The sequence below is a fragment of the Thalassolituus pacificus genome (assembly GCF_025318105.1).
GTDB classification, from domain to species: Bacteria; Pseudomonadota; Gammaproteobacteria; order Pseudomonadales; family Oceanobacteraceae; genus Venatoribacter; species Venatoribacter pacificus.
In genome coordinates, this window is the sequence record NZ_JAOANI010000028.1 from 1 (window position 1) to 57671 (window position 57671).

At 52.6% G+C, this 57671-nt stretch carries 56 protein-coding genes and 1 rRNA gene (1 of these 57 running past the window's edge); 37 read left to right on the forward strand and 20 right to left on the reverse strand.

Translation table 11 applies throughout. The features are described from left to right. The 11 genes from rrf to NYR02_RS14675 form a co-directional block, all read left to right on the forward strand. Positions 1 to 73, forward strand: a 5S ribosomal RNA gene (gene rrf, locus NYR02_RS19655); the annotation flags it as partial. 872 nt (positions 74 to 945) lie between these two features. Further along, on the forward strand, positions 946 to 1848 hold the full coding sequence (locus NYR02_RS14630) for a hypothetical protein (protein WP_260977096.1): 903 nt from the start codon (positions 946 to 948) through the stop codon (positions 1846 to 1848). Continuing rightward, complete coding sequence (locus NYR02_RS14635) at positions 1841 to 2917, forward strand: hypothetical protein (RefSeq protein WP_260977097.1); 1077 nt, start codon at positions 1841 to 1843, stop codon at positions 2915 to 2917. Before NYR02_RS14630 ends, NYR02_RS14635 begins: the two co-directional genes overlap by 8 nt. Then, the gene (locus NYR02_RS14640) at positions 2914 to 3477 is read left to right on the forward strand and encodes a hypothetical protein (protein ID WP_260977098.1); all 564 of its coding nucleotides are present in this window, start codon (positions 2914 to 2916) and stop codon (positions 3475 to 3477) included. The genes NYR02_RS14635 and NYR02_RS14640 overlap by 4 nt, the downstream gene beginning before the upstream one ends. After that, positions 3474 to 5834, forward strand: a complete 2361-nt coding sequence (locus NYR02_RS14645) for a DUF6160 family protein (RefSeq protein ID WP_260977099.1) — start codon at positions 3474 to 3476, stop codon at positions 5832 to 5834. Before NYR02_RS14640 ends, NYR02_RS14645 begins: the two co-directional genes overlap by 4 nt. Before the next feature lie 74 nt (positions 5835 to 5908). Continuing rightward, on the forward strand, positions 5909 to 7459 hold the full coding sequence (locus tag NYR02_RS14650) for a 2-isopropylmalate synthase (RefSeq protein WP_260977100.1): 1551 nt from the start codon (positions 5909 to 5911) through the stop codon (positions 7457 to 7459). Positions 7460 to 7462: 3 nt separating this feature from the next. Beyond that, on the forward strand, positions 7463 to 8236 hold the full coding sequence (locus tag NYR02_RS14655) for a hypothetical protein (protein WP_260977101.1): 774 nt from the start codon (positions 7463 to 7465) through the stop codon (positions 8234 to 8236). Between the two features lie 4 nt (positions 8237 to 8240). After that, positions 8241 to 8684 (forward strand): ribosomal protein S18-alanine N-acetyltransferase, encoded by a 444-nt coding sequence (gene rimI, locus NYR02_RS14660; RefSeq protein ID WP_260977102.1) that lies wholly within the window; start codon positions 8241 to 8243, stop codon positions 8682 to 8684. Then, positions 8681 to 9340: an energy-coupling factor ABC transporter permease gene (locus tag NYR02_RS14665; protein ID WP_260977103.1), complete on the forward strand. Its 660-nt coding sequence runs from the start codon at positions 8681 to 8683 to the stop codon at positions 9338 to 9340. Before rimI ends, NYR02_RS14665 begins: the two co-directional genes overlap by 4 nt. A 143-nt stretch (positions 9341 to 9483) precedes the next feature. Further along, positions 9484 to 11574, forward strand: coding sequence for a dockerin type I domain-containing protein (locus NYR02_RS19540; protein ID WP_260977104.1), 2091 nt, complete (start codon positions 9484 to 9486; stop codon positions 11572 to 11574). 43 nt (positions 11575 to 11617) lie between these two features. Then, the gene (locus tag NYR02_RS14675; protein WP_260977105.1) at positions 11618 to 12274 is read left to right on the forward strand and encodes a cohesin domain-containing protein; all 657 of its coding nucleotides are present in this window, start codon (positions 11618 to 11620) and stop codon (positions 12272 to 12274) included. Here NYR02_RS14675 and NYR02_RS14680 read toward each other — a convergent pair whose 3' ends face one another. Beyond that, the gene (locus NYR02_RS14680) at positions 12275 to 12817 is read right to left on the reverse strand and encodes a response regulator transcription factor (protein ID WP_260977106.1); all 543 of its coding nucleotides are present in this window, start codon (positions 12815 to 12817) and stop codon (positions 12275 to 12277) included. It abuts the gene before it with no gap. Next, entirely contained in the window at positions 12810 to 14036 is a 1227-nt protein-coding gene (locus NYR02_RS14685) for an ATP-binding protein (RefSeq protein WP_260977107.1), read from the reverse strand. Before NYR02_RS14685 ends, NYR02_RS14680 begins: the two co-directional genes overlap by 8 nt. Before the next feature lie 256 nt (positions 14037 to 14292). Here NYR02_RS14685 and NYR02_RS14690 point away from each other — a divergent pair, with 256 nt between their 5' ends. Further along, positions 14293 to 15882, forward strand: coding sequence for a peptide chain release factor 3 (locus NYR02_RS14690; RefSeq protein ID WP_260977108.1), 1590 nt, complete (start codon positions 14293 to 14295; stop codon positions 15880 to 15882). A 146-nt stretch (positions 15883 to 16028) separates the two neighbouring features. On the opposite strand, the gene NYR02_RS14695 is transcribed toward NYR02_RS14690, so the two are convergent. Both NYR02_RS14695 and NYR02_RS14700 read right to left on the reverse strand, forming a co-directional pair. Next, positions 16029 to 19223 carry a GLUG motif-containing protein gene (locus tag NYR02_RS14695; protein WP_260977109.1) on the reverse strand — a complete coding sequence of 1065 codons (3195 nt, stop codon included), beginning with the start codon at positions 19221 to 19223 and terminating at the stop codon, positions 16029 to 16031. Between the two features lie 293 nt (positions 19224 to 19516). After that, positions 19517 to 20926, reverse strand: coding sequence for a hypothetical protein (locus NYR02_RS14700; protein ID WP_260977110.1), 1410 nt, complete (start codon positions 20924 to 20926; stop codon positions 19517 to 19519). A 545-nt stretch (positions 20927 to 21471) separates the two neighbouring features. On the opposite strand from NYR02_RS14700, the gene NYR02_RS14705 reads away from it, so the two are divergent. From NYR02_RS14705 to NYR02_RS14755, 11 genes are all read left to right on the forward strand, one after another. Further along, on the forward strand, positions 21472 to 22098 hold the full coding sequence (locus NYR02_RS14705) for a response regulator transcription factor (protein ID WP_260977111.1): 627 nt from the start codon (positions 21472 to 21474) through the stop codon (positions 22096 to 22098). A 118-nt stretch (positions 22099 to 22216) separates the two neighbouring features. Beyond that, the gene (locus tag NYR02_RS14710; protein ID WP_260977112.1) at positions 22217 to 23923 is read left to right on the forward strand and encodes an ATP-binding response regulator; all 1707 of its coding nucleotides are present in this window, start codon (positions 22217 to 22219) and stop codon (positions 23921 to 23923) included. A 79-nt stretch (positions 23924 to 24002) separates the two neighbouring features. Next, positions 24003 to 24314 (forward strand): hypothetical protein, encoded by a 312-nt coding sequence (locus NYR02_RS14715; protein WP_260977113.1) that lies wholly within the window; start codon positions 24003 to 24005, stop codon positions 24312 to 24314. A 223-nt stretch (positions 24315 to 24537) separates the two neighbouring features. Beyond that, the gene (rplM, locus tag NYR02_RS14720; protein ID WP_145471059.1) at positions 24538 to 24969 is read left to right on the forward strand and encodes a 50S ribosomal protein L13; all 432 of its coding nucleotides are present in this window, start codon (positions 24538 to 24540) and stop codon (positions 24967 to 24969) included. A gap of 4 nt (positions 24970 to 24973) precedes the next feature. After that, a complete protein-coding gene (gene rpsI / locus NYR02_RS14725; protein ID WP_260977691.1) occupies positions 24974 to 25366 on the forward strand; it encodes a 30S ribosomal protein S9 in 393 nt (130 codons plus the stop codon). Between the two features lie 223 nt (positions 25367 to 25589). Further along, positions 25590 to 26186: a ubiquinol-cytochrome c reductase iron-sulfur subunit gene (gene petA, locus NYR02_RS14730; protein WP_260977114.1), complete on the forward strand. Its 597-nt coding sequence runs from the start codon at positions 25590 to 25592 to the stop codon at positions 26184 to 26186. Next, the gene (locus NYR02_RS14735) at positions 26186 to 27418 is read left to right on the forward strand and encodes a cytochrome b (RefSeq protein ID WP_260977115.1); all 1233 of its coding nucleotides are present in this window, start codon (positions 26186 to 26188) and stop codon (positions 27416 to 27418) included. The genes petA and NYR02_RS14735 overlap by 1 nt, the downstream gene beginning before the upstream one ends. A gap of 2 nt (positions 27419 to 27420) precedes the next feature. Continuing rightward, positions 27421 to 28176, forward strand: a complete 756-nt coding sequence (locus tag NYR02_RS14740; RefSeq protein ID WP_260977116.1) for a cytochrome c1 — start codon at positions 27421 to 27423, stop codon at positions 28174 to 28176. Positions 28177 to 28265: 89 nt separating this feature from the next. Beyond that, complete coding sequence (sspA, locus tag NYR02_RS14745; RefSeq protein ID WP_145471056.1) at positions 28266 to 28892, forward strand: stringent starvation protein SspA; 627 nt, start codon at positions 28266 to 28268, stop codon at positions 28890 to 28892. Continuing rightward, a complete protein-coding gene (locus NYR02_RS14750) occupies positions 28892 to 29311 on the forward strand; it encodes a ClpXP protease specificity-enhancing factor (protein ID WP_420864306.1) in 420 nt (139 codons plus the stop codon). Before sspA ends, NYR02_RS14750 begins: the two co-directional genes overlap by 1 nt. A 260-nt stretch (positions 29312 to 29571) precedes the next feature. Beyond that, complete coding sequence (locus tag NYR02_RS14755; protein ID WP_260977117.1) at positions 29572 to 30636, forward strand: BMP family ABC transporter substrate-binding protein; 1065 nt, start codon at positions 29572 to 29574, stop codon at positions 30634 to 30636. Between the two features lie 71 nt (positions 30637 to 30707). Here NYR02_RS14755 and NYR02_RS14760 read toward each other — a convergent pair whose 3' ends face one another. From NYR02_RS14760 to gatC, 4 genes are all read right to left on the reverse strand, one after another. After that, positions 30708 to 31319: an SRPBCC family protein gene (locus tag NYR02_RS14760; protein WP_260977118.1), complete on the reverse strand. Its 612-nt coding sequence runs from the start codon at positions 31317 to 31319 to the stop codon at positions 30708 to 30710. Between the two features lie 140 nt (positions 31320 to 31459). After that, complete coding sequence (gatB, locus tag NYR02_RS14765; protein WP_260977119.1) at positions 31460 to 32920, reverse strand: Asp-tRNA(Asn)/Glu-tRNA(Gln) amidotransferase subunit GatB; 1461 nt, start codon at positions 32918 to 32920, stop codon at positions 31460 to 31462. Positions 32921 to 32930: 10 nt separating this feature from the next. After that, positions 32931 to 34397 (reverse strand): Asp-tRNA(Asn)/Glu-tRNA(Gln) amidotransferase subunit GatA, encoded by a 1467-nt coding sequence (gene gatA, locus NYR02_RS14770; protein ID WP_260977120.1) that lies wholly within the window; start codon positions 34395 to 34397, stop codon positions 32931 to 32933. A gap of 41 nt (positions 34398 to 34438) precedes the next feature. Continuing rightward, on the reverse strand, positions 34439 to 34726 hold the full coding sequence (gene gatC, locus NYR02_RS14775) for an Asp-tRNA(Asn)/Glu-tRNA(Gln) amidotransferase subunit GatC (RefSeq protein ID WP_260977121.1): 288 nt from the start codon (positions 34724 to 34726) through the stop codon (positions 34439 to 34441). 126 nt (positions 34727 to 34852) lie between these two features. On the opposite strand from gatC, the gene NYR02_RS14780 reads away from it, so the two are divergent. The 7 genes from NYR02_RS14780 to NYR02_RS14810 all read left to right on the forward strand — a co-directional run bounded on the left by NYR02_RS14780 (position 34853) and on the right by NYR02_RS14810 (position 44304). Further along, positions 34853 to 35890 carry a rod shape-determining protein gene (locus tag NYR02_RS14780; protein ID WP_260977122.1) on the forward strand — a complete coding sequence of 346 codons (1038 nt, stop codon included), beginning with the start codon at positions 34853 to 34855 and terminating at the stop codon, positions 35888 to 35890. Between the two features lie 200 nt (positions 35891 to 36090). After that, a complete protein-coding gene (gene mreC / locus NYR02_RS14785) occupies positions 36091 to 36936 on the forward strand; it encodes a rod shape-determining protein MreC (protein ID WP_260977123.1) in 846 nt (281 codons plus the stop codon). Then, positions 36933 to 37412: a rod shape-determining protein MreD gene (gene mreD, locus NYR02_RS14790; protein ID WP_260977124.1), complete on the forward strand. Its 480-nt coding sequence runs from the start codon at positions 36933 to 36935 to the stop codon at positions 37410 to 37412. Before mreC ends, mreD begins: the two co-directional genes overlap by 4 nt. Next, entirely contained in the window at positions 37409 to 38002 is a 594-nt protein-coding gene (locus tag NYR02_RS14795) for a Maf family protein (RefSeq protein ID WP_260977125.1), read from the forward strand. Before mreD ends, NYR02_RS14795 begins: the two co-directional genes overlap by 4 nt. Before the next feature lie 4 nt (positions 38003 to 38006). Then, positions 38007 to 39458 carry a ribonuclease G gene (gene rng / locus NYR02_RS14800; protein ID WP_260977126.1) on the forward strand — a complete coding sequence of 484 codons (1452 nt, stop codon included), beginning with the start codon at positions 38007 to 38009 and terminating at the stop codon, positions 39456 to 39458. Between the two features lie 8 nt (positions 39459 to 39466). After that, on the forward strand, positions 39467 to 43507 hold the full coding sequence (locus tag NYR02_RS14805; protein WP_260977127.1) for a YhdP family protein: 4041 nt from the start codon (positions 39467 to 39469) through the stop codon (positions 43505 to 43507). Further along, positions 43507 to 44304: a carbon-nitrogen hydrolase family protein gene (locus NYR02_RS14810; protein ID WP_260977128.1), complete on the forward strand. Its 798-nt coding sequence runs from the start codon at positions 43507 to 43509 to the stop codon at positions 44302 to 44304. The genes NYR02_RS14805 and NYR02_RS14810 overlap by 1 nt, the downstream gene beginning before the upstream one ends. Positions 44305 to 44315: 11 nt before the next feature. Here NYR02_RS14810 and yjgA read toward each other — a convergent pair whose 3' ends face one another. From yjgA to NYR02_RS14870, 12 genes are all read right to left on the reverse strand, one after another. After that, positions 44316 to 44828 (reverse strand): ribosome biogenesis factor YjgA, encoded by a 513-nt coding sequence (gene yjgA / locus NYR02_RS14815; RefSeq protein WP_260977129.1) that lies wholly within the window; start codon positions 44826 to 44828, stop codon positions 44316 to 44318. A gap of 20 nt (positions 44829 to 44848) precedes the next feature. Continuing rightward, entirely contained in the window at positions 44849 to 46204 is a 1356-nt protein-coding gene (gene mgtE, locus NYR02_RS14820) for a magnesium transporter (RefSeq protein ID WP_260977130.1), read from the reverse strand. 108 nt (positions 46205 to 46312) lie between these two features. Then, entirely contained in the window at positions 46313 to 46582 is a 270-nt protein-coding gene (locus tag NYR02_RS14825; protein WP_260977131.1) for an HPr family phosphocarrier protein, read from the reverse strand. A 5-nt stretch (positions 46583 to 46587) separates the two neighbouring features. Further along, positions 46588 to 47460, reverse strand: a complete 873-nt coding sequence (gene rapZ, locus NYR02_RS14830; RefSeq protein ID WP_260977132.1) for an RNase adapter RapZ — start codon at positions 47458 to 47460, stop codon at positions 46588 to 46590. A 54-nt stretch (positions 47461 to 47514) separates the two neighbouring features. Beyond that, a complete protein-coding gene (ptsN, locus tag NYR02_RS14835; protein ID WP_260977133.1) occupies positions 47515 to 47973 on the reverse strand; it encodes a PTS IIA-like nitrogen regulatory protein PtsN in 459 nt (152 codons plus the stop codon). A gap of 3 nt (positions 47974 to 47976) precedes the next feature. Then, positions 47977 to 48279, reverse strand: a complete 303-nt coding sequence (hpf, locus tag NYR02_RS14840; protein WP_260977134.1) for a ribosome hibernation-promoting factor, HPF/YfiA family — start codon at positions 48277 to 48279, stop codon at positions 47977 to 47979. Between the two features lie 31 nt (positions 48280 to 48310). Further along, positions 48311 to 49810, reverse strand: coding sequence for an RNA polymerase factor sigma-54 (locus tag NYR02_RS14845; RefSeq protein ID WP_260977135.1), 1500 nt, complete (start codon positions 49808 to 49810; stop codon positions 48311 to 48313). 128 nt (positions 49811 to 49938) lie between these two features. Next, complete coding sequence (gene lptB / locus NYR02_RS14850) at positions 49939 to 50664, reverse strand: LPS export ABC transporter ATP-binding protein (RefSeq protein ID WP_260977136.1); 726 nt, start codon at positions 50662 to 50664, stop codon at positions 49939 to 49941. Beyond that, positions 50661 to 51290, reverse strand: a complete 630-nt coding sequence (gene lptA, locus NYR02_RS14855; protein ID WP_260977137.1) for a lipopolysaccharide transport periplasmic protein LptA — start codon at positions 51288 to 51290, stop codon at positions 50661 to 50663. Before lptA ends, lptB begins: the two co-directional genes overlap by 4 nt. After that, a complete protein-coding gene (lptC, locus tag NYR02_RS14860) occupies positions 51277 to 51840 on the reverse strand; it encodes an LPS export ABC transporter periplasmic protein LptC (protein ID WP_260977138.1) in 564 nt (187 codons plus the stop codon). Before lptC ends, lptA begins: the two co-directional genes overlap by 14 nt. Further along, positions 51840 to 52814: a KpsF/GutQ family sugar-phosphate isomerase gene (locus NYR02_RS14865; protein WP_260977139.1), complete on the reverse strand. Its 975-nt coding sequence runs from the start codon at positions 52812 to 52814 to the stop codon at positions 51840 to 51842. Before NYR02_RS14865 ends, lptC begins: the two co-directional genes overlap by 1 nt. Next, entirely contained in the window at positions 52811 to 53773 is a 963-nt protein-coding gene (locus NYR02_RS14870; RefSeq protein WP_260977140.1) for a calcium/sodium antiporter, read from the reverse strand. Before NYR02_RS14870 ends, NYR02_RS14865 begins: the two co-directional genes overlap by 4 nt. 184 nt (positions 53774 to 53957) lie before the next feature. Here NYR02_RS14870 and NYR02_RS14875 point away from each other — a divergent pair, with 184 nt between their 5' ends. The 7 genes from NYR02_RS14875 to murA all read left to right on the forward strand — a co-directional run. Beyond that, entirely contained in the window at positions 53958 to 54770 is an 813-nt protein-coding gene (locus NYR02_RS14875; RefSeq protein WP_260977141.1) for an ABC transporter ATP-binding protein, read from the forward strand. Then, positions 54770 to 55564 carry a lipid asymmetry maintenance ABC transporter permease subunit MlaE gene (gene mlaE / locus NYR02_RS14880; protein WP_260977142.1) on the forward strand — a complete coding sequence of 265 codons (795 nt, stop codon included), beginning with the start codon at positions 54770 to 54772 and terminating at the stop codon, positions 55562 to 55564. The genes NYR02_RS14875 and mlaE overlap by 1 nt, the downstream gene beginning before the upstream one ends. A 2-nt stretch (positions 55565 to 55566) precedes the next feature. Continuing rightward, complete coding sequence (gene mlaD, locus NYR02_RS14885) at positions 55567 to 56028, forward strand: outer membrane lipid asymmetry maintenance protein MlaD (RefSeq protein ID WP_260977143.1); 462 nt, start codon at positions 55567 to 55569, stop codon at positions 56026 to 56028. 19 nt (positions 56029 to 56047) lie between these two features. Then, positions 56048 to 56707 (forward strand): MlaC/ttg2D family ABC transporter substrate-binding protein, encoded by a 660-nt coding sequence (locus NYR02_RS14890; protein WP_260977144.1) that lies wholly within the window; start codon positions 56048 to 56050, stop codon positions 56705 to 56707. 62 nt (positions 56708 to 56769) lie between these two features. Then, a complete protein-coding gene (locus NYR02_RS14895; RefSeq protein WP_260977145.1) occupies positions 56770 to 57075 on the forward strand; it encodes an STAS domain-containing protein in 306 nt (101 codons plus the stop codon). A 156-nt stretch (positions 57076 to 57231) separates the two neighbouring features. Beyond that, positions 57232 to 57465 (forward strand): BolA family protein, encoded by a 234-nt coding sequence (locus NYR02_RS14900; RefSeq protein WP_145471025.1) that lies wholly within the window; start codon positions 57232 to 57234, stop codon positions 57463 to 57465. An 11-nt stretch (positions 57466 to 57476) separates the two neighbouring features. Beyond that, positions 57477 to 57671, forward strand: partial view of a UDP-N-acetylglucosamine 1-carboxyvinyltransferase gene (gene murA, locus NYR02_RS14905; RefSeq protein WP_260977146.1) — the 5' end (the start) only. Its footprint extends 1071 nt past the window's final position; the window shows 195 of its 1266 coding nt (coding positions 1–195); it begins with the start codon at positions 57477 to 57479; the stop codon falls past the right edge of the window.

The following is a 57671-nucleotide window of genomic DNA, read 5'->3' on the forward strand; positions in this document are numbered from 1 at the left end:
ACTCAGAAGTGAAACGCAGTATCGCCGATGGTAGTGTGGGGCATCCCCATGTGAGAGTAGGTCATCGTCAAGCTCTTATTCTAAGGCCCCGTCAGCTTATACTGGCGGGGCTTTTTCATGTGCGCACTTCCCTGTGCCAACCCTTCAGGCAGCTTCGCTGTGCGGAACAGCATCCTGCCGTTCAGTATTTGTCTGAATAAAATACCTGCAATAACTTAATGGCTCTCCGATGACCACCCTGCTGTACAGGCCACAGCCATAAAGGTGTTAACTTCGCCAACCAGGTACTTACTCCAAGCCTCTGTAGCTCAGCTGCAGGGGTTTTTAATGGTAGATGTAAGCCAAGGCCCTGCGGGATTGAATCAAGGCGTCTGGGATAAATACAACACTGTGTTTATTGAGTTCTGCAGGGCAACAGTCGCCATCACGTTTGCTCTGATCTGCCATCTATCTGTTTGAAGTGTACTGCCTCGGCCAACGAGTGCTGAATCTGCAGCGCTGTCTATTTTCCAGCTCTTTTAACGGCTCTTCAACATCGAAGCTGGTGATAGATTTTTGTTTTAGGTCCGCAATTATTGGATATGTCTGTCCAGTGGGATAACTTTTTTTGGTTAAGACAAAAGCTGGACGTGGGTGCGCAAATGGAGAGTGTCAGCGGGATTCTTTCAATAAAACAAAACTAAGGTCTTATTTATTTGTGTAAAGGGTACGGACGTACTTCTAATATTGATTGATGCTTTTCTGGCAGCCTGTAACCTAAGTTAACAAATTATAAAAAACATAAACAAGCGATCACCACGGTTACTCTCCACCTGTATTACAGTCATTAATAGTAATCTTCTCCGTGCTCGCTTTATTGTACCAAGGTGCCAAGTGATAAAAATAATCTTCACGCTTGTCCTTATCGTATCTATGCCAGCTGTCGCACTGGCAGCAATGCAACCCATGACTGACGAAGAATTAGGCGTCCAGACAGGACAGGCTTTTTTTCAGATTGATCGTGATACGTCAGGTTCTGTTGACTTTACGAAGTTCACTTTTGGTATGGACATTGACATATCCATGAACTCTGACCTTGTGGAACTTGGTCGATATGACCGTGCGGGTGAGGCTGCAGGAAGCAGTGATATCAGAATTAATGATTTTGCTCTTGGTAGCGTAAACTCTGACGGTACGCTTAATCCATTCCACATCACAGATCCTTTTTTCGAATTAGCTTTTGAAGATGTTAATGGCAAGGAAGAGTTAGTTGGTATTCGTTTAGGCTTTGGCTCTGCATTAGGGAAACTCAGTGGAAATATTGAGTATCTTACCGGGAATATTGAGGTAAAAGTTGCCGGTACTGCTGCTCCGATTATCGATCAGGCGAACGCTGGTCAGCAATTTCTTTTATGGGTTGCAGGTGTTAATGATAGTACCGAATTAGAAGCTGCAGCAGAGCTTGTTACCGCTTCGGGTGATCCTGATGCTGTTCGCGCTCAGTGGATTGGTGTGAAGAATGGTGACACTTTAGGGTGTCCATCTGGAGGTGGGAACTGTAGTGGCTGGACGGGAGGTTTGCTTAGTTTATTTTCTTCTGGGAACTGTGCCGTACTAGGTATCGCAACCTGTTTCCCTTTGAGTAACTTTCGTACACTGGACATAGGATCAGGTAACAATGCCGCGTCAGGAATGTTTATTTCATTTCAGACAAAGTCAATTAACTGGATTGATAATGGTGCCGGAACCCCCACTGTTTCTGGCGCTTTTATGAATATCCCAAATGGTGGTATTACGGTCGACTTTGAACAGTCCTTTAATGGCATTGAACGTATTCGTACCAAATTTCTGGATCCTTACTATGACTAAGAATCTTCGCTATGGAATGTTAAGCGCAGCTCTTTTATCTGTAGTCGTTCAGGTTAAAGCAGAACTTATCGGCTTGGATGATCAGGAGTTGGGAGATGTTGACGGCGAGGGTATCGGCTTTATTCTTGAGGATTTCGCTTTTGAAGCGGGTACTGATGTCGCCAATGGTAACCGGCTGGATATCAGCGGTATTAAAAATAAAAATGGTCAGGATGTCGTCCTGAGTGTTTCTCAGTTTTATGTCGCTGGCGCGAACAGTAACCGTGGGTCCAATGTTATTGGCAATCCGGTTAATCTTGGTCGTCTGCTCTATCCCTACAATCTGGAACTGGTGGATGGAGATACGATAGGTATTGCCGACAAGGCGGTATTTGAATACAGCGCACCGCAACGAAATACAGGTTTGTTGTCAGGCACGGATAGCATGCTTGTTTTGGCGACAGAGAACAGGACAGAAAGACGCTTCCCTAATCAGCAGCAGTCAACGGGCCAGCGTGTTGATCGTGTTACCGGCATCGACACGTCCGTATTAAACAGCAGAGCGGCAGAGCGTGCTGACTTCGGTATTCGTTATGACTTAAATGTTGCAGGTTCTCAGGCTCAGTCACTCGAAGGACATGCCCAGGGGGTTGCTATCGATGGCAGTTATATCCGTCTGTGGGGTGAAAATAACGAGATGGTTGGCAACTTGGCATTAAAAGTCTTTGCCAGCGACCTGACGTTTTATGCCTGTGATTCGGCAGGCAATAATTGTGGCCAAGATGTTCGCTTTCAGAACTTCGTGCTTGAGAACGAGTTGGGCTGGGGGGAGAAGCAGCCGGTGACTTTTGAGGTAGATTCGAGTGGTAACTTCACCATTGAAGTTGGCCGTCTGAATAGTGCCTGTGCTGACTTGAATTCTTCTGGTGGCTGTTCTCTGGGGAGTGCGGGTTACTCTGATTTTTATAACAACGGCCCTCGTGCTGATATTCATATTGGGAAGTTATCTGTGGGTGGCTCAGACTTCGGTAGTGCCACCATTTCCAATATGCAGATTCAGTATCTGCGGGCAACGAGCAGAGACTTATGATGAAACGCTTACTGATCATCTTTGCTTCCTTCATGCCAACTTATGGCTTCGCATTGGAGCCTTTAAGTGCTGAAGACTTAAGTGCTGTATCCGGCCAGGGAGGGGTATACCTGTCTGGTGATATCACCATTAACGAAAACGGTGGTCCACTGAACGTTGATGGTCCGTCGGCCAATGGCTATAGCTGGCAAACCAGTTGTACAACAGCCTCAACCGATAAACGCTGTGGTGGACGTATTGCCGTCAACTCAGGTGCTGGCGGTGGTTGGTTGGTTCTGGATAATATTCGTGGACGCTTTTCTTTTGAAGGATTAACCCTGCGAACCCGAAAGATTAATTCAGATTTTGATGGCGATGGTGCGGCCTTTAATAGTGATGTTTTTGAAATCGGTTTACCCAATAACCTGAATTATGAAGATGCCTCATTCACCATTGCCAACAGTAACAGTGCCCGGCCGACGGATACTGGTTTTATGCAAACCGATATCATGACAGTCAATATCAACGGCAAAGCCAATTTGCAGGGGAACCTGCTGATTTTCCCAACCGGGGCGCCATGATGAAAAAAATAATAATAAGCAGTTTGGTTGCAGCGCCTTCATTGCTGAATGCTGGCCTGGTGCCGATGGCGGACCAGGAACTGCAGACAGTTAATGCACAGGCGGGCATTACGTTAGAAACTTCCAGCCATCTGACGGTCGGCGACATTACCTATACAGAGGATGCCAACAGACTGCAGCTACAGAATATTGAGCGGGGTAGTCAGGCTGATATATCACTGCCTTCGTCCAGCAAACAGGTTGTTGATGTTCTGGCAGATGGATCGTTGCAGATAAACAGTGAGGTTTATCCAACCTCATTGTCCATCGGTGCGATCCGTATCAATGACACGGCAGCAAGCTTTGGTCAGTTTCGTCTGAATTACAGCGGTACGAATACCATCAAGGTTGGTGCAAGCAGCTCGCTTGATAATTTTCTTGAGGGGAGCTTCCAGACATCAATCAGTGATGCAGAGCTGATCTGGACAACCAATGGCAGTTCGGTGAGTTTTGATGATATCGGCTACAACGCCAATATTACCCGTCTGGCTATTGGTGAAGCGGTTGATGGCTCCCGGACAGGATTGAATTTTGATCTGGATGAATTCAGTTACTCCTTCTCTACTGGCGGCGTGAAGTTAGGTGGCGTGTCGCTGGGCACCTTGGCCGGACAGCTGGCATTGTCGGGTGATGCTCAGATTTTTGCCGGTGGACGTGATGGTGCGGAAGGTATCAGTCTTAATGCATCGTTAAGTATTCTGGATGATCCAACCAACTATGTACGTTTTACCGATGATGGCAATTCACTGTTTATGGGTAATTTCAGCGGCGCGCTGAATGTTATTAACCTTACTTTTGATGTGATGTCTGATCATCTGTTGCTGGGCTATGACCAGTTAGATGGTTCCTTTAATGCGAATCAAATTCTGATTGGTGACAGTTCTAATCCTGTTGGTGCAATTCAGCTGGATTTTCTGTTTAAAGATGGCAATGGCTATAGCAATCGTATGGCTTTTTATCCGGGTATTCGTCAGCCGGTTTACGCCAACCTGCCTGTTGCGATTCAGCCTTATGCAACCAGCTTTTATTCCGGTTTGAATAGCAGCAGCGACGGTATTTCGGCTGCGGTTGAATGGAATCTGGCGAATGCAGAAGCTGCCTATATTGATAATGGCCGTATGGTTGTTGTCAGTGGTATCGAAAGCTATGGTCGTGGAGACCTGACGCTGGATGTGCGCTCATTCGATCACGATAATAATGCCGGAACCGCAGATAAAACCGCGATTGCCATGGGCATGAACCGCGTTCAGGGCAGTTACAGCATTGATGGTTTGCGTGTTGGTAACAAAACGGCACCGATTCAGGGCGGCGCTGAGTTATTGCTGTCGCTGGAAGTGTTCCAGGCCATGGATTTCAATCTTGATGGCTATACGCTGATCACTGCTGGCGGTGTCAGTGGTGGCGGCATTCAGATTGACGGCGATTATTTGTTCAGTGATACCAATATTGGTTTGTCCATTGATGAAAACGGTAATGGTGTCTGGGCCACCGGGGTGAATTACGACATGCACCTGCGCGGTATTCAGGTGGATGTCAGCAATACCGGCCTCAGCGTTAACCGCACTGAGCAGTGGAGTACCATGAATATTGATAATATGCGCTGGGGCGATAAAAACAGCGGTCGCAGCCTTGGCCGTATTCAGCTTGAGCGGTTTGAAAAAGGCTCATCTCTGACCATTAATCCTGGCGGTTCTGGTGCCGTCTGTGTTGGTGCCAGTGGTGATGCAGCGAGTTGTGCCTCAAATGGTGGTCGTTGGGAAGACCGTGGTAATGAAGGGATGACGGTTGCGTTAAAAGCCGCTTTTGCACCAGAAGGTCCGACCAGCGATGGCTCCATTGCCCGTAACCGTCTGACCTGGGAAAACAACCGTAACCTGGATGGCAGTGGCAATCCGATCAATGGCACAGGAACGCAGATTATTTTTGATTCTTACAGTACCAGTGATGGTCTGGGTGTAGCCGATACCAACGATTATGGTTTTCAGGCCAACCTGAAAATCGACGTCTATGAAACCAAGGTTGCCAAAAAATTTACGGGTGCTGATGATAACGGCATCATTGGTAATCAGGGCGATGAGCTGATTTACGACGATGCCAGCCGTACCACGTATACCTACGTTGCAAACCCAACGGCGGCTCAGCTGGCCTTGCGTCCACAGGGCTTTGCGGTACAGGGTAATGTTTCCTTCAAGGACCTGCAGATTGATCAGGTGCAGCTGAAGCATCCGGACGTCGCTCTGCCACAAACCGTATTCTCCGGTATCGTGATGCAGAACCTGAATATGACCACTAACCTGACGGCGACACCTATCCGCTAATCTCATACGGCTGCTGCCAATCACTCTGATCGTGCGTATACTATGCGCTCGATTCATTGGCAGCGGAGTAGCACATGAGCCAGCAAGACCGTTTGGTCATTTTTGACACCACCATGCGTGACGGCGAGCAGAGCCCGGGCGCGTCCATGACCAAGGAAGAAAAGGTCCGCATCGGTAAAGCGCTGGAAAAAATGCGCGTTGATGTGATTGAAGCTGGCTTTGCCGCCGCATCTCCGGGCGACTTTGCTGCGATTCAGGCCGTTGCCGAAGCGGTTCGGGAAAGCACCATTTGCAGCCTGGCCCGTGCGGTTGACCGCGATCTGGAACACGCCGCCGAAGCACTGAAAAAAGCCGAGCGCGCGCGTATTCACACCTTTATTGCTACCTCGCCAATTCATATGCAGTACAAACTGCGTATGCAGCCCGATCAGGTGGTTGAGCAGGCGGTTTACGCCGTGAAAAAAGCCCGCAGCTTTGTTGACGATGTGGAGTTCTCCTGCGAAGACGCCGGCCGCTCTGAAAACGATTTTCTGTGCCGCATTATCGAAGCGGCCATTAACGCCGGTGCGCGTACTATCAATATTCCGGATACCGTGGGTTATGCCATTCCGGAAGAATTTGGTTACAAAATCAAAACCCTGCTGGAACGTATTCCTAACGCCGATAAAGCTATTTTCTCGGTGCACTGTCATAACGACCTTGGTTTGGCTGTTGCCAACTCGCTGGCTGCTGTAGCCAATGGCGCGCGTCAGGTGGAGTGCACCATTAACGGCTTGGGTGAGCGTGCCGGTAATGCGGCACTGGAAGAAATTGTGATGGCCACCCGTACCCGTCACGATCTGTTCAATATCAGCACCAATATCGACACTACCCAAATTGTACCGACGTCGCGTCTGGTATCGTCCATTACTGGTTTCCCGGTACAGCCGAACAAAGCCATCGTTGGCGCCAATGCCTTTGCGCATGAATCCGGTATTCATCAGGATGGCGTGCTTAAGCATCGTGAAACCTATGAAATCATGAAGGCCGAAGATGTGGGCTGGGGTGCCAATAAAATGGTGATGGGTAAGCACTCTGGCCGTGCTGCATTCCGCAGCCGTCTGGAAGAGCTGGGCGTAACTTTTGATACCGATGCGGCCCTGAACGAAGCCTTTACCCGCTTTAAAGAACTGGCGGATAAAAAGCACGAAATCTTCGACGAAGATCTGCAGGCACTGGTGACAGAAACCATCAGTAACTCCGCACCGGAAGCTTATAAGCTGGTGGCGTTGGAGTGTCATTCCGCCATCGGCGAAACCCCGGTCGCAGAAGTGGTGGTCAGCCATAACGGCACAGAACGGCGCTCTAAAGCCAACGGCAGTGGCCCGGTGGATGCCGCGCTGAAAGCCATTGAAGGTGTGGCCAACTCCGGTGCCAATTTGCTGTTGTACTCTGTCAATGCCATCACTCAGGGAACCGATTCTCAGGGGGAGGTAACCGTGCGTCTTGAGAAGGGCGGTCGTATCGTGAATGGCAGTGGTGCCGATACCGATATCGTTGTGGCGTCTGCCAAAGCCTACATTCATGCGCTGAACTTGTTGCTGACCGGCTCTGCACGTCAGCATCCGCAAGCCGACGGCGTATAACGGATGCGGGAGCAGCAGCGACTCGATTATTTACAGGCGATGGGCATCGTGCAGTGGATGCCCCGCCAGCCGCTGCCCGGCGTCCCTGCACCACGCTGGTTGCCGGAAGATGCCCATGCTGCAGCGCCACGCCCGGCGCTGACGTCTGAGGGTGGTGGGCATATAGCACATCCCATGGCTGCGCAATTATTGCATCAGAACGCTGTGGAGCCTGCGCTTAAAACGCACGCAGCGGCTACCGCTGATTCGGTCGCTGCGGTTCGTACCGGTACGATGGCAGCTCCAACCAGAGCGCCGGCTACTGACGCACCTGCGTCTGCGCAGTCTGTTACTGCCGGTCATCCGGTTACTCCTGTGGATGGCACGCCACCGCGTTTCGAGCTGCATTTCCTGCGCGTTTCCGCCCGTGGTGTCTGGGTATGTGACGACGCCTCTCAGGCTGAGCGTTTGGCGGCCTTTGCTTATCGGGTGATGTCAGCCTTGCAGGCCCCGGCAGGATTGCTGCAGGCGCCGTTGTGCTTCCGCTGGCCGTTTATTGAATCGGCCCACGATGATCAAAGCCTGCCTGTCGCGCAGCAAGCGCTGTCGGCGCAATGGCAATTTTTACGCGACAACGGTGTGCAATACGCCGTGACCTTTGGCGATGGCAGTCAGCACTGGTTACAACAAGTGCAGGCACCGTTGTTGTTCCGCGGGGCAGCGTTGCCGGATGTTATGTCTGATCCACGACAGAAGCGCCAGCTCTGGAAAGCCCTGCTGACTCAGGCCGAGTTATAACATCATGCATGTCCGTCCTGCGGTTGAAGCCGACTTTTCTGCGGTGTATCAGATTGAACAGCTGGCGCATTTTCATGCCTGGCCAGAAAGCGTATTACGCCGTTATTTTTCCCGTGAACATTGCGTCTGGGTGTTGGAAAACAACAACCGGATTATTGCCTATGCCGTGATTACGCTGGTGGCTGGTGAATCTGAATTGCTGATGATCGCCGTTGACCCAAAACAGCAGGGGCAGGGTGCGGGTCGTGTGCTGATGAATGCATTGCATGATTTTCTGCTGGAACAGCAGGCGGAGCAGTGGTTTCTGGAAGTACGGGAAAGCAATCACAAAGCGATTGCCCTGTACGAGTCTATAGGTTTTTGTCAGGCCGGATGTCGACGTAATTATTATCCGACAGCCAACGGTCATGAGGATGCCCTGCTTTATTGTCTGGAGCTGCAGGCATGATTGACTCCGGCCTCCTGCCTGAAATGGCGCTCTGGTGGTCGGCCATTCTCTCTGTTCTTTTATTAATTCCTGCGCTGCTCAGTTATAACTGGCAGGCGTTACTGAATATGCGCGCGGCGCAGAATTTCTTTTTTGGCAGTGTGGTTGTACTGGCTGTATTGTGGAATATGCAGGCCGGAATATTACCAGGGCTGAGTTTTCACTTAATGGGCGTGACTGCGATTACGCTGATGATGGGCTGGCGGCTGGCGCTGCTGTCCATATTACTGGTGCAGGTTATTCTGGTGCTGGTGGGAAAGCTCTGGTGGGCGGCTCTGCCCTATCAGTTTTTATTGGCCGGTGCTTTACCGGTGTTATTCAGCTACGGTTTTTATCTGCTGGTTTACCGTCGTCTTGCGCACAATCCCTTCGTTTATATTCTGGTGGCCGGATTTTTAAATGCCGGTTTAACCCATGGATTTTCCGACTTTTTACAAGGCCTCAGTTTGTGGATACTGGATGTCCATCCGCTGGAATTAATCTGGCGTGATTATCTACGCTACCTGCCGATGATGATGTTCCCCGAAGGGGTGGTAAACGGCATGTTCATCACCGGTATGGTGGTTTACCACAGCCGCTGGCTGAGTACCTTCGACGAAGATTCTTACTTTAACTGATCCACACTTATAGCTGAACGCCTTTTCCGTAACACAATAGTGTTAATTGGCGCTTTATCACATATACAGATTTTCCTTTCTTATCGTAGTCTCACTTTGCAGAGAAACTGCATAATTAAAACGATAGTACAAAAGGAATTATTGTGAAGAACTATAAGAAATTTCTCACTACAGCTCTTCTTGGGCTGGCTTTACTCCTTACGGGCCAGGCGAAAGCCGAACTGGTTGACAGCTTGCTTCCTGTGCCTGTCGAAGAAGGGTGGAATCAGAGTCTATGGAAGCTGAAACTGATGCATTCCAGCCCAAATGGCCGTTATTTCTCGTATATTGAATATGCCGGTGAAAGCATTGATGCTGGTGCCCTTGAATATTCGCAAGAGCGTGCTCTTATCTATCGGTATGTCGTATTTGACAGGGATACAGGCTCTTCTTTGCATACCGCTGAAATATCTGCGACCAAACGTCTGAGTGATCTTGCAGTGGAACAACTTTTTCTCTTTCCGACCGATGAAGGAGGGCTTTATTTCTCCAGCCTTAATGGCGATGAAAATGATGGTATCTATTATTTGAATAGTAATGGGGTATCTGAACGTGTTTTTGAAAATCAGAAAATGCTGTTCTCTCTGTCATCGAATGGCCGCTACTTTTTATTGTCAACGGCTAATATATTTGAAGAAAATCCGGAAAACTTGAATGATTATTCTTTCCTGGATAAGCAGGAAGGAATCAGTTATTCACTGGATTTTTTGGAAGGATATAGCTTTGGTGTATCGGGTTCGTATTATATAACAGATAATGGAAAATTTATTGTTGAATCCAGAAACCCTAGCTCTTTTCAGTTGGTTGATTCAGTAACCCGTTCTTTGGTTGATGCTGAGCTATTAATTGGAAATCATATTGGAGGTGATTTTTCCTTTGGCAATGGTGTGCTATTTACTCCCGATGGTCAGGGCCTGGTAGCTAGGGTTAGTCAGAATAATGAAGTAAAAATTGTCTATTATGAGTTTTTAAATGATACTTTGAGGACTTATAGTATGGCAGATCTTGGATTAACGGCCTCTACGGGGTCTACAGAATATACTCGGCTGGATATCACTAATATTAGCTTTGGTCTTTCTGGATCAACAGGCGTTGATCGGGATGGAATCATTCATTATTACGCATATTCTACAGAACAGCAGAGGCCATACCTTGGAATATTTTCGCTGAAAACCGGGCAACTTTTAGAGTTAAGCTCTCTGATTTCTGAATCGGATCAGCGAGGATTTAATCCCATTGTGGCTGGTGGGCCGGGCGGCAGTTATTATTTTCTGCGCATGAGTTTTACCGAAGAGGGGGGGCTGCTACCGGGTGGGGAATATTTCTATCGTCCGATAGAAGGTGCATCACAAGCACTGAAAATTGTAACGCCTGCTCAGGTTATTGATACCTTCTATTCCCCACAATTTTCCCTCGATATTAAAACATTGGGCGAACATTACGCTGTAGACGCAAGTTGTACTCTGAATGGCCCGGCGGCTCTTGCATCGGCTTCCTACGGAAACTGGGGTTCTGCAAACCGTTTGCAGTTACCTTTGCAGTGGCAGGGGCAAAGTCTCAGCGGAGCATTATCTCAGACGGCACCCGACGCTGCCGTTGATGGTGAGCAGACGTTATTTAACACCGTTGTTCTTGCGGAAATGACGACCGATACCCTGACAGTTAACTGCAGCGGTGATATGTCAGATGCCAGTGGTCATTTATTATCCGTAATGCCTGACACAATCACCATTACTCTGGATGACGGTATTCATGGTGGAAACTCGGCTGTTAATGGGCAGATTGTATTGCCGGGTGGCGTGAGTGCAGAAGATGTGGTGGTTAATATCACAATTGATGGCCGTACCATTTCAGTGACGCCGGACGAAAACGGAAACTTCAGTTTCTCTGGTTTGCGTGCCGGAGATTTTACTGTTGATTTCCAGAGCGAGGGTTATGTTCAGTCCTGCATGAATGCAACGCTGGATGGTACTGGTAATCATGATTTTGGCCAGATTGAATTGCTGGCAGGTGATATTAATCAGGATGGTGCTATTGATATTGCAGATTTCACTTTTCTGTCAGGCCGCTATGGCACCCAGCAGGGTGAAGAAAGCTATGTTCAGGCTGCCGATCTGAATAAAGACACGGTTATTAACGTTCAGGATCTGGCTATTCTTGCCAGTCACTTTGGTTCGCAGCAGTGTAATCCGTGAGGAATATATGAGGGGGCGGCAACGCCCCTCATTATGGGGATTTATGAAATTATTTTTAAATGTAATGTTTTTACTGATGGCCGCAGCCAGTCAGGCAGAAATACTGAAAATTGCTGAGTTGGACCGGGATGGTGTTCGCTGGCTGGTGGTATCAGCAGATCAGCTTAAGCCACTCTATGGTATTGATGTTGAAATGACGTTCAGCAGTGACAGTCTGGAGCTTGTTGCCACGAGTGCTGAGCAAGGTGCTGCGCCTGTAGTGCCTGGTGAGTTATTTGGTGGTGGAACTTTTACCATTGTTAACCGCGCAGATATCCGCGCGGGAAAAATCCGCTACGCAGCGAGCGTGTTGAATCCGGCACCTGAAATAAGTGGCAGTGGCGTTTTATTTTCTGTCCCTTTCCGGGCGAAGGGCAAAGATGCCGGAGAATTTGCCATTGTGAGTGCTGAAGCGGGAACCCGTGATGGCGTTAAGAGGAGCTTACCTCTGGTTGCGCCGGTTCAGGTTCTGCCGCCCCGGAGTGTGCCGACTTCTGCCGCAGAAAAAGCCGGATACGCTTTACCTTTCGAGGTCGCGGCGGATAGTGGCAGCTTGCCTGTTTGGCTGGTGGCTGTTGTTGGTGCCGTGTTGTGTATTCTTATTTTGCTGGCGGTGCTGTTGTTTCGCCGTATTCGCCAGCTGGAACAACAGCAGGGCTGATCAGCGCGGCGCGTATTTCTGCAGCTTCCGCTGCAGGGTACGGCGGTGCATATTCAGTACTCTGGCAGTCGCCGAAATATTCCCCTGTTGTTCATTTAACACGCGCTGGATGTGTTCCCACTCCAGCCGTTCTACCGACATCACGCTGCTGTTGTCCGGCAGTGGTTCCTGAGTCTGGCCTGAATCGTCAAAGGCGGCGATTAACTCCTGCAGGGTAGCGGGTTTGTGCAGGTAATTATGTGCGCCCAGTTTTACCGCTTCGACAGCGGTCGGAATGCTGGCGTAGCCGGTCAGCATCACGATGCGGCAGTCGGGGTGTTGTTGCTTCAGACGGCCGATCAGGCCCAGGCCGGATTCCTGTTCCAGCCGCAGGTCGAGGGTAACCCATTGTGGCTTGAGATCCTGCGCGGCTTGCAGAGCTTCGTCACCGCTGGCGGCGACCGCGGTCTGATGGCCCTGACGCTCAAGGCTGCGTGCCAGTACCTGGCTGAAATGCAGATCATCATCAATGATCAGAATGCGTTTGTGCGCGGGGTTATCCATGATGTCGGCTCAGAGGCAGGGTGATACGGCACAGGCTGGCGCCGCTGTTTTGTGCAATCAGATGGACGGAGCCGCCAAACTGTTCAACGCTGGCATTGCTCAGGTAAAGGCCAATGCCCATACCGTGTTCTTTCTGGCTGTGAAATAAACTTTGCTGATGAATGCGTGTGGCTGCTTGTGGATCGGGCTGCAGAATATTCAGATGCCACTCTCCACTTTGGACCACGCTGTGCAGATGCACCGGTTGCTGACCAGCCTCGGCGGCGTTATCCAGCAGGTTGAGCAGTGCCTGATCAAGCAGAGGAGAAGATGGAATCTCGGCTTCACAGGCGATGCCATTATCCACCCAAAGGGCATTTGGATGACTCAGCCGCCAGCGATGCAGCAGATTGATTAACCAGGTGTGAGCCTGATGATGGCCAACCTGATGGGCGGTGCGTCCGGCGTTGGCCAGTTGTTGCAGAGACTGACGGCAGACGGTGACCTGTTCGCGCAGAATATGCAGATCATGGTTACTCAGCGGATGGTCGGGTTGCTGAGCGATGTCGTCGAGAATCATGTGCATCGTCATCAGTGGTGTGCCCATTTCGTGGGCGGTGCCAGCGGCCAGAGTGGCGATGCCAATCAGCTGCTCGTTTTTCAGCTGCTGTTCGCGCAGTTGCTGGATTTCCTGCTGTTGTTGCTGGGACGATTTCAATAACAGCGGAATAAAGGTGACCACAATCAGCGCGCTGATAACAAAGGTGAGCCACATGCCCGCCAGATGCAGATCAAACAGATTATGACTGGGCAGGCCATGCACATGATTGCTGAGCAACGGCTGGAACCATTGGGTCAGCAGGCTGTAGTCGGCAATGCAGAGCACGGTAATCAGCAGTGAATAGCTCACCGGCAGGCTGTAGGCACTGACAACCAGCAATACCAGAAAATAAGAAATAAAAGGGTTAGTCGCGCCGCCGGTAAAAAACAGCAGACCGGCCAGCAGTTGGCACTCGAACGCAAGATGTAACAGCAAATGCCAGTCCTGGAGGTTACGGCGGTAACCCTGCCAGCCACTGACGGCCAGCAAGGGTACATAAAGCGCTAACAGTGCCCAGGCGATATCCAGGCCAGCAAAGCCCTGCCATTGCAGATACAGCAGAAACATCAGCCAGATACTGGCGATGGACAGGCGCAGCAGGGCGAGGCGTTGCAACAACAGGTTCAGTTTATGAGTCATGGCGGCATTATAGCGCCAGTGCCGTCGCGCGGCAGTAACAAGCAGCGTGTCAGAGTGTCACGTAAACACGATTCTTGATGCAGAGCAGGAATCACAGTCAGGTTCTCTGCACCGGGCCGGATACAGGAATCGTCTGGTCAATTGGCGAGGCTTTGCATATCATTGCGCCCCTCAGACCGGGTTGCGGCAAGCGTCCGGATATCTCCTGAATCCAGCGCTATGCTGGCAGGCCAGGCTCAGAAGAAGATCGCAAGCGATGTCGAAATCCCCATTTGAACTGGAAGTCGGTAAACGCCGTACTTTCGGTATTATTTCGCACCCCGATGCGGGTAAGACCACCATCACCGAAAAGCTGTTGCTGTTCGGTAATGCCATTCAGTTAGCCGGTACAGTGAAAGGCAAGAAAACCGGGCGTATGGCCACCTCTGACTGGATGCAGATGGAGCAGGACCGCGGTATTTCCATTACCACCTCGGTGATGCAGTTTCCGTACAACGGCCGCATGGTTAACCTGCTGGATACACCGGGTCACGAAGACTTCTCGGAAGATACCTACCGCACCCTGACTGCAGTCGACTCCGTACTGATGGTTATTGACGGCGCCAAAGGTGTAGAAGACCGGACCATCAAGCTGATGGAAGTCTGCCGTCTGCGTGACACGCCGATTTTTACCTTTATCAACAAAATGGACCGCGAAGTCCGTGACCATATTGAAGTTCTGGACGAAATTGAAACTATCCTGAAAATTAAGTGCGCCCCGGTTACCTGGCCAATTGGCATGGGTAAGGCATTTAAAGGGGTGTACAACCTGATCACCGACACGATTCATGTGTTTACGCCGGGTCAGGGCAGTGTGGTGCCGGATGATATTCAGATTCAGGGGCTGGAGTCCGCTGAAGCAGAAGCCTTGCTGGGCGCTGATTTAGTCGCCGAGCTGGTGGATGAAATTGAACTGGTGCGTGGCGCCAGCTATGAGTTTGATCTGGATGAATATCTGCGCGGTGAAATGACCCCGGTATTCTTCGGTACGGCACTGGCTAACTTTGGTGTGCGTGAGCTGCTCAACTATTTCGTTGAGTGGGCACCGGCACCACTGGCACGTGAAACCGATAAAGGCCTGATCGCGCCGGAAGACGATAAGTTCACCGGCTTTATCTTTAAAATTCAGGCCAATATGGATCCGAAGCACCGTGACCGTATTGCCTTTATGCGCATCTGCTCCGGCACCTATAGCAAGGGCATGAAGATGAAGCACGTACGCATTGGCAAAGATGTAAAAATCGCCGATGCCGTAACCTTCCTTGCCGGTGACCGCTCGGCGGTGGAAGAGGCTATTTCCGGCGATATCATCGGTCTGCATAACCATGGCACTATCCAGATTGGTGATACCTTCACCTTTGGTGACGATATGCAGTTTACCGGTATTCCGCATTTTGCACCGGAACTGTTTAAGCGTGTGCGTCTGAAAGATCCGCTGAAAATGAAACAGCTGCAGAAAGGCCTGCAACAGCTGTCCGAAGAAGGTGCTACTCAGCTGTTTATGCCGCTGAATAACAATGACCTGATTCTGGGCGCAGTGGGTGTGCTGCAGTTCGATGTGGTACAGCAGCGTTTGCGGGATGAATACAAAGTGGAATGTATTTACGAGCCGATCAGTGTCAGTACCGCTCGCTGGGTGTACTGCTCTGATGAAAAAATGCTGGAAGAATTCAGACGTAAAGGCGGCGACAACCTGGCCATCGACGGTGGCGGTTACCTGACCTACATCGCCCCGACACGGGTGAACCTGAGCCTGACTCAGGAACGCTGGCCGGATATTCAGTTCAGTGCCACACGCGAGCATTAATGCTGAAAGGCTGAAGCAGCAAAACTGAAACAGTAAAAAATAAACCCCGGATATCCGGGGTTTATTTTTTGAGTTCTGCTCAATCAGAATATGACCTGAATATCGGCCGGAGCCAGTATTCAGGTCTTTTTTATCATCTTAGCATCTTATGAGATGCGGGTATGGCTGGAGGTGCGGTTCATTTTCCGGCGCAGCAGCAGCAGCGGGGTCATACCCAGCAGCCACAGCAATGAGCCGCCACCAGAGGATGATCCACCGGATGAAGCGTTGCCGCTGTCCGTGCCGTCAGATCCGTCACCGCCGTCACCGCCGTCACCGCCGTCACCGCCGTCACCGCCATCACCGTCGTCCGGGTCAGTCCGGTTATCGACCGGGTCGCTGTTATCACCGATACCATCACCATCAACATCAGACCACTCGGCCGGGTCATCCGGGAAAGCATCTTCATCGTCGATGTAACCATCAGCATCCGTGTCACGCAGTACCCGGCCCAGTGCGGTCAGTACAGGTAACTGCTCTGAGGTGCCGAAGTTCCAGAAGCTCATCGGCTGTCCGTCAGGTGCGGTATAGGTGCTGTCAGACCAGCCACTAAACAGTGTGATGTCCGCGCAGCTGGTATTGTCTGCATTCACTGCGCAACGCAGAGCGGCATCGCTTACCGCGCCGTATTCAGCGCTGTTGTCATCAAGCAGGTTGTTGCTGGCCCAGGGCTGTTGCGGACCACTTTCTGTTGTCCAGTAACTGTTGTTGATACGCATAATGTCAGAGCGGCCAACCATGGCTCCGGCAATATCGGTTGCGCTGCTGATCGCCCCGGATACATACGCATTTTCAATCGCGATGGTGCTGCGGAAACCGAAGCCAACCAGGCCGCCGGCGCTGTTTTCCCCATGAACATTACCGCGTACATAGTTGTTCATCAACGTGGCATCGTTGGCAATCAGCCCCACCAGTCCGCCGGCTTCATAGCCGCTGACGTTACCGTAAAGCGCGCTGTTGGCGATATCGATTCCGTCAGCGTGGCCAATCAGACCGCCCGCTCTGGCACTGTTGTCTGCTGCGGTTGCCGTTACATTCCCCATGTTGTAACTGAATAAAACCTGCCGTGGGCTGCCGCTGTTATTGGCCATTAAGCCGACCAGACCACCCACATAAGCCGACCCGCTGACATCGCCTCTGATCCAGATACCACTGATATTACTGTTCCAGGAAGTGCCGGCAATGGCGCCCACATAGGTGCCGCCGGTGACCGACATTAGCGCACCGTTGAGGCTGAGTAAGCGTACATCGGCATTGTTGATGTGGCCAAACAGACCTTGTTCATTCGCGGATGGACGGTTGATATAGAGGTTACTGATGCGGTGGCCATTGCCATTAAACTGGCTAGTAAAGGGGGCGGAAGAGGTGCCGATCGGAGTCCAGCCTTCGCCGTCATTCCAGTATTCATCATTGGCATCCAGCTGGCCGTCGCCATTGGTATCAAAGTCGAGGTCAGCGGTTAATTCAAAACCATTACATAGGGTGTTGGGACAGCCGGCGGTAATACCATCCATGCTGGTGCCGTCCAGATTGTTGCGGATATTGTTCAGGTCAGCCAGCGTATTAATGTCAATCAGGCCATTGCCGTTAGCATCAACTACTTGATCAGCGCGCGAAGCACTTGGATCGAAAGGGAACGCATCGTCTTCGTCGGCCACACCGTCGTTGTCATCGTCAGGATCGGCATTATTACCCATGCCGTCGCTGTCGTAGTCGGCCCACTCGGTCGGGTCGTAAGGGAAGACGTCATCGTCGTCGGCCACCCCGTCGTTGTCGTTATCAGTATCGGCATTGTTGCCTGTGCCATCGCCGTCACTGTCGAGCCATTCGTTACTGTCATCCGGGAAAGCATCGCGGTTGTCACCAACACCGTCACCATCGCGATCGCTTGATTCAGTGTTGTCGTAAGGGAAGATATCTTCGCTGTTACCGACACCATCACCGTCAATGTCCGGATCGCTGTTGTCACCGATACCATCACCATCCGTATCGGTACTTTCACTGCCATTCGCAGGAAAGTCGTCTTCAGAATCAGGCACGCTATCACGGTCACTGTCGCGGTAAGCGACGCCATTAATCAGCAGGCCCGGCAGTTGATTGCTGTCACCGAAATCCCAATATGAAACCGGTGTCGAGCCGCCGTTGTCGTAGGCTTGCGTTTCCCAGTTGGAATACAGCACTGAGGGGCTACAGGCGGTGTCTGTACCAGCTGTTGGGCATTGAAGTTCGGCCAGTGTGACGCCGACATTTCCAACCGATGTAATCTTATTGCCGTTTGCCATATTGCTGCGACCGGTGGTATCGGTTGCCCAGTGGCTGTAGCTGATAAATTCATTGCCGTCACTGTAAGTCGTGCCAATCAGACCTGCGGGTGTTTGTGTTGATGTGTATGTGACGCGTCCGATGGCAAAAGCGTTTATAACCTCACTGTGAACCATTGATCCGACCAGACTGCTGGCTGATGAGTCGCCTGTAACGTTACCCGTGGCAAAGCCATTGCTGATGGTTGAGCTTTCCCGCAGAGTGCCGACCAGGCCGCCAGACATTACACCGGCTGACACTCTGCTGGTACCATTGATATTGCCAGTGGCAAAACAGCCTTCAATGACTGAGTTGTTTTCAACAAGGCCTACCAATCCGCCCGCACGCCAGGAATCTGTGGTGACATCCCCTGTGGCGTAACTGTGTCTGACGATCGAGTTATTCTCTGCCGATCCGATTAATCCGCCACTGGTCGTGCCATAAGCGAAAACATCTGCGTCAGCGCTGGCGTTAATAATCTGTGAGTTTTTAACCATGCCTGCCAGTGGCGCGACAGACTTATAGCCGGTAACGAAACTGAGCCGCCCGCGCAAATGTATATTACTGATGGTTGTGTTTTCGACGCGACCCAGCAGCGAAGCATAGCTTTCTCCGGGGCGATTAATAAATAAATTATGAATCGTGTGATTGTTGCCGTTAAACACCGCACTAAAAGGCGCATTGCGTGTCCCGATATGTTGCCACCCGGCACCATCATTCCAATACGGGTCGGTTTTATCAATTACACCATTTCCGTTCTGGTCAAAATCTAAGTCGGTGGTCAGCTCGAATCCAACGCAACCCGTTTCCGGGCAACCGCTGTTGAAGCCATACAGAGTGCTTCCGTTCAGTGAGTGACGGATGGCATTAAGGTCATCTAGGTCGTTAATTTCGATCAGACCATTATCATTAATGTCATAGTCGGTGCGGCTATTATCAGCCAATATCTGAGCACTGCCGGTCAATAGCAGCACCGGCAGGAAATATTTTAGGGACGTCATGGTTTCTCCTGGTGGCGGTAAACGCCTATTGGGAAAAAGAGTAGGGTATCGATTGATATTTTATCGATAAGTGCACTTAGCTTAATCCTGCAAAAGGATGGAAAGGCATTTTTAAAATGGGGTTTTTGAAAATTAAAAAAATAATAAAAATCGACGATGCTGATTTTCTGTATTTATTTTCGGATGGTATGGATTGTTGTGAAAGTGGGGCGGGTTATTATCGATTTTATTCGGTTATTTGAAAAATCATAAAAAACCCCGCGATGCGGGGTTTTTATTTCAGCAACTATTTATCAGGCTTTTGACTTGCGACGTAAGGACACCATCGCTGCCAGGCCCAGCAACCAGATCAGTGCACCACCGCCGGAGCTGCTGCCACCACTGGTTGGAGATTTTGGCTCTGTGTTTGTCGGATCATCCGGATAGGCATCATTAAAGTCCCAAATGCCATCGCCATCACGGTCACGTAATACATAGCCCTGTGCGGTTAACACCGGCATTTGATTCGCGGTACCGAAATCCCAGTAATTCACCACAGTTTCGTCAGCCATTATGTAGCTGTTTGTCCAGTCCTGGTACAGAGTGGCATCTGTTGTGCAGTCGGTATCATCGGCGGCAGTCGGGCAGCTAAGTACGCTTTGGGAGTAACTGCTGTTACCGACGTCATTGCTCAGGGTGCCGCCGCCATGGAGATATTGCTGGCCTGTTTCTGTGGTCCAGTGACTGTGGTTAACCGAGCTGTTATTGGCTTGGCCAATCAGTCCGCCGGCAATACCTGCCTCGTCGGAGACGCTGACATTGCCCATGGCATAAGCATAATAAATATTCAAAGAATAAGAATTGTGATATCCGACCAGGCCGCCAGCGATATCGGTGGCACTGACATTGCCGCTGGCATAAGCGTTAGCGATGCTTATGCTTATGACTTCACCAATTAAACCACCGGCTTTGGTGTTGGCCGTAACGTCGCCCAGGGCAAAACACTCTGTGACATTATTAGCGTTTACATAGCCTGCAATGCCTCCGGCTCCTGCTTCGCTGGCATTAACGTTTGCTGTGGAGTAACAAGACGAGAGAGTGCGTCTGCTATTTGCTTCAGTCTGATAGCTACCAATTAAGCCACCAACGGCGTTCACGCCCTGTACCTGACCAGAGCTGCTGACACTGCTCACATCACCTTTGGTGATGATGCCACTCAGGATACCGACATTGTTCTGGCCGGTGACCGAAGTCAGTGATCCCGCGATAGCCAGATTATAAATACTACCCCAGTACACACGGGCGAATAAACCGACGTTATCGCTTTCAGGACGGTTGATATACAGGTTACGGATAACATGATTTTTACCGTCAAAGATGGCGCCAAAGGTCGGACTAGGGCTGCTGCCAACAGGCTCCCAGCCTAAACCGTCATTCCAGAATTCGTCACTGGCGTTGATAACGCCATCGCCGTTGGTATCAAAATTAAGGTCAGTGGTCAGTTCAAAACCGGTGCAGCCGCTTTCCGGGCAGCCTGTTGCAGTGCTGAGGTTAAATTCAGATTCTGCGTCGCGATAATTACGCATCGCGTCCAGATCCTGCAGGCTGTTGATTTCAATCAGCCCGTTGTCATCCAGATCGTAATCTTCGCGTGGTTCCGCAGCTAATACCTGAGCGCTAAGGCCAATAATGGCGGCGGCCAGAAGTGTTTTTTTAAATTTCATAGAGTCACCGATTATCCGTCATCGTCGTTATGTGATTGTTATTGGCTGCCTGATTATTCTGAAATTCAGGCAGGGTGTGTATGGTGAGACGGATGTTATTACCTGTTGCTGCGGGATTTTATCCTTCATAAGGATGAAATATGTTGTCGGGAATTTAATTGGAATTTTTCGGTGAGATACAGCAAATTATGACGGGTTACATTCTTTCGGAGGGTGTATATTTAAACTCAAAAGATGTACGTGCGACCACCGCTTTGTCAGCGTATTTGCACCGGTATTTATATTCGTTCTCAGTGTATCGCTGATTTGATGGTATGCGTATTCTTCGTGTTGAAATTGTCAGTGTCTGGACAGCGCTGTCGCAGGTGGATTTTCAGATATCACTGGCCGACAGGTATAGCAGACTGATTTATAAGGGATTTGTCTCGAATACTTACTTCTTTGGCATATCCGGCACCATCCTTTTGGCTGGTTACAGGTGGATTAATATGGAATATCATAATAGGCTTATGTGCGGCCTGTAGGATTGGGCATGGAGAGCTGATATGAAGATACTTCTGGTTGATGATCATCAGATGTTTGTGGATGGGCTAAAGGGCATATTGTCCGCGTCTGATCTGAATGCCGAGATCGAAACGGTCAATAATGGCCGGGCTGCTCTGGAGCGTATGAGGTCGGTTAAGTTCGATATTGCGCTGGTGGATTTGCGCCTGCCTATTATGGACGGATTTATGTTGCTCGCTGAAATGAATAAGTGTGTCAACCTGACGCCGATTATTATTGTTTCTGCATCCCGCGATCCGGAGGACATGCGTAAAGCCATTGAGCTTGGGGCAATGAGCTTTATCCCGAAGTCATCGTCGGGCGATCGCATTGTTCAGACCATTGCTGATGTGATGAATGGCAAGGTGGTCTACTCCAATAAAACCGATATTAATGAAGAAGACTTTCTGTCTGATGGTGCTCTTTGGGCTGCCCAGCACAATATGACGCCACGCCAGCTCGAGGTTCTCAGGTTGGTTAAGAAAGGGTTGTCCAATCAGGCGATTGCCGAACAGTTGTGTCTGAGTGTGGCTACAGTAAAGTCCCATCTTAGCGCTATCTTTCATGCTCTGGGAGCACAGAGCCGCTCTGAGTCCAGTAAAAAAGCACACCAGCTGGGCCTTGATTAGGCAAGTATTTATGCAGCGATTATGGTTTGACCAAAATACTGCCACGTCATCCGAATATGAAAACGAGATCCTTGCTGAAAAAATCAGGGTAGTTCGCCGTAATACACCAATGATCCTCATGGGTAATTTGTTGGGCAGTGTGCCTTTATTAATTGTCTTCTGGGGAGGTGATTATGCGACGCGGGTAATTCTCTGGAGTATTGCACTTTACATTATGCTCGCAATCCGGATGGTGCATTATCATTACCCGGGTAATACGATCAGTACGCACAAAGAAATATTCCGCTACGGCAGAGATCAGACTTTTCTGATTTTTCTTACCGGCTGCGTATGGGGAGCTGGTGGTGCAGTACTGTTTGATGCAGAGAATATTAATAACCTTGCCTATCTGATACTGACCTTTATCAGCATGATCGCTGGTAGCATGGTATCGCTTTCATCCCGGCCAGTATCTTATATCCTGTTTTCAGCACCGCTTATGCTGCCGATGATCCTGAGTATGGTTACTCAGGATCAGTATATGTATCGCTGGATGGGATTTGGTGCCGCGGTGTATTTGTTTGCCACCTTTGGTTTCAGCCGGACGGTGCACAGAGTTATCGACAACTCTATTCGTCTTAAATACGCCAACCTTGATCTGATTGCCGATTTACAGCAGCAGACGGATCGGGCAAACCGGGCCAGTGAGGAGAAGTCGCGCTTTCTTGCATCTGCCAGCCATGATCTGCGCCAGCCGTTACAGGCGGTCAACCTGTATACCGAGATTCTTGCTGCAAAAGTGCGGGAGCCTGAGATGCAAACCGATTTGCGTAATATTCGTCAGGGAGTGGGGGCGCTTAATGAGCTTCTTGATGCATTATTTGACGTATCGCATCTCGACTCCGGCAATGTGCAGGTAAGTCGTATCAGCTTTATGCTGGAGGATATATTTCACAAACTGGAGTGTCAGTTTCAGCTGAAGGCCGGACAGCAGGGATTGGACTTTAATGTTGACTATGGGCGGCATATCGTTAAATCGGATCCCATTTTGTTGGAAAGGGTTATCACCAATCTGCTGGTCAATGCATTCCGTTATACCGAACATGGTAAAGTGGATGTCCGTTTTGAGAGTGTCGATGGTGGTGCCGTACGCATGCATATCCGGGATACCGGCATCGGCATATCCGCTGAAAACCTGGAGGCTATTTTTCAGGAATTTTTTCAGGTTGAGAATCAGGAGCGGGACCGCCGTCTGGGGCTGGGGCTGGGGTTGGCGATAGTACGCCGGATTCTGGGCCTCCTGGGTCATGATATTGAGGTGCGCTCTGAACTGGGCAAAGGAACGGAGTTCATTATTACATTGCCTCCCGGCAAAGAGGAGGAACGCGCGCCTCCCATGTTGAATACTGCTGAGAGCGGCAGTATTTCAGGAAGCCTTGATGGCCTGCGGGTTATGATTGTTGATAATGAGGCATTGATCCTTGAAGCAACGGATTCTCTTTTATCGTCATGGGGCGCGGAATGTACAGGTTTTCTGACCACAGAATCTGCCCTTCAGGCTGTCCATGATGGATTCTGCCCACAATTACTGATTGCCGATTATCGCATGCCAGGAAAATACAATGGCTGTGACTTTGTGTCTGTGATCCGCTCGGTTATTGCGGATGTGCCGGCTTTGATTGTTACTGGAGATACCAGTGATGACGTCGTCAATGAATTCCGCCGCCTGCAGCTGGATTATCTGCACAAGCCCATCAAGCCTGCGCAGCTGAGAATGTTGGTGTCGCGCATACTGCGGCGCGATGAAGAGCAGAAAAGCGCACTGAGTGGCAATAAGGCTCGCTGACAGTACGGTCAGCGTTGTCTTGCGGCCTGCCGTATCTGAACTAGTCTTTAACCAGTTATTGTTCTGCAGGTTAATGATTATGGTTGCTTATTTTCTGGTCGGTATGGCGCTGGCATGTCTGCTTTGTTACGGCGCTTACTTCCTGTTGCAGGTAAAGGTTCTGGATGAAACGCTCACGATGGATGACGGCAAGGGCTATTTTCTGGTAGCCTGCATCCTGATTGGTTTTGTCGTCAGCGTTACCTGCTTCTATGTTGGGCAAACGCTGGGTTACGACCAGCAGGAAGACACCTCGACTATGATGGCCCTGGCCATCCTGCTCGATATCATGGTCACCATGCTGACCCTGATTTACGGTCTGGTGAAGTTCCGCGAGCCGGAACATTACTGATCAAAGCACAGCCAGCACAGATACCTGAACCGCCGCTTGCAGCCCTGCAAGCGGCGGTTTCTTTTACTGTGCCGGCGGGCGCCATCTCTGTACCGGTCCGGGCTTTGCCTGAGTTACCGGCCGGATCATAATTCATACAGGATTATGACTTGCGGAAGGATCTTCCTTCCTATAGAATGCCGCCCTCTTTTCGAATCAACATGCCCTTAAAGGCGAGAAATTGATGAAAACATACAGCGCGAAACCCGAAACCGTAAAACGTGAGTGGTTTGTAGTTGATGCAGCTGAACAGACGCTGGGTCGCCTGGCCACTGAGGTTGCTCGCCGTCTGAGAGGCAAGCACAAGCCAGAATACACTCCACACGTTGATACCGGCGATTACATCGTTGTTATCAATGCAGACAAAGTAAAAGTTACCGGTAATAAAACCAGTGACAAGATGTACCATCATCACACTGGTTACCCAGGTGGTCTGAAGTCTATTTCTTTCGAGAAACTGATCGACCATAAGCCTGAAATGGTAATCGAACTGGCCGTTAAAGGTATGCTTCCAAAGAATCCTTTAGGTCGTGCCATGTACAAAAAAATGAAAGTTTATGCTGGTAGCGAGCATCCGCATACCGCTCAGCAGCCGCAAGAACTGAAACTGGGATAATATGATGGCAGTCACTCAATACTATGGTACCGGTCGTCGTAAGACTTCCACAGCTCGTGTGTTCCTGCGTCCTGGTACAGGCAGCATTGTCGTTAACAAACGTCCTCTGGATGTTTACTTCGGTCGTGAAACCGCTCGCATGGTTGTTCGTCAGCCACTCGAACTGACTGAAAGCCTGACCAAGTTTGACGTTATTGTTAACGTCAACGGCGGTGGTGGTAACGGCCAGGCCGGTGCTATCCGTCACGGTATTACCCGTGCGCTGATGCAATACGACGAAACTCTGCGTCCTTCTCTGCGTGCAGCGGGTTATGTTACCCGTGATGCTCGTGAAGTTGAGCGTAAGAAAGTGGGTCTGCGTAAAGCACGTAAGAAACCACAATTCTCCAAGCGTTAATTCGCTCGAAGGATACAAAAAGAAGCGTTCATTGGCTTATGTCAATGGACGCTTTTTTTATGTCCAAAACCCCATGTTCTGTGGGTTTTTCAGGTTGTTTCCACCTCCCAATTTCTTTACTATGTGCGCCGCTCTGTATGCTACGCTGGGTCTGTGCAAAAAAAGTACAACAGGCTCCTGACCTTGTAGCACAAAAGAATTTTTTTGATGGGAGAAGATGGTAATGAGTCAAGACGGCGTGAATAAAAGTCGGCGTACTCTGCTCGTAGGCGCTACAGCCGGCGTCGGTGCTGTCGGCGCTGGCTTTCTCGCAGTACCCTTCGTGAAATCTTGGTTGCCAAGTGAGAAGGCGAAAGCAGCAGGTGCTCCGGCAAAAGTCGATATCAGCAAAATTGAGCCGGGTGCGATGCTCACCGCCGCATGGCGTGGTAAGCCGGTGTATATTGCCCGCCGCACTCAGGAAACTCTGGATAATTTACCGGCACTTAACAGTCGCCTTAAAGATCCGGATAACAGCGTAAAAGAACAGCAGCCAGCTTACGCCGACAATATCCATCGCTCACGTAAACCAGAATTTATTGTTCTGCTGGGTGTGTGTACTCACCTGGGTTGTGCGCCGAAATACTTCGCTGAAGTTCAGCCGGAAACGTTCGATGCAAACTGGCAGGGTGGTTGGTTCTGCCCATGTCACGGTTCCCGCTTCGACCTGTCTGGTCGTGTATTCAACGGCTCACCGGCAGCCACCAATCTGATTGTTCCTCCTTATTCCTTTGAGGGTGAAAACATTCTGGTGATCGGTGTCGACGAGGAGAACGCTTAATGAGTAAGCAGCAAAACACTCTGATGGGCTGGATTGACGACCGTCTGCCGGTCACCCAGACCTATGAAAAGCATATGTCTAAGTACTATGCGCCGAAAAACTTCAACTTCTGGTACTTCTTTGGCGTTCTGTCAATGATGATGCTGGCCAACCAGATCCTGACCGGCGTCTGGCTGACCATGAACTTCATTCCGAGTGCAGAAGGCGCTTTCGCCTCTGTTGAATACATCATGCGTGATGTTGAGTGGGGCTGGCTGATCCGTTACCTGCATTCCACCGGTGCTACCTTCTTCTTTATTGCCGTTTATCTGCACATGATGCGTGCGATTCTGTACGGTTCATACCAGAAGCCACGTGAGCTGATCTGGATCTTCGGTATGTTGATTTATCTGGCTCTGATGGCGGAAGCTTTCATGGGTTACGTGCTGCCATGGGGACAAATGTCTTACTGGGGTGCGCAGGTAATTATTTCTCTGTTCTCGGTTATTCCTTTTGGTATCGGTGATGCACTGACTGAATGGATTCGTGGTGACTTCCTGATTTCCGGTGCCACCCTGAACCGTTTCTTCGCCCTGCACGTGGTTGCGGTACCTCTGGTGATCGTCATGCTGGTAGTTCTGCACTTGCTGGCACTGCACGAAGTGGGCTCCAATAACCCGGATGGCGTTGATATCAAAAAACTGAAAGACGAAAACGGTAAGCCGCTGGATGGTATTCCATTCCACCCTTACTACACCGTGCATGACCTGGTGGGTATTGTCGTCTTCCTGATGATTTTCTGTACTGTGCTGTTCTTCTTCCCTGAAGGTAATGGCTTCATGCTGGAATACGCGAACTTCGAGCCTGCTAACGGCCTGAAAACTCCGGCACACATTGCTCCTGTTTGGTACTTCGGTGCGTTCTACGCCATCCTGCGTGCAGTACCGGATAAGCTGCTGGGCGTTATTGCCATGGCCGCTGCGATTGCCGTTCTGTTTGTTCTGCCATGGCTGGATCGCAGCCCGGTTAAGAGCTGGCGCTACAAAGGCTGGATCAGCAAAGTATTTATTGTTGTCTTCGCCGTAGCCTTCGTTGAACTGACCTGGCTTGGTACTCAGCCAGCGAACGACCTGAATACTTTCCTGGCTCGTTTCTGCTCAGTTATTTACTTTGGTTTCTTCCTGCTGATGCCGTTCTACACCCGCATGGAAAAAACCAAACCAGTACCAGAGCGCGTAACCGGGGGCCACTGATAATGAAAAAAGTATTCGCGTTAATTGCCGCATTTATTCCAGCTTTTGCTATTGCGGCCGGTGCCGATGTGCATCTGGATAAGCACCTGACAGACCTGAAAGACACTGCCTCTTTGCAGCGTGGTGCTCAGACCTTTGCTAACTACTGCATGGGCTGTCACTCTCTGGAGCACGCCCGCTTTAACCGTGTTGCCCGCGACCTGGGTATTCCGGAAGAGCAGATGAAAGAGAATCTGATTTTTGCCGATAAGCAATTCGGTGAACTGATGACCATCGGTATGCACAAAGAAGACTCCAAGCGTTGGTTCGGTGCTACACCTCCGGATCTGACTCTGGTTGCCCGTGTACGTCGCCCGGATTGGGTATACACCTACATGCGCAGCTTCTACGAGGATCCAAACCGTCCTTGGGGCGTCAACAACGCCGTATTTAAAGACGTTGGTATGCCACACGTATTGGCTGGCCTTCAGGGTCGTCAGGTAAAAGGTACCGCCCAGGTTGCTGTTGGTTTTGATACCCTGACGGGTCAGGAAATCACCGAAGAGCACGAAGGTGTCCTGTATCTGGCCGAAGAAGGCACCCTGTCTGCTGAAGAGTACGACAAAGTTGTGTACGACCTGGTTAACTTCCTGGTGTACATGGCGGAGCCAATTGCCGTTGAGCGTGAGCGCATCGGCTGGTGGGTACTGTTATTCCTGGCAATCTTCTTTGTTCCTGTATATATGCTGAACAAAGAATACTGGCGCGACGTTAAGTAAGTCGTCCGGCAGTTGATTGCCTGCACAGCCCGTCCGCGTTTGCGGCCGGGCTATCTTTGTTTTTGGGTTTGCTAAGAGGTAAGGAAATTATGGGGGTTGTGGCTAAACGCTCTTCCATGACGTTCTATTCGGATGCGTCAGATCATTACAGTCACCGTGTACGTATCGTACTGGCTGAAAAAGGGGTGGCGGTAGAAATTCATGACGTCGATCCTGACAACAAGCCAGAAGATCTGGCATCACTGAACCCATACAACTCGCTGCCGACACTGGTAGATCGCGATCTGGTTCTGTACGAGCCCAACGTGATGATGGAGTACCTCGACGAGCGCTTCCCGCACCCGCCGCTGTTACCGGTTTACCCGGTTGCCCGTGCGCAAAGCCGTTTGTGGATTAACCGTATCGAAAAAGACTGGGGTGGGCTGATTGACACCATCCTGAATGGTAAAGGCAAAGACGTTGAAGCTGCCCGTAAGCAGCTGACCGACAGTCTGATTGCAACCAGCCCGATTTTTGCAGAACTGCCCTATTTTATGAGCGAAGAGTTCTCCATCGTTGATTGCTGCGTTGGCCCGATCCTGTGGCGTCTGCCGGTACTGGGTATCGAATTGCCGGAGAAATCCTGCAAGCCGATGCTGCAATATATGGAGCGTCTGTTCGAGCGTGAATCGTTCATCGCCAGCTTGTCTGAAGCTGAGCGGGAAATGCGCGACTGATGAGTAATACCATGACCCCCAGCCGTCCGTATTTAATGCGGGCGCTGAATGAGTGGATTCTCGATAATCAGTGCACACCCTACGTGTTGGTTGATGCCTTATTACCCGACGTTCAGGTTCCGCAGGAATATGTGAACAACGGGCAAATTGTGCTGAACATCAGCCCTGGTGCGGTGCAGAACCTGCTGATCGACGAAAGCGGCTTATCGTTTAATGCCCGCTTTGGTGGTGTTCCGATGGCGGTATTCGTTCCAGTGATCGCCATTCTGGCGATTTACGCACGCGAGAATGGCCAGGGTATGGTGTTTGGTTCTGAAGCCGGAGCACCAGACCCGGATGATCCGGTTCCGCCGAAGAAAAAGCCCACTGCGGAGACTCCGCCCAGTGGTGCAAGACCTTCGCTGAAGGTTGTGAAATAAATCGACCAATATCGACCCTGATATTGGTTGTAAAAACCGCCGCAAGGCGGTTTTTTTATGCCTGACGACATTCAGATACTGCGTGATCATGATTTTACGGTGCTCCTGATCGCGTTATTTCAGCGAAATTAATGCACTTTTGGCAACTTTTGAAAATTTATTGTGATAGCTATCGACAAATTAACATCGCGTACTTGAAGGGCGCTCATTGCTGAGCATAATGCCTGACCAAATGGTCAAGTATTAATGGTCGGATCGCTATGCGTGTCAGTACGATGAATCTGTTTTGTGCATTCTTATTATTTTTAACCCCCGCCGCCCAGGCACAAATCCGGGCGGCGTTTGTATATGTCGGGCCTGCGAAAGAAGTCGGCTGGTCGCACTCCCATGACGAGGGACGTCAGTATCTGGAAAAAGTCTTCGGCACCGATGTGAAAACGCAATACGTCGAGTTTGTGCAGGAAGGGCGTGCATCGGCAGAAACCATCCGTAAGCTGGCAGCAGAAAACGATATTGTTTTTACCACCTCTCAGGGATATATGGTGACTACAGCCCGATTGGCGCGTGAATTCCCGGCGGTAAAATTTGATAACGCCACTGGTCTGCGCCTGAGCGAAAACCTGGGCAGCTACGCTGCACGTGCTTATGAACCGCGCTATTTATCCGGCATGATTGCCGGAGCCATGACCCGCAGCAATCGAATTGGTTTTGTCGCCGCTCATGCGATTCCGGAAGTTATCCGTGGCATTAATGCATTTACGCTGGGTGTGCGCCGCGTAAATCCGCAGGCCGTGGTCGAGGTTAAATGGACAAAGCAGTGGTACGCCCCGGAAAAAGCCGCAGAACAGGCCCGTGAACTACTGAAGGGCGGTGCCGACGTGCTGACCCATCACACTGACTCACCAGCGGTTGTTAAAGAAGCAGAAGCCGCCGGTGTGTTCGCCATCAGCTTTCACTCAGATATGTCAGAATTTGCTCCGAAAACTCAGGTTGCATCCGTTGGTTACGACTGGGGTAAATATTATGCAACCCAGATTCAGGCGCTGAAGGACGGTAACTGGAGTGGCAAACGTCTGTGGCTGGGAATGAGCGATCACATTGCTCAGCTGAATAACATCAGTGATCAGATTCCGGCAGCGGTGCGCGAGCAGGTGTTGCAGGTCGAACAGCAGATTGAAAATAAAACTTTCATTGTATTTTCCGGCCCCATTCTGAACAGCCGTGGACGGCCATTGGTACGTGAGGGCGAATCTCTGTCCGATGAAGAACTGCAGCGTATGAACTGGTACGTCGATGGCGTGGTTGGCGAGATGCCGTCTTTCTGAGGGCGGCATTACAAATTGTGCTAAAGCGATTTCCCGGATGCTTTTCAGCATCAGGGAATCTACTTTGCAGCTCAGGCATCAAACGGGCTATGCGGCTCCCACGGATGCGGGCGGTCGAACGCGTCTTTCTGTTCAATCATGGCCTTGATATTTTCCAGATTCAGGCGGAATACCCGCTCACCTTCGAACTGGCTGACCCAAAAGACAAAATGTTCGAAAACGGAATATTTTGTATGGTCGTCGAGATCACCTTCAAAGGTCAGGCGTGTCGTGCCATTGCCCAGGTCTTCATACAGCTGATAAGCGGTAAACTGAAAACGCTCGAATAATTCCCAGCTGGTGTTGGAGACATTATAGGTGCGCAGGGTACGGCGTTTGTATGGTTCAGTGGTCAGGGTGCGTTCATCCCAGAAAAATCCTTCTTCATTGTCGTTGCGGAAGCAGCGGCGCAGGGCACCGATCTGGCCTTCGGCAACCGGTGAACTTTCCAGTGGGCGGATATGATCAAAAATTACTGACCAACCCTTCGCGTGGCGGTTATCAGAAAGAAAATCCCAGACTTCTTTTATGGGCGCATTAATAACAACACTGTGTGAAGTAACAACGTGGCGCTGGGCCTGAGCAATAAGGATAACAACAGACAAAGTGACAACGGCCACCAGTCCGGCTAATAGTTTTTTCATAAGCGTTTCCGGATAAATAAGGAGGGTGAGTCGTGAGAGGTCCGGCAGAAAGAGTGCCGGAAAATAATTCCGTCCGTGGTGCTTTTATTATGGTGTTATAAAACGCCCACTGCGGTTATCGGCGGTGGGCGTTGAGGGTCTTACAACTCTGACAGTTTTTTCTGCAGCACGTCCATAACCACCTGTGGGTTAACCCCTTTGGCGGCTTTACGCACCAGACCAATAAAAGGCCCGATGGCTTTCGCGCGTTTATCTTCCGGAGTGGCCAGATAGCCTTCCACCAGTTTCGGGTTGGCGGCCAGAACTTCGGCGACAATGGCTTCAATTGCGCCGCTGTCGGATACCTGTTTCAAGCCCAGAGAGTCGACCAGCTTGTCGACGCTTTCTGCGCTGCCGTCACCTTTACCTTCGAGCAGTGCATTAAAGACTTCTTTCGCGCCACCGTTGTTCAGGGTGCTGTCTTTAATCAGCTGCAGAATTCGGCCCAGCTGTTCGGCGCTGACGGCCAGTTCGCTTATGCTGATTTCCAGACGGTTCAGTGTGGCGGACACATCACCCTGTACCCAGTTGGCCGCGAGCTTATAGTCGTTGGCGATTTTTGCTGCAGTTTCGAAATAGTGTGCCAGCTCACGGTTGGCAGCCAGTACGGCGGCATCAATCGGGCTCAGGCCGTGAGAATGGGCAAAACGTGCGCGCTTGGCATCCGGTAATTCCGGCAGGGTGGCACGTACAGCTTCAACATAGTTGTCGTCGATAATGACCGGCAATAAATCCGGGCATGGGAAGTAACGGTAATCGTTAGCCACTTCTTTTGAACGCATGGCGCGGGTTTCGTTTTTGTCAGCATCGTACAGGCGGGTTTCCTGAATGATTTTGCCGCCGTCTTCGAGAATATCCATCTGCCGCGCAATTTCGCAGTCGATAGCGCGCTCGACGTTACGGAACGAGTTTACGTTTTTGATTTCGGTGCGGGTGCCGAATTCCTCCTGACCTTTCGGGCGCAGGGAGACGTTACAGTCGCAACGCATAGAGCCCTGGGATAAATCGCCGTCACAAATTCCTAAATAGGTCACGATGCTGTGCATTTTACGGAAATAGGCCGCAGCTTCTTTGGCGTTGCGCATTTCCGGTTCGGATACAATTTCAATTAACGGTGTGCCGGCGCGGTTCAGGTCGATACCGGACATACCGTTAAAACCTTCATGGACCGATTTACCGGCGTCTTCTTCCAGGTGCGCACGGGTAACATTAATACGCTTGCTGCTGCCGTCTTCCAGTTCGATATCAATATGGCCGATCCCCACAATCGGGTGGTGCAGCTGGGTGGTCTGGTAACCTTTGGGAGAATCCGGGTAGAAATAGTTTTTACGGTCAAAAACCGATTTCAGGCCGATCTCGGCATCAATCGCCAGACCAAACTTTACCGCCATGCGCAGCGCTTCTTCATTAAACGCGGGCAAGACACCGGGCAAACCCAGATCAATGGCATTGGCCTGGGTATTGGCTTCCGCACCATAAGCGGTTGAGGAGCCGGAGAATATTTTTGATTTGGTGGCCAGCTGAGCGTGAATCTCAAGGCCGATAACAACTTCCCATTCCATGATTCGCTCCTCAGATGTCTGCCTGGTTTTTAAGGTCAGGTGTTTTCAGATGCCAGTCGGTGTGTTGCTGGAATTGATGCGCAGCATTCAGCAGACGGCCTTCGTCAAAGTAATTACCAATCAGCTGTAAGCCGACGGGTAAGTTATTTACCTGACCACAGGAAATCGACATGCCGGGCAGGCCTGCGAGGTTCAGGGCAATGGTGAAAATATCTTCCAGGTACATATCCACCGGATCGGCGGTTTTTTCGCCGCGTTTGAATGCCGGTGTCGGAGTGGTTGGTCCCATAATGATATCGACTTCGTTAAAAGCATTTACAAAGTCGTTTCTGATCAGGCGGCGAACCTGCTGCGCTTTTTTGTAGTAAGCATCGTAGAAACCAGCAGACAGGGCATAAGCACCGACCATAATGCGGCGTTTTACTTCAATGCCGAAACCTTCACCGCGCGAGCGTTTGTACAGGTCATTAATATCCTGCGGATTTTCGCAGCGGTAACCAAAACGTACACCGTCCATACGTGACAGGTTAGCGGAACACTCGGCCGGGGCGATGATGTAATACGCCGGAATGGCCAGATGGGTATTTGGCAGTGAAATCTCTTTCACTTTGGCACCCATTTTTTCATATTCGGCGATGGCGTTGCGCACTTGCTGTTGCATGTCGGCACTTAAATCGCTGCGGAAATATTCTTTTGGCAGGCCGATGGTTAAACCAGCGATGCTGTTATTCAGCGTGGCGGTGTAATCCGGTACTTCACGATCAACGCAGGTGGAATCTTTGGCATCAAAACCGGCCATAACGTTGAGCATCATGGCGGAATCTTCAGCGGTACGGGTAATGGTACCGGCCTGGTCGAGGCTGGAAGCGTAAGCGATCATGCCCCAGCGTGATACGCGGCCATAGGTTGGCTTCAGACCGGTCAGGCCGCAGAACGCAGCAGGCTGGCGAATCGAACCACCGGTATCGGAGGCAGTCGCGCCCGGCACCAGCTGCGCGGCAACCGCAGCCGCTGAACCACCGGATGAGCCGCCGGGAACGCGCTCGCCATCCCACGGGTTTTTAACGGCACCGTAAAACGAGCTTTCGTTAGAGGAGCCCATCGCGAATTCGTCCATGTTCAGTTTACCCAGTGATACGGCACCGGCATTATTGAAATTTTCAACAATGGTGGCGTCATAAGGGGCGATAAAATTACTGAGCATTTTTGAACCGCAGGTGGTCAGTACACCATTGGTGCAGAAAATATCTTTGTGCGCCATGGGCACACCGGTCCAGGCGTCGGCGTTACCGGCGGCGCGGCGGGCATCGGCGGCTTTGGCCTGGGCCAGAGCCTGCTCTTCGCTGACGGTAATAAAACTGTTGTAGTGAGCGTCGGTATTTTTAATTCGGGTCAGCAGATTTTCAGTAATTTCGACGCTGCTGTATTCACCGGCCGCCAGATCGCGGGAAATGTCTGCGATGGTTTTGTTATGCATAAGGAATCCTTGTACCCGAGGCTGAACCTCAGGTTTTGCTGTTACTCAACGACGCGTGGTACGAGGTAGTAGCCGTTTTCGGTCTGAGGAGCGATCTGCTGGAAATGATCGCGGTTATTCTCTTCGGTCACGACGTCGGCCCGCAGACGCTGTACCGCGTCCAGCGGATGCGCCATCGGCTCGACCGCGGAGGTGTCGACAGCTGATAATTGGTCGACAAGGTCGAGAATATTGCTCAGATTTTTCTGGTATTCCGCGATTTGTGCCTCGTCGATTTGCAGACGGGACAGATCGGCAATGTCACGAACCTGTTGTTGGTCCAGAGCCATGTGCTTACTCCAGTGTTGATGCCTGTTGGAAAGCTGCCGAGCGTAGCATAAATGCGCCTTGCCCTAAATCCCCACCATTGCTAGAGTTACCCACAATTTTGCCACCTGTGAACAGGAATCTATTGGATGTTTAAGAAGTTAAGAGGCCTGTTTTCCAGCGATCTGTCGATCGACCTGGGAACTGCTAACACTCTGATTTACATGCGTGATCAAGGCATTGTCCTCAATGAACCATCCGTGGTTGCTATCCGTCTGCAGGGTCATCAGAAAAGTGTGGCAGCGGTAGGTACCGAAGCAAAACGTATGCTGGGACGTACGCCAGGGAATATTCAGGCCATCCGGCCAATGAAAGACGGTGTGATTGCCGACTTTGAAGTCACCGAAAAAATGCTGCAGTACTTTATTAAGCAAGTACACCAGAGCAGCTTTATGACACCCAGCCCGCGCGTAGTGGTGTGTGTTCCGTATCAGGCAACCAAAGTTGAGCGCAAAGCGATCCGCGATTCGGTACTGGGTGCCGGTGCACGTCGTGCTTATCTGATTCACGAGCCAATGGCGGCAGCCATCGGTGCCGGCCTGCCGGTTGATGAAGCGCGCGGTTCTATGGTGGTGGATATCGGTGGTGGTACTACCGAAATCGCCATTATCTCTCTCAGTGGCGTGGTTTATGCTGAGTCCGTCAAAGTGGGCGGTGATCGTTTCGACGAAGCCATCGTGGCTTATATCCGTCGTAACTACGGCAGCCTGATTGGCGAAGCAACCGCAGAACGCATTAAGCAGGAAATCGGCACGGCCTATCCGGGCGGTGAAGTACGCGAGATTGACGTACGTGGCCGTAACCTGGCAGAAGGTATTCCGCGCAGCTTTACCCTGAACTCCAACGAAATTCTCGAAGCGCTGCAGGAATCTCTGGCCGCCATCGTGCAGGCCGTTAAAGGGGCGCTGGAGCAGTCTCCACCAGAACTGGCTTCCGACGTTGCTGAGCGCGGTATGGTACTGACCGGTGGTGGCGCATTGTTGCGTGACCTCGACAAACTGTTAAGCGAAGAAACGGGTTTGCCGGTGATTGTGGCTGAAGATCCGCTGACCTGTGTGGCTCGTGGTGGTGGTAAATTCCTCGAAACGGCAACAGAACAGCAGCTGGAAATGTTGGTACTGGATTAATCGGTACGCGTTTCGGCAAACATAAAAGCGGAGCTTCGGCTCCGTTTTTTTATGCCGGAACATTTTGCTAAAACGCAGGTCTGTGATCCGTTCGTGCATTCTCTTCCTGCCTGTGGGTGCTGGTTCCTCTTTGTCCTTGGCGGTATAGTTAGTCACTTCCATTTTTATTCAGGCAGAACGTTATTAAGTCGCAGTTTCAGGTGCCGACCTACCAGCGGCAACGGGTTTCAGGGATTGTTGTGCTGGCACTGGTGTTGATGTGGCTGGACAGTCACGCCCCCTGGTTGCAGTCCGTTCGTTATATGACCGGCTATGTACTGGCTCCGGCGCAGCAGATGGCGTTGGTGCCTTCGGCGCTGGGCAATTGGTTTGGCGAGTCCTCGGCCAGCCGTCAGGAATTAACCAGTGAAAATAAACAGCTGATTGCGCGTAATCTGGTGCTGGAGTTGCGAGCCCAGCGTCTGGCGGCGCTGGAGGCCGAAAATATTGAGCTGCGTGAATTACTCAGCGCGTCTGAGCAGGTCGATGATCGTGTATTGGTTACCGCGGTGGTGGCCGTGGACCCCGACCCGTTCAGTCAGCAGATTCTGATTAATAAAGGCGGCGAAGACGGCGTATTTATTGGCCAGCCGGTGCTGGATGCCTATGGTCTTCTCGGCCAGGTGATTGATGTTATGCCATACAGTGCGCGGGTATTGATGATTGCCGATTCCAACCACGCCATTCCGGTGCAGGTAAACCGTAATGGGGTGCGCGCGATTGCTGTGGGTACCGGTGCGCTGGATGAGCTCGAACTGATTTATGTCCCCAATACTGCCGATATTGTTAAAGGCGATCTGTTGGTCAGCTCCGGCCTGGGCGGCCGCTATCCTCGCGGCTATCCGGTGGCGACCGTGAATAAAGTAGAAAACATCCCCGGTAAATCGTTTGCTGCGGTCACCGCAGAGCCAAGTGCTCATCTGGATCGCAGTCGTCATTTATTGCTGGTGTTCAGTCATGGTTCCGGTCAGGTTCCACCGGGCGATTTATGGCAGAGTCAGGAATGAATATCCGTGCAGTTATTCTGGTGGCCGTTGGTTTGTTTCTGGCGTTTGTGCTGGAGCATTTACCCATGCCCGATATTCTGCTGTGGCTGCAGCCCGCCTGGGTGCTGCTGCTGGTGACGCTGCTGGTGATGCACGCTCCGCATACCTTTGGTTTGTGGCTGGCGATACCGCTGGGGCTCATGCTGGACGTGGAACACAATTCGTTGCTTGGTATGCACGTACTCACTTTGGCTGTGCATATTTTTGTACTGCAGCTGCTGTACCGGCGTATGGCGATGTTTAATTTTCTGCAGCAGACCGCCGTGGTGTTTTTGCTGGTGGTGCTGCAGCAGTTGCTGAGTTACTGGGCGGTGGCGCTGGTCAGTGAAAATATGGTGCCGGTATCGCTCTGGACTCCGGCACTGACCTCGGCGCTGGTCTGGCCCTGGGTTTATGCCTTGACGCACATGGCGCTGGCGCGTCTGCATTTGTCATGAGCCTGAATGATTGCGGTCAGTTGATTCTGGCATCTGCGTCACCACGGCGGCGCGAGTTGCTGCAGCAGATTGGCGTGAAGTTCCGGGTTGAAGTCGCCGATATCGACGAAACCCCGCTCAGCGCAGAAACCCCGGCCGCTTACGTTGCGCGACTGGCGTTGGGCAAGGCGCAGAAGGTAGCGGCAAATAATCCCGGTTGTGTCGTTCTGGGTTCTGACACCACGGTGGTGCTGGATAATGAAATTCTGGGCAAGCCGGAAAACGATGCCGATGCCCGGCGCATATTGACCACGCTGGCTGGCCGCTGCCATCAGGTCATGACGGCGGTTGCCCTGGTGCGGGACGATCAGCAGCGGCAGCAAACGGTGATTACCCAGGTGCATTTTGCCGCGTTAACGGCGGCGCAGATTGCAGCCTACGTCGCCACGGGCGAGCCCGCTGATAAAGCCGGAGCTTATGGAATACAAGGGCTGGGCGCTGTGCTGGTGGACGCCATTGACGGCAGTTACAGCAACGTGGTCGGTCTGCCGCTAACGGAAACAGCGGCCATGCTGCAAGAATTTAATATTCCCATCTGGGACAAGGATTAAGCCTGTGAATGCAGAAATTCTGATGAACGTTACCCCGACGGAAACGCGGGTAGCGGTGGTCGAGAACGGCGTAGTACAGGAAATTTTCCTCGAACGCACCAATCACCGTGGCCTGGTCGGCAATATTTATAAAGGCAAAGTCGTGCGTGTGCTGCCGGGAATGCAGGCCGCGTTTGTCGACATCGGACTGGAGCGTGCCGCGTTTATTCATGCTGCCGAAATTGGCAGTGGTGATGGCAATGCCCCGATCAGCCAGCTGGTGCACGAAGGCCAGGCGCTGGTGGTGCAGGTCACCAAGGATCCGATTGGCACCAAAGGTGCCCGTCTGACCACGCAACTCGCCATACCGTCACGTTATCTGGTGTACATGCCCGGTGCTGGTCATGTTGGTGTATCGCAGCGCATTGATGACGACGGTGAACGTGAACGTCTGAAGCAGTTGGTCAACAACTGTATGGAAGCCGAAGGTCTGACCGGCGAAGCGGGCTTTATTCTGCGCACCGCGGCTGAAGGTGTGGGCGATGACGAAATTCTGTCCGATACCCGTTATCTGCGTCGCTTATGGCGCAAGCTGGAAGAGCGTATCAAAGATAATAAATCGCCGAGCCTGGTGTACGACGAGCTGCCCTTATCGTTGCGTACGCTGCGTGATTACTCACGCCCGGAAGTGACGAAAATCCTGATCGACTCGCGTGAGACCTTCCAGAAAATCGAGCAGTTTGTGCAGCAGTATGTGCCGGAGGTGGCCGACCGTATTGATTACTACCCCGGACCGCGTCCGTTATTCGAACTGTACAGTGTTGAAGACGAAATCCAGCGCGCACTGGAACGCAAAGTGCCGCTGAAATCCGGCGGTTATCTGGTGATTGATCAAACCGAAGCGATGACCACCATCGACGTGAATACCGGCGGTTTTGTTGGTCGACGTAATCTCGAAGAAACCATTTTCAAAACCAATCTCGAAGCCGCGACCGCCATTGGCCGTCAGCTGCGTCTGCGTAATCTGGGTGGCATCATCATTCTCGATTTTATCGACATGGTGGAAACCGAGCATCAGCGCCAGGTGCTGCGCATGCTGGAAAAAGTGCTGGAAAAAGACCATGCCAAAACCAAAATCAGTGGCGTATCCGAGCTGGGGCTGGTCGAAATGACGCGCAAGCGTACCCGTGAAAGCCTTGAACAAATGTTAATGGAACCCTGTCGCTGCTGTGGCGGACGCGGGTCAGTTAAAACCGCCGAAACCATCTGCTATGAAATCTTCCGCGAAATCCTGCGCGAAGAGCGTGCCTACGGGGCCGGAACCTATTCTGTGCTGGCCAGCCAGCAGGTGGTGGACCGCTTGTTGGATGAAGACAGCAACGGCCTGGCCGATCTGGAAGCATTTATCGGTAAGGCCATTAAGCTGCAGGTCGAGCCGTTATATACCCAGGATCATTACGACATCGTCCTGCAATAGGCATTGTTATGATTTGGCTGCGTGAGTTCTGGACACAAATCTGGATAACCCTGGTGGTCGCTGCGGTGACCCTGGCGCTGTATACCAGTTTGGGTCGCCAACTGATTCCGCTGGTGGAAACCTACCGCATTGATCTTGAGCACGAGCTGACCCGGCAACTGGGTCAGCCGGTCTCTATTGGCCAGCTGCAGGGTGACTGGAATGTGCTGTCGCCGCTGGTGCGTATGCAGGATGTGCAGATCGGACTGCTGGCTGACGGCATTCATATTGAGCGCATGGAAGCCGAGCTGGATGTCAGTGCCAGTGCTTTTTATCGCTTGCCGGTGTTCAAGCGCATCGAAATTCAGGGTGTGCGCGCCGACCTTTACCAGCGTGATCAGACACACTGGTCGATTGGCCGTTCCTGGTTGGTCGATCTGAGTGGTATTAAGCGTCAGCCTGGGGCTGCCGACCAGGTGAAAATTGCCGCCTCCAGTAATCCGCTCTGGCTGAACTGGCTGGAGCTGCAACAGGCCATCATCTTTACCGATTGGCAGATCACCAGTTTCGATCCACAGATGACGCGCGAAGATGTGCAGATTGACCGGCTGGTATGGCGTAACCGTGGCGACAGTCATGAGTTGGACGGCAACCTGGCCTGGGGCCGTGAGCAGTTGGCGAATATCAAACTGATGGCCTCGGTTGATGGCGATCTCTGGCCCTGGCACCGGCAGAACGGCGAAGTGTTCCTGCGCATTGATAATCAGGAGTGGACGCGCTGGATTCCCGATCAGTTACCCGGCGGTCTGAGCATTGAGCGTTTTAGCGCGGGCGCTGAAGCCTGGCTCAGCATTCGCGATGGTGATCTGAACGCCTTGTACATTGATGCCGATATCCCTGAATTTACCCTGAATACCGCCGGTCAGCCGCTGGCGCTGAGCGGCGGCAGTCTGAAAGTCGGTGGTGAGCATAATGGCGATGACTGGCACCTGCGTGTGTTACCGCGCTTTGACCAGGCACTGCCCATCGACAGCCTGAGCCTGAGTGCTATCAGCCTGCCGCAGCAGAAGGGCTGGCAGATCGGTGTGCCGGTTCTCGGTGTGGCCGCGGCGCGGCGCTTTATTCTTGATCATCAATTGCTGCCCGAGCCGTTCGATGAGTATGTCGCAGGCACCGATGGCCGTGGTGAAGCACGCAATCTGCGTATATCGCTGCTGCCGGGCGAGCCCTGGCAGGTCGATGTGCGGGCGGATGTGGTCAACGCCAGCAGCGCGGCTTATCACGGCATCCCCGGTTTCAGCGATGTCAGTGGTACGTTGCATCTGCAGCCTCAGGGCGGTTTGTTGCAGGTAGAGCAGGATGATCTGGGCGTGCATCTGGCGGATGTCTATAACCGTCCATGGACGTTGCAGAACCTGTCAGCCCGCTTCTATTGGGCGATTACACCGGATTTTTACCAGTTGCAATTACGCGGTTTGAAGGCCGGGCTGCAAGAGGCTGACTCTGAACAGGGGTCGCCAACGGCCTGGCCTGTCAGTGGCGAGCTGGCGATTAACCTGCCGCGCAGTCACAGCGCTACCGAGCCCACCCTGAGCCTGATGTTCGGTCTGCCACAGGCTCCCGCCAGTCTGCGCGGGCAGCTGGTGCCGGATATTCTTGATCCGGCCGTACGCGACTGGCTTGACCAGTCGATCGTCAGCGGTGATTTCCGCGATGCGGCTTTTCTGCTGCACGGTAGCCTGCAGGAGGATCACCCGGACAACAGCCTGACCACTCAGTTGTATCTGGAAGTAGAAGATGCCGAGTTGAAATACATGCCTGACTGGCCCGCCATGACCGCCATCAAAGGCCGTTTGATGATGGATGCACCGGCGCTGGACGTCTGGCTGGAACAGGGGCGGACACTGGGTGGTGAGCTGGTGCCGCATTCTGGCCGTGTGCGTCTGCGTCCCGGTCATGATGGCCATACCGCGTTGTCGGTCGCAGGTCGTTTGCGCGGCGACAGCAGCGAAGGCTTGCGTTATTTCACGGAAACACCCTTGCAGGAAGTGGTCAATAACGCCTTTGATTATTGGCAGGGCAGTGGCCCAATGAACAGCAACCTGCTGCTGGAAATGCCTTTGGGAGTCGAGGATGCGCAGCCGGAAGTCAAACTGGAGCTGGAGCTGAGTGATAACCAGCTGCGTCTTGATGATCTGAATCTGGAGCTGGCGAATGTTAAAGGCCGGTTGCGTTACAACAGCCAGGTCGGCATGTTGTCCGACTGGCTCGAAGGCGATCTGTTTGGTGGCCATTTCAGTGCCGGTATCGAATCCGTCGGCCGTCCCGGCGGTTTTGATATGGTGCTGAGTGCGGTAGGCGATGCTCAGTGGCGCGGCTTTAAAGAATGGATGCCTATGTTTCTGCTGGATCCGGTCAGTGGTGTGCTGGATTACAAGGCGCGTTTAACGGTTGGCTCACAGGGCGTGGTGTTTAACCTGGATTCTGATCTGCAGGGTACCGCCATTGACCTGCCATATCCGCTGGGAAAAACCGCCGATGCCGCGGCGCGCTCAGTGCAGGTGCGGATTGAGCCCGGTACAGAAACCCGTATTAACCTCAATTACGACAACCTGCTGCGCGCTGCACTGGCTCTGGATGATGAAGGCCTGAACCGCGGTCAGGTGTATCTCGGCGGTTCTGAGCCTTTCTTGCCGAGTGATAAAGGTGTGGTGGTACGCGGCCAGTTGAGCGAATCCATCATCGCTGCCGATTGGTGGGACAGCTGGCAACATCTGTCGGCATTGCTGGCGGCTGAAAGCGCGGGGAAAACGGCCACACACAACGCACCTGCGACCGCTCACAGCAACAATCCACTACGCAGTATCGACCTGACATTAGGCGGTATTGATGCCTGGGGCACGGCCATGGGGCCAACCCATATCAAAGCGACACAGCAGTGGGATGAGTGGGATTTTGATCTCGACAGTACGCTGGTGAAAGGCAAAATCCGCATGCTGCCGGGCAATGAGCCGATTCAGCTGACGCTGGATTATATTCACCTGCCACAGGCTGAAGAAGAGCCGGGTAGTCTGGCGCAGCTGGATGACTCGCAAGCTGGCACGGGCCCTGATGACATCACCGTTGAAGCACTCAAGCCCGATCCGCTGGCGGCCATTAATCCGGCGGACTTTCCGCCCATGGATATGGAGTTGGGTGAATTTTACGTCGGTAACCGCAATCTGGGGCGCTGGAAACTCAGCAGCCGGCCGCAGGATTCAGGCTTGCAGGTCACCGTGCATGACAGCGACATGAAAGGCATGGTGTTTACCGGTGATATGTACTGGCTGAAGCAAAACGATCAGCATCAGACCCGTCTCGATACGCTGCGGATCAGCAGTAATGACATCGGCCGGGTACAGCGAGCTTTCCGTCAGGAGGCCGCGATTGAAGGCAAAGACATGCGCTCAACTCTGCAGCTGAGCTGGCAGGGATCGCCCCTGGCGTACAACAGCCAGACGCTCAATGGTCTGGCCAGTGTGCGGGTGAAGGATGGCAACATGGCTGCGGAAGGCGCCGGTGCGCTGAAAGCGTTTGGTGCGCTCAACTTTAATTCGGTTGCGCGCCGCCTGAAACTGGATTTCTCCGACCTGTATCAGTCCGGGGTGGCCTTCGACACGCTCAAAGGAAAGGCCAGAATCGACAATGGCTTACTGACCCTGACCGAGCCTTTGAGTATGGATGGGCCGGGCGGTAAGTTCCTGACCTCAGGTAGCACGAATCTGAATACCGAGACGCTGGACATGAAGCTGGCGGTGACCTTCCCGGTATCCAGCACCTTACCGATGGTCGCCTTGCTGGCCGGTCTGGCTCCGCCGGTGGCGGCCTCGATTTACGTCACCGAAAAACTGATTGGCGATGAATTGGCGCGTTTTACCAGCGCCAGTTACGACCTGAAAGGGACCTGGGAAAAACCGGATCTGAAGATCAATCAGGCCTTTGACGATAAGGTCGACGGTAAGAAAAGCCGTAGCTTGCTGGAACGCTTCAAGAGTATTTTCTACATCTTTGGCGGAGGCGATGACGACTGATGAAAACCGTGGCCGTTATTCAGTTCAGCAGCCAGCCTCAGATAGAGCACAATCTGGCGCAGGCGTATGGTCTGTTGCAGCAAGCGGCGGCGCAGGGTGCGGTGCTGGCGTTGTTGCCGGAAATGTTTCTGACGCTGGATGGCAAACAATACAACGCCATTGCCGCTGATCCGCAGTATGTGCGGCGTCTGGCCGGTTGGGCACGGGAGCTGAAACTCTGGCTGGTGGCGGGGGCGGTGCCGATGGCCTGCCCGGATGGTGATCCGCGCGTGCGCTCCGCTTGTCTGGTGTTTAACAATGACGGCGATCAGGTGGCGCGCTACGACAAGATTCATTTGTTTGATGTCGATGTAGGCGATGCCCACGGCAGTTACCGTGAATCAGAACGCTTTGCACCCGGTGATGAGGTGGTGCTGGTGGATACCCCGGCCGGCCGTTTGGGGCTGGTAATCTGTTACGACCTGCGCTTTCCGGGCCTGTTTCAGCGTTTACGCGATCAGGGCGCGGAACTGATTTCTGTTCCCGCGGCATTTACTCACACCACCGGTGAAGCGCATTGGCAGACGCTGTTGCGTGCCCGCGCGATTGAGACCCAGTGTTACGTGCTGGCGGCCAATCAATGTGGTTGGCATGACGACAAGCGACGCACGTTCGGGCATTCGCAGATTATTGATCCCTGGGGGACGGTGTTGACCGAGCTTGAGGAAGAGATGGGTGTGGCGCTGGCGCAGATCGATTTGCAGCAGCTGGCGGATGTCCGTAAAAAAATGCCGGTGACTCAGCACCGGCGTTTCTGATCGGATGGCAGTTAGTCGGCCATCTGTTCCTTAATAAACTGGAACAGCTTCTTATATGAGGTGCCGGGTTTCGGTGGCTCACTGCTCATTTCTTTCTGTGCATTACGCACCAGATTGCGCAGCTGCTGGCGATCAACCGCCGGAAACTCTTCAATAAAGGCATTCAAACCATCGTTATCGCTGACCAGACGGGTACGCCACATTTCCTGTTGGCGGATACGACGGCCATAAGCCTGGCTGGATGGATCGAACAGATCCAGCTTGGCCTGGATTGCATCCATATTCTCATCGCCAACCAGACGGCCAATGTATTGCATATGGCGACGCTTGGCTTCGTGCTGCTTCAGACGGGCGTTTTCAACCAGCGCGTTGTACAGGGTTTCACTGATTGGCAGCTCTTTCCATTTGGCGGCATTCAGTTCGGTCAGGCGTTTGCCGAGCTCCTGCCAGCGGTGTGCTTCGCGTTTCATTTCGGACTTACTGACGTATTCGATTTCGTCGTCCGGGTAATCAGATTCGTTCATCAGGGGTACTTTAATGCAGGTTACAGATAGAACAGGGTAGCTAACCCCAGGAAAGATAGAAAGCCGATCACGTCGGTGACGGTGGTCAGCACAACGCTGCCGGCCAATGCGGGATCAATACCGCGCGCTTTAAGCAGCAGTGGCAGGCTGGCGCCGGTCATCGCCGCCACCATCAGATTAATGATAATGGCCGCGCCGATAATGATGGCAATGGCCGGATCGCGGAACCAGGCATAGGTAATCAGGGCGATTACCACCGCCCAGAGCACGCCGTTGATGGCGGCCACCATGATTTCGCGGTTAAACAGCCAGCGGAAGTTGCTGCCACTGAGATGACCCAGCGCCTGACCTCGGATGACCAGCGTCAGCACCTGGCTGCCGGCGATACCGCCCATGCTGGCCACAATCGGCATTAAGACCGCCAGCGCAACCACCTGCTCGATGGTTTTATCAAACAGGCCGATAACCGCCGAAGCGGCCAGTGCGGTGAGCAGGTTAATGCCCAGCCAGACCGCCCGGCGGCGGCTGGTTTTCAGCGTCGGGGCGAAGGTATCTTCTTCGTCATCCAGACCGGCCATGCTCATCAGCGAGTGGTCCGCGGTTTCGCGGATAACGTCTACCACGTCATCGATGGTGATACGGCCAAGCAGCATACCGGCGGCATCAACCACCGGCGCCGATACCAGATCGTGGCGTTCGAACAGTTTGGCAACTTCGCTTTCGTGCTGGGTTGCCTGAATGACGCGCGCGTCGGTGCTCATGACTTCACGCACGGTTTGCTGCGGATCGCTGACCAGCAGTTTGCTGATGGCCAGCGTACCGATAAATTCGTTCTGACGGTTAACCACCAACAGGTTATCGGTCATGGCTGGCAGGGATTTGTGGCGGCGCAGGTAGCGCAGCACCACTTCAAGGGTGATGTCCGGACGGATGGTCACGGTATCGGTGTTCATCAGACCACCGGCACTGTCCTCCGGATAGCCCAGAACCGCCTCGAGGCGGGCCCTGTCCTGGTGGTCCATCGACTCCAGAACTTCCTGAGTAACGCGTTCCGGCAGCTGTTGCAGCATGTCGGCCACGTCATCGGTGTCGAGGTCAGCGGTCAGATCGACAACTTCTTCGGCACTCATGTCACTCAGAAAGTGGCTTTGCAGCTCCTCACTGAGGTTCTGCATGACCTCGCCTTCGAGTTCCTTGTCGACCAGTTCCCACAGCAGTTTACGGGCTTTAGGCGGAGAGGATTCGATCAGGTGGGCGATATCAACCGGAGCCAGGCCTGAATTCAGGATGCGACGCACCTGCGCCAGCGCACCACTTTCCAGCGCGGCGGTCAGGCTGTGTAACTTGGCTTTAGCCTTTTCGGTCTGCTGTGCCATGCGTCGCTCGGTTCAGGGGATGGTTGAATGCTCAGATTCTAGCCTGATTAGGCCTCTGATACCACGAAACTACTCGCAGAATTGCGCGTAGAAGATTGTTTTACGGCGTTATTCTTCTTCGTCAAAACGACGGTTAATCAGATCCGTCAATGCCGCCAGCGCATGTTCGGCATCCTGACCTTCGGCGTGGATGTGGATGTTGGTGCCCTTGCTGGCGGCCAGCATCATAACCGCCATAATGCTCTTGCCATCGACCATGCGGTCAGGATAGCCGACTTTAACCTGGCAAGAGTAGGCCGTGGCCGTTGACACCAGCTTGGCGGCAGCGCGGGCGTGCAGGCCAAGCTTATTAATGATGGTGATTTCTATGCTGGTCATCCGTATCAATCCTGATGAGAGTCGGCGCTGCCCAATTCGCGGTGGCGAACCTGAACATTGCTGTAATGATGACAAAATTCTGCCTTAAGTTGCTCGGACAGGTAAACGGAACGGTGCTGGCCGCCGGTACAGCCGATGGCAATGGTCATATAGCTGCGGTTGGCATCGACAAACGCAGGTAGCCAGCGCTGAATAAAGCCGCTGATATCCTGCTGCATGTGCTGCACCTGAGGCTCGTTACCGAGAAAGTCGATGATCTGCTGATCGCGTCCGGTGAATCCCCGCAGGGCCGGGTCCCAGTAGGGGTTGGGCAGGTTGCGCACGTCGAAGACGTAATCGGCGTCGATCGGAATGCCGTGTTTAAAACCGAAGGATTCAAACAGGATGGCGATATCGTTGCTGGTTTTATCTGCGACCCGGAGTTTGATCAGGCTGCGCAGTTCATGCACCGACATGTTGGTGGTATCCAGGGTCAGGTCGGCCAGGTTGGCAATGGGTTCCAGCAGCAGGCGCTCTTTATCGATGGCTTCGGCCAGGGAAACGCTTTTACTGGTTAGTGGGTGCTTACGCCGGGTGGAGCTGAAGCGCTGCAACAGCACTTCTTCGCTGGCGTCGAGATACACCACGTCGAGCTGATATTCTGCACTGGGTAACTGATGCAGAACGTCATGGATGTTATCGAATGCGTGGGGCAGGTTGCGGGCGTCAACGCTGACCGCAACCTTGGCCAGCTTTTCTTCGATTTCGGTCTGACGGGCCAGTGCCGGCAGCAATGCAACCGGCAGGTTATCGATGCAATAGAAGCCAAGGTCTTCCAGCACGTGCAAGGCACTGGATTTACCAGAGCCTGAGCGGCCGCTGATGACGACTAAACGCATGCCTTGCTCCTCTGTTGTTGCGTTTGCCTGAGCTTGATCAGACCCGCCTTATGTTCAGTATTCGCTTAATGCCCGCTGATAAAATTGCTGTGCATCCGGCGCTTTACGCAGGGCTTCGCGGTAGGCTGGCTCGCTGAAATTCCGCGCCAGCATCGCTAATACCTGCAGATGTTGTTCGGTGGCTTCTTCCGGTACCAGCAGGGCGAAGACCAGATCGACCGGCTGGCGGTCGATGGCATCGTAATCCACAGGTTCCATCAGTCGCAGCAGTACGCCCATCGCCTGGTCACATTGTTTCAGGCGGCAGTGGGGAATGGCGATGCCTTCGCCAATCCCGGTACTGCCCAGGCGTTCACGGCTGAGTAATCGCTCGTAAATATCGTCGGCGGAACTATCGCTGAGTTGCTCAGCGATAAAACCTGCCAGGTACTCCAGCAACTTCTTTTTACTGGAAACCGGGGCATCAATCAGAGTGCGTTCCGGTGTGAGGATATCCTCGATGCGAATGTCCATTAATCAGCCTTGTCCGTGTTGCCGCGCCACCAGTTTTTCTTTGTGTTTCAGTACCTGACGGTCGAGTTTGTCGGTCATCTGATCAATAGCGGCGTACATATCGTCGTTTTCGGCGCTGGCATGCAGATCGGCACCACTGACGTGGATGGTGGCTTCGGCAATCATGCGCTCTTTGATCACGGTCAGGGTGACCTGGCCGTTGGTAATGTTGTCAAAGTGGCGTCCCAGCTTGGACATTTTTTCGTCTACGTAAGTTTGCAGAGATTCGGTAACGTCAACGTGGTGACCGCTGATATTAATCTTCATGTCCAACTCCTTGTTGCTGGCTTGTTGTTTTTCAAATCAATTGTTTACGTTCATTCGATGGCGGAATCATCATGGCTTCACGGTATTTGGCCACCGTACGCCGCGCCACCTGAATGCCTTTATCCCCCAGTACCGCCGCGATTTTGTTGTCGCTCAGCGGTTTGCGGGTGTTTTCTTCGGCAATCAGTTTTTTAATCATGGCACGGATTGCGGTGGAGGAACATTCGCCGCCGCCATCGGTGCTGACATGGCTGGAGAAAAAGTACTTCAGTTCGAAGATTCCGCGTGGTGTATGCATGTATTTCTGCGTCGTCACACGGGAAATAGTGGATTCGTGCATGCCAACGGCTTCGGCAATATCATGCAGAACCAGTGGCTTCATGGCCTCTTCGCCCTGTTCGAAAAACTCAATCTGATATTCAACGATTTTGGTGGCCACTTTCAGCAGGGTTTCATTACGGCTTTGCAGGCTTTTGATAAACCAGCGGGCTTCCTGCAGGTGATCACGCAAGAAGGCGTTGTCGGTGCTGTTATCAGAACGGCGCACCAGTGAGGCGTAATCGGCATTAACGCGCAGTTTTGGCGCAATATCGGGGTTCAGCTCAACCCGCCATTCGTCGCGGATATTGCGCACCAGAACATCCGGTACCACGTATTCGGCCTGTTCGGCGCTGATGCCGGAGCCCGGCTTAGGGTTCAGTTCTTTGATCAGACGCAGGACGGCTTTGAGGTCATCTTCACGCAACTTGGTTTTGCGCATCAGCGTTGGGTAATCTTTGCTGCCGAGCAGCTCGATATAATCGCGGATCACCATTTTGGCTTCGCTCAGCCACGGGGTTTCGGCTGGCAGCTGCTGTAATTGCAGCATCAGGCATTCACGCAGGTCGCGGGCAAAAGCACCGGCCGGATCAAATTGTTGCAGACGATGCAGTACGGCCATCACTTCGTCTTCTTCGACGTCCAGTGCGGGGTCCATGCTTTCCAGAATGTCTTCGACAGTGGTGTGCAGGTAGCCGTCGTCATCGACGCCGTCGATCAGCATCAGGGCGATTTCACGGTCGGTGTCGGACATGGGGGTCAGGTTCAGTTGCCACAGCAGATGATCCTGCAGATCTTCGGTGCTGGCGTGACGCGAGTCGTAATCGAAATCGTCGTCGATGGCGTTACTGCTGCTGCCGGAGGCAACGCTGGCGGTGGTCTGGTAGGTATCTTCCCACTGACTGTCGACGGGCAGGTCGTCAGGTAATTGCTCTTGCGACCACTGTTCGTCCAGCTCCGGCGTGTCGTTGTGGCTGTCATCCTGACTGCTGACTTCGTTGCTGGTGGTGGTGTCGTGATCGCTGTTGCGTGACAGGTCGGGCAGATCATCGTGCTCGTGCTCTTCCACTTCGAGCATCGGGTTGGAATCGAGGGCTTCCTGAATCTCCTGCTGCAGATCAAGGGTGGACAGCTGAAGCAGGCGGATGGCTTGTTGCAACTGAGGGGTCATGGTCAGGTGCTGACCCATCTTTAACTGAAGAGACGCTTTCATAAAAGTTCAGTAATCACTCAGTATCGGCATAGTCTGTGCATTATACGCCAAGCGGTAAACCTTGGAATCTTTTGTGCATATTCCTTTGCGCTGAATCATCAGCAGCGTCCTGGCTGCCAGGGTCGCCATCACAGGCGGAAATCCTCGCCCAGATACACTTTACGTACCTGCTCGCTGGCGAGTACCTGCTCGGGGGTGCCTTCGGCAATAATGTGGCCGCCTCCGACAATATAGGCTTTCTCACAGATAGCCAGAGTTTCACGTACGTTGTGGTCGGTAATCAGTACGCCAATTCCCCGCGCTTTAAGCTGGCGGATGATGTCCATGATGTCAGCTACAGAAATTGGGTCAACCCCGGCGAAGGGCTCATCGAGCAGAATAAACGACGGCTCTGCGGCCAGTGCGCGGGCAATCTCTACGCGGCGGCGCTCACCACCAGACAGCGACATGCCCAGGCTGCTGCGGATGTGCTGAATATGAAACTCATTGAGCAGATCTTCCAGCTTTTCCAGACGCTGCGCGCGGTTGAGGTCTTTGCGCGTTTCCAGAATGGCGAGGATATTATCGGCGACACTCAATTTGCGGAAAATGGAGGCTTCCTGCGGCAGGTAGCCAATGCCCTTTTGCGCCCGGCCGTGCATCGGCAGATGGCTGATATCTTCGTCATCGATTTTGATACGGCCTTTGTCGGCCTGCACCAGATTCACAATCATATAAAAACAGGTGGTTTTACCGGCACCGTTAGGGCCGAGTAAACCGACAATCTGGCCGCTGTGCACCGACATAGAGACATCTTTAACGACTTCCCGGCCGTTATAGCTTTTTGCCAGGTTTTCGGCTTTCAGCGTTTTCATGGCTGTTCCTGCGCAGGAGTATCGTTAAATGTACTGTTGTCAGTGCCGTTATTGGCCGCGTTGCCGGTGGCCGGTGGCTGTGACTCTTGGGCAGGAGCCTGCGGCTGGATAACCACTTTGATGCGTTGCTTCTCGCCGTCGCCAGCAGGCTGACCGGTGGTATTCGTACCGCCACTGGCCGTGACCGTTTCTTTGGTCATGTCGTAGAGAATGTTCTCGCCGCTGAATTGGTTGCCATCCTGTTGCAGCTGGGCGTTACCCTGAACTTTGATTTCACGCTGCTGGGCAAAGTAATGAATGCGCGTGCCATGGGCTTTGGTCAGCGGTTTGCCGGCATTAACCTGTTGCTGATAGCGCGCCGGATTGTCTGTGCTGCCTTCGGCAACGGCTTCTTCCAGCGTGTCGTTGGTGCGGATAATCAGTAAGCGGTCTGATTCAATGCGCAGCGTGCCCTGAGTCAGAACAACATTGCCTTCGTAGATCACCACGCCCGCTTTGCGGTCAAGTTCGGCGCGTTCAGAAAGAATGGTCATCTCCTGTTGCCAGTCGTCGGGCAGGGCCTGCGCGACGGGCACACTGCACAGGAGAAACAAGCTGGCCAGAAGGCGGTGATTATTGCGGAACATAGCGGGTATCCACCTGTGATTTGAATTCCATGCGCTGGCGCGCGATATCCAGTGTCATACCGGTTGCGTTAATACGGGTTTGGGGGCTGGTAATGATTACCGGCTGGTCGGTTTCGGCCAGCTGCTGGCGGCTGTGATAGGTCAGTGTGCTGGTCTCAACCAGTATGTCGTCGCTGGGTTGGGTGGGGTTCAGCGGACGGATTTCTACCTGACCAACAAGACGCAGCGATTGTTCGTCATCCAGCATCGTTCCTTCGAGGGCATTCACCTGCCAGGTCTGGCCTTCATCATCGGCGGACATCAGCAGTGGCTCGGCAAATAAGGTACTTTTGGTTTGCGGATAATGCGTTGAGCGGGCGGCAACAAAGGTTTGTTGCAGCTTGCCACTGTTGTCGTACTGGCGGTTATACAGACCTTCACCATAGTAATCCGGCTCATGGTTCTGTTGTTCGCTCAGGGCAGGAGCCTGTTCCTGGGTGTAGCGATCGACTGCCAGCAGGGCCAGACCAAAAAACAGGGTCAGCAGCAGCAGCAGATAGCGCTTGCGCATCAGATAACGCCTGCGCGTAACAGATCATGCATATTGATTACGCCAACGGTTTGGTCGCCATCTTTAACCACCAGGGCGTTGATTTTGTTGTCTTCCATCAGCTTCAGCGCTTCGGCCGCAAGGGTGCCCGGCGTGGTGGTTTTACCGCCGACGGTCATAACATCGGCCATGGTGGCGGTGTGGATGTCGACACCGTTATCAATCGCGCGGCGTAAATCGCCATCGGTGAAAATACCGCTCAGCTTGCCGTTGTCCTGCACTGTGGTCATGCCCAGGCCTTTGGACGTTACCACCAACAGTGCTTCTGACAGCGTTGCCGCAGACGTTACTACCGGAATCTGGCTGCCACCGTGCATGATGTCTTCTACTTTAAGCAGCAGACGACGGCCAAGTGAGCCGCCCGGATGGGAGAAAGCGAAATCTTCGGCGGTAAAGCCACGGGCTTCCAGCAGCGCAACGGCCAGTGCATCCCCCATGACCAGAGCACAGGTGGTGGAGGAGGTTGGTGCCAGGTTCAGCGGACAGGCTTCCTGATTCACTCCGGTATTCAGGTGCGCATTTGCGGCACGGCCGAGGGTGGATTCCGGATTGCCGGTCATGCTGATCAGCGCGGTGCCGAGGCGTTTCAGCAGTGGCAGCAGGCTGGTTACTTCGCCGGTTTCGCCGGAATTAGACAGGGCAATCACAACATCAGAAGGCTGAATCATGCCCATATCGCCGTGGCTGGCTTCACCCGGGTGTACAAAAAAAGCCGGGGTGCCGGTGCTGGCCAGTGTCGCCGCCATCTTGTTGCCAATATGACCGGACTTGCCCATGCCGGTGACTACAACGCGCCCTTTGCAGTTCAGAATTAACTGGCAGGCGGTGGCAAAATCATCGGTCAGGCGACCTTCCAGCTGAGCAATGGCCTCCTGCTCCAGTTTAATGGTGCGGCGGGCAGATTGCAGAAAATCAAAATTCATATCAGTGGTCATGAGTTAGCCATAAAAAACAGAGATGCCAGATAGCCAGCGTAGCTGGTGGTCAGGAACAGACCGGCGAAACGTCCAAGATAGCCCTTACGATAACTGATTAAAAACAGAACCAACAGGGCGAGGGTCAGCGCCATCATAACCGCGTAGTCGCGGTACAGCGCCAGTGGATCAACCACGGTCACAGCCAGTAAACCAGGAATCGGCATAACGGTGAGCAGGTTGAAAATGTTGGAGCCAATAACGTTGCCGATGGCAATGTCGTGGTGGCCTTTGAGTGCACTGGCAACCGAGGCCGCCAATTCGGGCAAGCTGGTGCCGATGGCAACGATGGTCAGGCCGATGATTAAATCGCTGACACCATAAGCGCGGGCAATTTCGGTTGCACCCCAGACCAGTAGCTTGGAGCTGAACATCAGTGCGACCAGTCCGGCTACCAGCCAGAACAGTGCGATGCGCATGGGGGTGTTTTCGATTTCGGCGGCTTCGTCTTCATCAACAATGGCTTCACCGGATTCGCTGGTATCAAGAAACATCAGATACAGCGCGACCGCCATTGAACCAAATAAAATGATGGCATCGGTCATGTTCAGTTCAAGGTCGGCCAGTGTCAGGCCACCAATAATGCTGATCAGGATGAGCAACGGCAGTTCTTTTTTCAGCAGCTTCTTTTGCAGCGGGATCGGGCTGATGAGAGCGGTGATACCCAGTACCAGGGCAATGTTAGTGATGTTGGAGCCGAGGGCGTTACCAATGGCCAGGTTGCCGGCGCCGTCGAGGGAGGCTACGGCCGATACGAACATCTCCGGTGCGGAGGTGCCCATGGCAACAATGGTCAGGCCTACAACCAGCGGAGACATGCCAAGGCGGCGGGCGGAAGCAGCAGCGCCAATAACAAACTTGTCAGCACTCCATACCAAAATAATAAGACCAGCAATAACGGCAGCATAGGCTGTGAGCATGGGGCACCAGGGTTAATTAGCAGCAGAAAATTCAGCGCGTCATTGTACCCAAGGTAATTCTGCACGCAATTGCAACTCAGCGTTTTATTCGGAGCTCATTACAATAGTTTACAGCCGTTGGTTCCACCCGGACATTCCGCTATGCTAGCCCGACTATCCGTACCGAGTTAAAAGGACGACATTCATGTCCGTCAGTCAGCCCTACGTCTCTGTTCGTGGAATGAGCTTCAGCCGTGGTGAGCGGCTGATTTACAATAATATGGATGTGGATTTTCCGCGTGGCAAAGTGACGGCCATTATGGGACCGAGCGGAACCGGTAAAACCACACTGTTACGTCTTATCGGTGGCCAGCTGTTACCCGACAGCGGCTCTATTATGGTCGACGGGCACAACGTACCGGATTTATCGCGCAAAGATCTGTTTGATCTGCGCCGTAAAAAAATGGGCATGTTGTTTCAGACCGGTGCACTGTTCACCGACCTTAATGTTTTCGATAACGTGGCCTTTCCGCTGCGTGTTCACACCGACTTACCGGAATCCATGATCCGCGATCTGGTGCTGATGAAGCTCGAGGCGGTTGGTCTGCGCGGTGCGCGACATCTTTCTCCGGCCGAACTGTCCGGCGGCATGGCCAGACGGGTCGCTCTGGCGCGCTCTATTGCCATGGACCCGGAAATTATTATGTACGACGAGCCGTTTACCGGCCTCGATCCGATCTCCATGGGCATGATCGTTAAACTGATCCGTGGTCTTAATGAAGCGCTGGGACTGACCAGCCTGCTGGTGTCCCACGATGTCGAAGAATCCTGCGCTATTGCCGATTACCTCTGCCTGTTGTCCGATGGCCGGGTGATTGGTTTTGGTACGCCGGAAGAATTAATGAACGAAGGTAACGATGAAGTCCGGCAGTTCCTGCGGGGCGAGCCTGATGGTCCGGTGCCTTTCCATTATCCGGCTGATGATTACCGCGCAGATATTCTGGCAGGAGTGAATTAATGCTGGCCAAATTAATGGACAAAATACAAGCCGTTGGCCGCACAGGCACCAGTGTGATTGAGGCCATTGGCCGTGGCACGCTGCTGCTGAAAAATTCGCTGTTGTGGGGCGGGCCGGGCAGTGCGGGCTTTCATGATCTGCTCAAACAGATTTACTCCGTAGGCGTGCGCTCTCTCATTATTATTGTGGTGGCCGGTTTCTTCGTCGGCATGGTGCTGGGATTGCAGGGCTATAACATCCTGATCGATTTCGGTTCCGAAGCGGCACTCGGCACCATGGTATCGCTGACGTTGTTGCGGGAATTGGGCCCGGTGGTCACCGCGTTACTGTTTGCCGGTCGTGCCGGCTCGGCATTAACTGCCGAAATCGGTCTGATGAAAGCCACTGAGCAGTTATCCGCGATGGAAATGATGGGTGTCGATCCGTTTAAGCGGGTAATAACACCGCGTCTGTGGGCCGGTATTATTTCGATGCCGATTCTGGCGTTGTTGTTTTCCACCGTCGGTATCTGGGGCGGAGCCTTTGTCGCCGTCGATATGCTGGGTATCGACGATGGCGCTTACTGGGGCAACATGCAGGCTTCGGTAGAGTTTTATGAAGACGTGGTAAAGGGCATTATCAAATCGATGGCATTCGGTGTGGTAGTGACCTGGATCGCGGTGTATCAGGGTTATGATTCGGTGCCGACTTCGGAAGGTATCGGTAAAGCAACGACTCAGACGGTGGTGATTTCTTCACTGGCGGTGCTGGGACTGGATTTTGTTTTGACAGCCGTCATGCTGGGAGGCGTTTAATCATGCGCATGCGTTATATCGAAATTACGGTCGGAGCCTTTATGGTGATGGGCGTTGTCGCTCTGGTGCTGATGGCGTTCCGCGTCAGTGGTTTATCACTGCAGGATGCTGGTGACACTTACACCATCAAAGCCCGCTTTGAGAATCTGGGCGGTCTGACCGAGCGCGCCAAAGTATCAATGTCCGGCGTTACCATCGGCCGCGTGACCAAGGTCTATCTCGATCCGGAGTGGTATTCCGCCGTGGTGGAAATGGAAATCAGTAAATCCATGAGCACTCTTACCAAAGACACTTCGGCGGCCATTCTGACCGCGGGCCTGCTGGGTGAGAAATACATCGGCCTGACCGTCGGCGCCGAAGATGACTATCTGCAAACCGGCGACTGGATTGAAGACACTCAGTCTGCGCTGGTGCTGGAAGAACTGATAGGACGCTTCCTGTTTAATAAGGCAGAAGAAGGTTAAGGGTTAAAAGGAGTTAGCCATGCGTTGGCTGCTGGTATTACTGTCGTTGACATTGGGCTCCGTTGCTTACGCTGCGGACTCAGAAGAGCTGGCGGAGCAAGCCCATGAAATGGTGAAGCGCACCACAGAAAAAGTGATGGCTTCCATTCATAAAAACCGCGCGATTTACGAAAGTGATCAGGCGCGGTTTTTCTGGGAACTGGAAGATGTGCTAGGCCCGATGGTCGATTTCCAGCGCCTGACCCGGCGCATTATGGGTAACTACTATCGCGAAGCGACACTGGAGCAGCGCAAACGTTTTGCCAGTGCTTTCAAGCGCAGTCTGCTCAGTTCCTACGCCACCGGTCTGCTCGAATTTAATGACTACGAAGTCCGTGTGTTGCCGCCGAAAGTCGGGGTGGAAAATACCCTGCGCAATACGCTCGTGGATCTGGAAGTCGTGACGGCCGGCGGTCATGTTTTTCCACTGACGCAAAGCATGTACTTTCACCACCGCGATCGTCGCTGGATGGCGCAGAACGTCATCGTAAACGGTATTAATGTCGGCAAATTGTTCGGTGAACAGTTTGAGCAAATGGTGCAGGAAAACGATGGCAATATCGGTGTTGCCATTGAAGACTGGATCGAATCCCTGCAAGAGCAGGGGCGTAAGCTGCGTAAAAAAGCCCCGGGTGTCTGACGCCCGTTACTTAGTGCCTGTTTACTGATGTGAACAGATCCTGGCCAGAATGAGGACAAACCATGAGCGTGTCGCTGACCCGTGTTGATGATAACCGCGCTGAACTGAGCGGCAGTCTGCTGGCTTCCACCGTTGTCAGCGTGTTGCCGACCGGTGAAAAACTGATCCGCGCGGCAGCGGGTGAATGGACGCTGAATATGGCAGCGGTCACCGATGTTTCCAGTGCCGGCGTGGCGTTACTGCTGGAGTGGTTGCGCTGTGCCACCGCCGCAGATGTGAGCTTTCATATTGAAAATCTGCCCGAACACATGAAGCCCATTATTGATATCAGCGATCTTGATGCGCTGTTCGAGCCGTTGCTGGCCTGATTGATGTTTCTTTGACCCGCTGACGCGGGTCGGCAGCTTGTGATTTGTTACCCGCTTTCCTCTTTTCATTACATATTGCTCCCGCCATTTACTTCGCCCCGACACATAAATCCGCTATGATTGGGCGTTTTCCCCCAAGCTGAGTGGTGAAGCGGTATGTCCCCGGCGGAAATTCTGCAAATTCTGCAAACAGAATCCCCTGAAGTGAGCTGGCACGTTGATGGTGACGGCTACAAATACGAAGTTGAAGCAGTTGGTGATGTGTTTGATGGCCTGAATGCCGTTAAACGTCAGCAGTTTGTTTATCGTGTGCTTAATCCTTACATTGCGGATGGTCGTATTCATGCGGTCACCATTCGTACCTATACGCCTGCTGAAAAAGCCGAATAATAAGAACCCCTATGGATAAATTACGAATTGTGGGTGGAGCGCGTCTGGACGGTGATGTCCGTATCTCCGGCGCTAAAAACTCAGCGTTACCTATTCTTGCGGCCACCTTATTGGCCGAAGGTGTGATGCGGGTGGGTAACCTGCCGCACCTGCACGACATCACCACCATGCTGGAGCTGTTAGGCTGCATGGGTGTGGAAGTCGCT

Bases quoted from the DNA above. Each gene is read 5' to 3' on its own strand.
- NYR02_RS14630 (WP_260977096.1), top strand. From the start codon at position 946: ATGACTGACGAAGAATTAGGCGTCCAGACAGGACAGGCTTTTTTTCAG.
- NYR02_RS14845 (WP_260977135.1), bottom strand. From the start codon at position 49,810: ATGAAAGCGTCTCTTCAGTTAAAGATGGGTCAGCACCTGACCATGACC.
- NYR02_RS14675 (WP_260977105.1), top strand. From the start codon at position 11,618: ATGAAATTATTTTTAAATGTAATGTTTTTACTGATGGCCGCAGCCAGT.
- sspA (WP_145471056.1), top strand. From the start codon at position 28,266: ATGGGGGTTGTGGCTAAACGCTCTTCCATGACGTTCTATTCGGATGCG.
- gatB (WP_260977119.1), bottom strand. From the start codon at position 32,920: ATGGAATGGGAAGTTGTTATCGGCCTTGAGATTCACGCTCAGCTGGCC.
- gatC (WP_260977121.1), bottom strand. From the start codon at position 34,726: ATGGCTCTGGACCAACAACAGGTTCGTGACATTGCCGATCTGTCCCGT.
- mgtE (WP_260977130.1), bottom strand. From the start codon at position 46,204: ATGGCACAGCAGACCGAAAAGGCTAAAGCCAAGTTACACAGCCTGACC.
- NYR02_RS14900 (WP_145471025.1), top strand. From the start codon at position 57,232: ATGTCCCCGGCGGAAATTCTGCAAATTCTGCAAACAGAATCCCCTGAA.
- NYR02_RS14795 (WP_260977125.1), top strand. From the start codon at position 37,409: ATGAGCCTGAATGATTGCGGTCAGTTGATTCTGGCATCTGCGTCACCA.
- NYR02_RS14870 (WP_260977140.1), bottom strand. From the start codon at position 53,773: ATGCTCACAGCCTATGCTGCCGTTATTGCTGGTCTTATTATTTTGGTA.
- NYR02_RS14865 (WP_260977139.1), bottom strand. From the start codon at position 52,814: ATGACCACTGATATGAATTTTGATTTTCTGCAATCTGCCCGCCGCACC.
- NYR02_RS14805 (WP_260977127.1), top strand. From the start codon at position 39,467: ATGATTTGGCTGCGTGAGTTCTGGACACAAATCTGGATAACCCTGGTG.
- NYR02_RS14705 (WP_260977111.1), top strand. From the start codon at position 21,472: ATGAAGATACTTCTGGTTGATGATCATCAGATGTTTGTGGATGGGCTA.
- NYR02_RS14650 (WP_260977100.1), top strand. From the start codon at position 5,909: ATGAGCCAGCAAGACCGTTTGGTCATTTTTGACACCACCATGCGTGAC.
- lptC (WP_260977138.1), bottom strand. From the start codon at position 51,840: ATGCGCAAGCGCTATCTGCTGCTGCTGCTGACCCTGTTTTTTGGTCTG.
- NYR02_RS14810 (WP_260977128.1), top strand. From the start codon at position 43,507: ATGAAAACCGTGGCCGTTATTCAGTTCAGCAGCCAGCCTCAGATAGAG.
- NYR02_RS14755 (WP_260977117.1), top strand. From the start codon at position 29,572: ATGCGTGTCAGTACGATGAATCTGTTTTGTGCATTCTTATTATTTTTA.
- NYR02_RS14780 (WP_260977122.1), top strand. From the start codon at position 34,853: ATGTTTAAGAAGTTAAGAGGCCTGTTTTCCAGCGATCTGTCGATCGAC.
- rplM (WP_145471059.1), top strand. From the start codon at position 24,538: ATGAAAACATACAGCGCGAAACCCGAAACCGTAAAACGTGAGTGGTTT.
- rimI (WP_260977102.1), top strand. From the start codon at position 8,241: ATGCATGTCCGTCCTGCGGTTGAAGCCGACTTTTCTGCGGTGTATCAG.
- NYR02_RS14875 (WP_260977141.1), top strand. From the start codon at position 53,958: ATGTCCGTCAGTCAGCCCTACGTCTCTGTTCGTGGAATGAGCTTCAGC.
- NYR02_RS14655 (WP_260977101.1), top strand. From the start codon at position 7,463: ATGCGGGAGCAGCAGCGACTCGATTATTTACAGGCGATGGGCATCGTG.
- NYR02_RS14750 (WP_420864306.1), top strand. From the start codon at position 28,892: ATGAGTAATACCATGACCCCCAGCCGTCCGTATTTAATGCGGGCGCTG.
- NYR02_RS14760 (WP_260977118.1), bottom strand. From the start codon at position 31,319: ATGAAAAAACTATTAGCCGGACTGGTGGCCGTTGTCACTTTGTCTGTT.
- petA (WP_260977114.1), top strand. From the start codon at position 25,590: ATGAGTCAAGACGGCGTGAATAAAAGTCGGCGTACTCTGCTCGTAGGC.
- NYR02_RS14685 (WP_260977107.1), bottom strand. From the start codon at position 14,036: ATGACTCATAAACTGAACCTGTTGTTGCAACGCCTCGCCCTGCTGCGC.
- NYR02_RS14690 (WP_260977108.1), top strand. From the start codon at position 14,293: ATGTCGAAATCCCCATTTGAACTGGAAGTCGGTAAACGCCGTACTTTC.
- NYR02_RS14695 (WP_260977109.1), bottom strand. From the start codon at position 19,223: ATGACGTCCCTAAAATATTTCCTGCCGGTGCTGCTATTGACCGGCAGT.
- NYR02_RS14735 (WP_260977115.1), top strand. From the start codon at position 26,186: ATGAGTAAGCAGCAAAACACTCTGATGGGCTGGATTGACGACCGTCTG.
- mreD (WP_260977124.1), top strand. From the start codon at position 36,933: ATGAATATCCGTGCAGTTATTCTGGTGGCCGTTGGTTTGTTTCTGGCG.
- NYR02_RS14895 (WP_260977145.1), top strand. From the start codon at position 56,770: ATGAGCGTGTCGCTGACCCGTGTTGATGATAACCGCGCTGAACTGAGC.
- rpsI (WP_260977691.1), top strand. From the start codon at position 24,974: ATGGCAGTCACTCAATACTATGGTACCGGTCGTCGTAAGACTTCCACA.
- NYR02_RS14740 (WP_260977116.1), top strand. From the start codon at position 27,421: ATGAAAAAAGTATTCGCGTTAATTGCCGCATTTATTCCAGCTTTTGCT.
- NYR02_RS14665 (WP_260977103.1), top strand. From the start codon at position 8,681: ATGATTGACTCCGGCCTCCTGCCTGAAATGGCGCTCTGGTGGTCGGCC.
- rapZ (WP_260977132.1), bottom strand. From the start codon at position 47,460: ATGCGTTTAGTCGTCATCAGCGGCCGCTCAGGCTCTGGTAAATCCAGT.
- NYR02_RS14645 (WP_260977099.1), top strand. From the start codon at position 3,474: ATGATGAAAAAAATAATAATAAGCAGTTTGGTTGCAGCGCCTTCATTG.
- NYR02_RS14710 (WP_260977112.1), top strand. From the start codon at position 22,217: ATGGGTAATTTGTTGGGCAGTGTGCCTTTATTAATTGTCTTCTGGGGA.
- NYR02_RS14700 (WP_260977110.1), bottom strand. From the start codon at position 20,926: ATGAAATTTAAAAAAACACTTCTGGCCGCCGCCATTATTGGCCTTAGC.
- mlaD (WP_260977143.1), top strand. From the start codon at position 55,567: ATGCGCATGCGTTATATCGAAATTACGGTCGGAGCCTTTATGGTGATG.
- yjgA (WP_260977129.1), bottom strand. From the start codon at position 44,828: ATGAACGAATCTGATTACCCGGACGACGAAATCGAATACGTCAGTAAG.
- NYR02_RS14635 (WP_260977097.1), top strand. From the start codon at position 1,841: ATGACTAAGAATCTTCGCTATGGAATGTTAAGCGCAGCTCTTTTATCT.
- hpf (WP_260977134.1), bottom strand. From the start codon at position 48,279: ATGAAGATTAATATCAGCGGTCACCACGTTGACGTTACCGAATCTCTG.
- NYR02_RS14890 (WP_260977144.1), top strand. From the start codon at position 56,048: ATGCGTTGGCTGCTGGTATTACTGTCGTTGACATTGGGCTCCGTTGCT.
- NYR02_RS14825 (WP_260977131.1), bottom strand. From the start codon at position 46,582: ATGACCAGCATAGAAATCACCATCATTAATAAGCTTGGCCTGCACGCC.
- lptB (WP_260977136.1), bottom strand. From the start codon at position 50,664: ATGAAAACGCTGAAAGCCGAAAACCTGGCAAAAAGCTATAACGGCCGG.
- NYR02_RS14715 (WP_260977113.1), top strand. From the start codon at position 24,003: ATGGTTGCTTATTTTCTGGTCGGTATGGCGCTGGCATGTCTGCTTTGT.
- mlaE (WP_260977142.1), top strand. From the start codon at position 54,770: ATGCTGGCCAAATTAATGGACAAAATACAAGCCGTTGGCCGCACAGGC.
- ptsN (WP_260977133.1), bottom strand. From the start codon at position 47,973: ATGGACATTCGCATCGAGGATATCCTCACACCGGAACGCACTCTGATT.
- lptA (WP_260977137.1), bottom strand. From the start codon at position 51,290: ATGTTCCGCAATAATCACCGCCTTCTGGCCAGCTTGTTTCTCCTGTGC.
- NYR02_RS14640 (WP_260977098.1), top strand. From the start codon at position 2,914: ATGATGAAACGCTTACTGATCATCTTTGCTTCCTTCATGCCAACTTAT.
- NYR02_RS14680 (WP_260977106.1), bottom strand. From the start codon at position 12,817: ATGGATAACCCCGCGCACAAACGCATTCTGATCATTGATGATGATCTG.
- gatA (WP_260977120.1), bottom strand. From the start codon at position 34,397: ATGCATAACAAAACCATCGCAGACATTTCCCGCGATCTGGCGGCCGGT.